Annotated in this window: 32 protein-coding genes, 6 tRNA genes and 1 riboswitch (1 of these 39 running past the window's edge); of the genes, 27 read left to right on the top strand and 11 right to left on the bottom strand. The window is 47.1% G+C overall.

The window, feature by feature from the left end:
* The first annotated feature begins 23 nt into the window (after positions 1-23).
* From WH46_RS05395 to WH46_RS05370, 6 genes are all read left to right on the top strand, one after another.
* A tRNA-Val gene (locus WH46_RS05395) sits at positions 24-99 on the top strand.
* Positions 100-118: 19 nt separating this feature from the next.
* A tRNA-Met gene (locus WH46_RS05390) sits at positions 119-192 on the top strand.
* Between the two features lie 7 nt (positions 193-199).
* Positions 200-275: transfer RNA gene (locus WH46_RS05385), tRNA-Asp, on the top strand.
* 95 nt (positions 276-370) lie between these two features.
* Positions 371-445 (top strand) — tRNA-Gly (locus tag WH46_RS05380).
* Between the two features lie 4 nt (positions 446-449).
* Positions 450-526 (top strand) — tRNA-Arg (locus tag WH46_RS05375).
* Positions 527-543: 17 nt separating this feature from the next.
* Positions 544-617 (top strand) — tRNA-Pro (locus WH46_RS05370).
* 343 nt (positions 618-960) lie between these two features.
* On the opposite strand, the gene WH46_RS05365 is transcribed toward WH46_RS05370, so the two are convergent.
* The 4 genes from WH46_RS05365 to WH46_RS05345 form a co-directional block, all read right to left on the bottom strand.
* On the bottom strand, positions 961-1,578 hold the full coding sequence (locus WH46_RS05365; RefSeq protein ID WP_046225975.1) for a DedA family protein: 618 nt from the start codon (positions 1,576-1,578) through the stop codon (positions 961-963).
* Positions 1,579-2,129: 551 nt separating this feature from the next.
* Complete coding sequence (locus tag WH46_RS05355) at positions 2,130-3,551, bottom strand: sensor histidine kinase (protein WP_046225974.1); 1,422 nt, start codon at positions 3,549-3,551, stop codon at positions 2,130-2,132.
* On the bottom strand, positions 3,538-4,245 hold the full coding sequence (locus tag WH46_RS05350) for a response regulator transcription factor (protein ID WP_017813920.1): 708 nt from the start codon (positions 4,243-4,245) through the stop codon (positions 3,538-3,540). The genes WH46_RS05355 and WH46_RS05350 overlap by 14 nt, the downstream gene beginning before the upstream one ends.
* A complete protein-coding gene (locus WH46_RS05345; protein ID WP_046225973.1) occupies positions 4,246-5,736 on the bottom strand; it encodes a hypothetical protein in 1,491 nt (496 codons plus the stop codon).
* A gap of 632 nt (positions 5,737-6,368) precedes the next feature.
* On the opposite strand from WH46_RS05345, the gene WH46_RS05340 reads away from it, so the two are divergent.
* From WH46_RS05340 to WH46_RS05305, 8 genes are all read left to right on the top strand, one after another.
* Positions 6,369-7,265 (top strand): copper amine oxidase N-terminal domain-containing protein, encoded by an 897-nt coding sequence (locus WH46_RS05340; protein WP_017813922.1) that lies wholly within the window; start codon positions 6,369-6,371, stop codon positions 7,263-7,265.
* 634 nt (positions 7,266-7,899) lie between these two features.
* Positions 7,900-9,183 carry an ABC transporter substrate-binding protein gene (locus WH46_RS05335; protein ID WP_046225972.1) on the top strand — a complete coding sequence of 428 codons (1,284 nt, stop codon included), beginning with the start codon at positions 7,900-7,902 and terminating at the stop codon, positions 9,181-9,183.
* Between the two features lie 159 nt (positions 9,184-9,342).
* Positions 9,343-10,272, top strand: coding sequence for a carbohydrate ABC transporter permease (locus WH46_RS05330; protein ID WP_017813924.1), 930 nt, complete (start codon positions 9,343-9,345; stop codon positions 10,270-10,272).
* Positions 10,265-11,089, top strand: a complete 825-nt coding sequence (locus tag WH46_RS05325; RefSeq protein WP_017813925.1) for a carbohydrate ABC transporter permease — start codon at positions 10,265-10,267, stop codon at positions 11,087-11,089. The genes WH46_RS05330 and WH46_RS05325 overlap by 8 nt, the downstream gene beginning before the upstream one ends.
* Positions 11,090-11,449: 360 nt before the next feature.
* Positions 11,450-14,536: a beta-galactosidase, LacZ type gene (locus tag WH46_RS05320; RefSeq protein WP_046225971.1), complete on the top strand. Its 3,087-nt coding sequence runs from the start codon at positions 11,450-11,452 to the stop codon at positions 14,534-14,536.
* 279 nt (positions 14,537-14,815) lie between these two features.
* The gene (locus tag WH46_RS05315) at positions 14,816-15,424 is read left to right on the top strand and encodes an esterase/lipase family protein (protein ID WP_082208314.1); all 609 of its coding nucleotides are present in this window, start codon (positions 14,816-14,818) and stop codon (positions 15,422-15,424) included.
* A gap of 171 nt (positions 15,425-15,595) precedes the next feature.
* Complete coding sequence (locus WH46_RS05310) at positions 15,596-16,393, top strand: helix-turn-helix transcriptional regulator (protein WP_231584297.1); 798 nt, start codon at positions 15,596-15,598, stop codon at positions 16,391-16,393.
* Between the two features lie 139 nt (positions 16,394-16,532).
* Positions 16,533-17,549: a proline dehydrogenase family protein gene (locus WH46_RS05305; RefSeq protein WP_046225969.1), complete on the top strand. Its 1,017-nt coding sequence runs from the start codon at positions 16,533-16,535 to the stop codon at positions 17,547-17,549.
* 88 nt (positions 17,550-17,637) lie between these two features.
* On the opposite strand, the gene WH46_RS05300 is transcribed toward WH46_RS05305, so the two are convergent.
* Positions 17,638-18,900, bottom strand: a complete 1,263-nt coding sequence (locus WH46_RS05300) for an alkaline phosphatase (RefSeq protein ID WP_156172222.1) — start codon at positions 18,898-18,900, stop codon at positions 17,638-17,640.
* Between the two features lie 456 nt (positions 18,901-19,356).
* Complete coding sequence (thiC, locus tag WH46_RS05295) at positions 19,357-21,099, bottom strand: phosphomethylpyrimidine synthase ThiC (RefSeq protein ID WP_156172221.1); 1,743 nt, start codon at positions 21,097-21,099, stop codon at positions 19,357-19,359.
* A 451-nt stretch (positions 21,100-21,550) separates the two neighbouring features.
* Positions 21,551-21,655: riboswitch (TPP riboswitch) on the bottom strand.
* 226 nt (positions 21,656-21,881) lie between these two features.
* On the opposite strand from thiC, the gene WH46_RS05290 reads away from it, so the two are divergent.
* The 4 genes from WH46_RS05290 to WH46_RS05275 all read left to right on the top strand — a co-directional run bounded on the left by WH46_RS05290 (position 21,882) and on the right by WH46_RS05275 (position 28,651).
* Positions 21,882-22,502 carry a VC0807 family protein gene (locus tag WH46_RS05290; RefSeq protein WP_046225967.1) on the top strand — a complete coding sequence of 207 codons (621 nt, stop codon included), beginning with the start codon at positions 21,882-21,884 and terminating at the stop codon, positions 22,500-22,502.
* 536 nt (positions 22,503-23,038) lie between these two features.
* A complete protein-coding gene (locus WH46_RS05285) occupies positions 23,039-24,190 on the top strand; it encodes an iron-containing alcohol dehydrogenase (RefSeq protein ID WP_046225966.1) in 1,152 nt (383 codons plus the stop codon).
* Positions 24,191-24,564: 374 nt separating this feature from the next.
* Positions 24,565-25,146 carry an MOSC domain-containing protein gene (locus WH46_RS05280; protein ID WP_017813934.1) on the top strand — a complete coding sequence of 194 codons (582 nt, stop codon included), beginning with the start codon at positions 24,565-24,567 and terminating at the stop codon, positions 25,144-25,146.
* A 70-nt stretch (positions 25,147-25,216) separates the two neighbouring features.
* The gene (locus WH46_RS05275; protein WP_046225965.1) at positions 25,217-28,651 is read left to right on the top strand and encodes a DEAD/DEAH box helicase; all 3,435 of its coding nucleotides are present in this window, start codon (positions 25,217-25,219) and stop codon (positions 28,649-28,651) included.
* Here WH46_RS05275 and WH46_RS05270 read toward each other — a convergent pair.
* Positions 28,648-29,757 (bottom strand): HD-GYP domain-containing protein, encoded by a 1,110-nt coding sequence (locus WH46_RS05270; protein ID WP_036630085.1) that lies wholly within the window; start codon positions 29,755-29,757, stop codon positions 28,648-28,650. The two genes, WH46_RS05275 and WH46_RS05270, sit on opposite strands and share 4 nt — an antisense overlap.
* A 367-nt stretch (positions 29,758-30,124) precedes the next feature.
* On the opposite strand from WH46_RS05270, the gene WH46_RS05265 reads away from it, so the two are divergent.
* Positions 30,125-30,913: an SDR family oxidoreductase gene (locus WH46_RS05265; RefSeq protein ID WP_046225964.1), complete on the top strand. Its 789-nt coding sequence runs from the start codon at positions 30,125-30,127 to the stop codon at positions 30,911-30,913.
* A 366-nt stretch (positions 30,914-31,279) separates the two neighbouring features.
* Positions 31,280-31,615, top strand: a complete 336-nt coding sequence (locus WH46_RS05260) for a cupin domain-containing protein (protein WP_017813938.1) — start codon at positions 31,280-31,282, stop codon at positions 31,613-31,615.
* A gap of 200 nt (positions 31,616-31,815) precedes the next feature.
* Here WH46_RS05260 and WH46_RS05255 read toward each other — a convergent pair whose 3' ends face one another.
* A complete protein-coding gene (locus tag WH46_RS05255; RefSeq protein WP_046225963.1) occupies positions 31,816-32,160 on the bottom strand; it encodes an MGMT family protein in 345 nt (114 codons plus the stop codon).
* Between the two features lie 470 nt (positions 32,161-32,630).
* Here WH46_RS05255 and WH46_RS05250 point away from each other — a divergent pair, with 470 nt between their 5' ends.
* Positions 32,631-34,136 carry a methyl-accepting chemotaxis protein gene (locus tag WH46_RS05250; protein ID WP_407944399.1) on the top strand — a complete coding sequence of 502 codons (1,506 nt, stop codon included), beginning with the start codon at positions 32,631-32,633 and terminating at the stop codon, positions 34,134-34,136.
* A gap of 105 nt (positions 34,137-34,241) precedes the next feature.
* On the opposite strand, the gene pyk is transcribed toward WH46_RS05250, so the two are convergent.
* Positions 34,242-35,657, bottom strand: coding sequence for a pyruvate kinase (gene pyk, locus WH46_RS05245; protein WP_017813941.1), 1,416 nt, complete (start codon positions 35,655-35,657; stop codon positions 34,242-34,244).
* 299 nt (positions 35,658-35,956) lie between these two features.
* On the opposite strand from pyk, the gene WH46_RS05240 reads away from it, so the two are divergent.
* Positions 35,957-36,733: an AraC family transcriptional regulator gene (locus WH46_RS05240; protein ID WP_046225961.1), complete on the top strand. Its 777-nt coding sequence runs from the start codon at positions 35,957-35,959 to the stop codon at positions 36,731-36,733.
* A gap of 58 nt (positions 36,734-36,791) precedes the next feature.
* Here WH46_RS05240 and WH46_RS05235 read toward each other — a convergent pair whose 3' ends face one another.
* Positions 36,792-37,637, bottom strand: a complete 846-nt coding sequence (locus WH46_RS05235) for an AraC family transcriptional regulator (protein ID WP_046225960.1) — start codon at positions 37,635-37,637, stop codon at positions 36,792-36,794.
* Between the two features lie 222 nt (positions 37,638-37,859).
* Here WH46_RS05235 and WH46_RS05230 point away from each other — a divergent pair, with 222 nt between their 5' ends.
* The 5 genes from WH46_RS05230 to WH46_RS05205 all read left to right on the top strand — a co-directional run bounded on the left by WH46_RS05230 (position 37,860) and on the right by WH46_RS05205 (position 45,603).
* Positions 37,860-38,507, top strand: a complete 648-nt coding sequence (locus WH46_RS05230) for a hypothetical protein (RefSeq protein WP_152425907.1) — start codon at positions 37,860-37,862, stop codon at positions 38,505-38,507.
* Between the two features lie 220 nt (positions 38,508-38,727).
* Positions 38,728-39,735, top strand: coding sequence for a C40 family peptidase (locus WH46_RS05225; RefSeq protein ID WP_082208317.1), 1,008 nt, complete (start codon positions 38,728-38,730; stop codon positions 39,733-39,735).
* 108 nt (positions 39,736-39,843) lie between these two features.
* Complete coding sequence (locus WH46_RS05220) at positions 39,844-40,509, top strand: HAD family hydrolase (protein WP_046225958.1); 666 nt, start codon at positions 39,844-39,846, stop codon at positions 40,507-40,509.
* A 449-nt stretch (positions 40,510-40,958) separates the two neighbouring features.
* A complete protein-coding gene (locus tag WH46_RS05215) occupies positions 40,959-43,397 on the top strand; it encodes an arabinan endo-1,5-alpha-L-arabinosidase AbnB (protein WP_046225957.1) in 2,439 nt (812 codons plus the stop codon).
* A 211-nt stretch (positions 43,398-43,608) separates the two neighbouring features.
* Complete coding sequence (locus WH46_RS05205; protein WP_046225955.1) at positions 43,609-45,603, top strand: serine hydrolase domain-containing protein; 1,995 nt, start codon at positions 43,609-43,611, stop codon at positions 45,601-45,603.
* 77 nt (positions 45,604-45,680) lie between these two features.
* Here the strand turns inward: WH46_RS05205 and WH46_RS05200 are convergent, their stop codons facing one another.
* Positions 45,681-47,407, bottom strand: partial view of a helix-turn-helix transcriptional regulator gene (locus WH46_RS05200; RefSeq protein ID WP_046226024.1) — the 3' portion only. The gene runs 52 nt beyond the window's last position; 1,727 of the gene's 1,779 nt are visible here — the last part of the coding sequence; its start codon lies off the right edge, out of view; its stop codon occupies positions 45,681-45,683.

Below are 47,407 nucleotides of genomic sequence, written 5' to 3'. Positions count from 1 at the left end.
AATCCCCTACGGGTCATATTTATGGAGACTTAGCTCAGCTGGGAGAGCATCTGCCTTACAAGCAGAGGGTCGGGGGTTCGATCCCCTCAGTCTCCACCATAGATATTTTGTATGACGACGCGGGGTGGAGCAGTCCGGTAGCTCGTCGGGCTCATAACCCGAAGGTCACAGGTTCAAATCCTGTCCCCGCAATAGTTTTGGAACCGTGGTGTAGGGGTTAACATGCCTGCCTGTCACGCAGGAGATCGCGGGTTCAAATCCCGTCGGTTCCGCCATTTTTTCTAAGTTATTCATTAGTGAATACATAGTGGAATGACATTGATAGCCGGATTGGTTATCAATATTGTTTTTTGTAAGGATTAATTTGTTTGCGGACGTGGCTCAGCGGTAGAGCATCGCCTTGCCAAGGCGAGGGTCGCGGGTTCGATTCCCGTCGTCCGCTCCAATATGCGCCCTTAGCTCAGCTGGATAGAGCGTTTGACTACGAATCAAAAGGCCAGGAGTTCGAATCTCTTAGGGCGCGCCATTTTTATTACTGTATATCGGGATGTAGCTCAGCTTGGTAGAGCACCTGGTTTGGGACCAGGGGGTCGCATGTTCAAATCGTGTCATCCCGATTGAATATATATAATGTGCTTGAATATTCTCAGGACATTATATGTAGCAAAACACCTCTCCTATTGTTCTTTTGTCTTACGACATAAGTGAACAGTAGAAGAGGTGTTTTTATATTTTAAATGACTGACTGGTGTGCAAAAAAGCCGATCCATGACTAAATTAGGAATCGGCTTTTTTGTGCTTTATTTGTTCGTTCGAGTTTGACTACTCTGTTATCCAACAGTTCTATTACATCATTCAAATATAGTAATGAGATATTGATTGTCATGAAGATAATAGTGCTTGAGAGGGCTTAAAGTGATTATTGAATGATAGCATACTGTCCTGTATACAAGTTGGAGTTTATTTAACACTGGCTTTTTTGTTACGACGTACGAACCAGATGATCAGACAAATTCCTGCCACAGCAATAACCGCATAAGCAATATTAGAGTAAATATCCATAAAGTTCGTGATGGAATGCCAGTTCTCTCCAAGAGCGGCCCCAACTGTAACTAGAATAGTATTCCAGATCACGGTGCCGATTGTAGTGAACAGCAGAAATAGTCCAAACTTCATATTGGACATACCGGCAGGGATAGAGATTAGACTGCGCACCAATGGGATCATTCGGCAAAAAAGAACAGTCCAGTATCCATATTTATCAAACCAGGCATCTGCACGGTGAACATCTTCTTTTTTGATACGCAGGATATGTCCCCAACGATCGATAATTTTCTCCAGACGTGCAACATCCAGTGCTCGGCCAATACCATATAAAATGACCGCTCCAGCTACAGAACCGATCGTAGCAGCAATGATGACGCCGATTACCGTCAGAGAAGAATTGGTAGTCATGAAACCGCCGAAGGGAAGTACAATTTCCGAAGGGATCGGTGGAAAGACATTTTCCAAAGCAATAATAAGCGCTATTCCGATATATCCGTATTCCTCCATAAAGCTTGTAATCCAGTTTTGCAAAATAAACCTCCTCTAATATCATCACATAGGGCATTGATTATTTGCTGCGTTTATGTAATAATATACATTTGTGTAATAATTGGCTTGTTTAGAATATACAATATAAGAGAAGCGCATGCAAAATTTAAGTTTTGCATGCGCTTTTTTGACATCTCTATAAGGTTCAAAGCATAATTGCGACTTGGTATCTTGGTATCTTGGTATCTTGGTATCTTGGTATCTTGGTATCTTGGTATCTTGGTATCTTGGTATCTTGGTATCTTGGTATCTTGGTATCTTGGTATCTTGGTATCTTGGTATCTTGGTATCTTGGTATCTTGGTATCTTGGTATCTTGGTATCTTGGTATCTTGGTATCTTGGTATCTTGGTATCTTGGTATCTTGGTATCTTGGTATCTTGGTATCTTGGTATCTTGGTATCTTGGTATCTTGGTATCTTGGTATCTTGGTATCTTGGTATCTTGGTATCTTGGTATCTTGGTATCTTGGTATCTTGGTATCTTGGTATCTTGGTATCTTGGTATCTTGGCCTCATTAATTATAATTCAAAGTCAATCATTACGATTATCTTCTGGCAACAAGTCCTCTGGTAGCAGGGGCAGGGTCACGGTTATGGTAGTTCCAGTACCGTACTCGCTTTCGATACGGAGCTGTCCGTTATGCAGACGAACAATCTCTTTGCTGATAGCGAGTCCGAGTCCGCTGCCGGACATTTTGGAACGGCCTTTGTAAAAGCGTTCTCCGATCTTATCCATGTCTTCCAGCGGTATACCTTCTCCATAATCCTGTACAGTGATACAGACCTGTCTCTCCTGGCGCAGAGCAGTCAGTAGCACTACTCCATTTTGCTTGGAGAATTTGATAGCATTATCGATCAGATTCACGAATACTTGCTTGAGCCGATTCAAATCTGCTTCTATCGGCAGCATTTCCCGGGTTAAATCTGTCTGAAGTGTTACATTGCGTTTGTTGCCGGTGTAGCTGTATTGAAGCTCCACCTCTCGAAGCAGCTTATGCAGATCGGTGGCTGTACGGCGCAGCTGGATTTCACCAGACTGATATTTGGAAAAGTCGAGCAGGTCTTCTACCAGTCCGATCAATCGCTCGGTCTCCCCGTTAATCACCTCAAGTCCCAACAGGGTCTCTTCTTCGTCTTCCAGGCCACCGACAACCAGTGTCTCGCCCCACCCCTTGATAGAGGTCAGTGGAGTTCGCAGCTCATGAGAGACAGTGGAGATAAAATCATTTTTCATCTTTTCACTTTTGGAGAGTTCTTCATTCATATGATTAAGCGAATCAGCGAGTGTACCCACTTCATCATTATATTTACGAACTGCTCTGGCGGAGAAATCACCTGTAGCCATTTGACGAGAAATGACAGTCAGTTCTTTGACCGGATCGATGATTCGCCGTGCAATAATCAGGCTAAAAGCAAAGCCCAATACGATAACGACGATCCCAATCGCAACTGCCCAGCCGATCAATATAAATACAGCCTTATACAGTGGCTCTGTAGATACAGAAAAGCGCAGCACGCCGATTACCTGACCGGAACTGGTAAGTGGGCTGGATACTGCCATAATTCGCTGCTCAAACAGCGGAGAGAAGCCGGTATAATTACCGATGCCTCCCTGTAGCGCTGTCTGTACATCCTCGGTATCAATATGCTCGGGGGAAGAGAATCCATAGGAGTCGATCACGGTCTGGCCTTCCAGGTTTAATACTTCTACCCGACTGTTCTCATTAGCAACCAGATTCTCCAAAATATATCGCGCCCGGTCAGCCAGCGGATATCCATCCATGAATTGATTGGAAAAGGTAGTCGCCGTTACTGCGCGTGACTGCATGATCTGTCTTGCGCTGCTGAAATAATACGAGTACACCGCAAAGGCAAATACAGCTTCCAGCAACAGTACGATAGCCAGCAGCAGCACACCAATCTGAAATAGCAGTCTGGCTTTAATTCCTTTCATGATGCGTGTCCTTCCTCCAGAGATAACCATATCCCCATACAGTCTCTATATATTCGGGATGCGCATCATCCTTTTCAATCTTCTGACGGATCCGACGAATATTTACGTCTACCGTCTTCATATCACCTGTAAAAAAGTTGCCCCACACTTCATTCAGGATATCATCACGGTGTATGGCCTTGTTGGGATTCTCCATAAGCAGTCGTAGAATATCGAATTCTTTGGGAGTCAAAAGAATCGTCTGCTCGCCACGCATCAGTTTACGCTGATCGAGCAGCAGCTGAAATGGATGACTGATCAGTACATGTTCTTCCGGAATCTCTTCAGCCGGGCGAAGACGCCGATACAAGGAGTTCAATCTGGCAACAAGTTCTCCGGGACTGAAAGGTTTGACTATATAATCATCAGCCCCCAGATCCAGTCCATGAATCTTGTCATTCTCTTGTCCTCTGGCAGTTAGCATAATAATGCCCATCCGGGAATTGAGTCTGCGCAGGGAAGAACATACTTCCAGTCCGCTGATTCCTGGCAGCATCACATCAAGCACAGCCATATCAATATCGGAGTGGGTATGAATAGTGGTCAGCGCATCTTCACCGGTTGCGGCTTCGACAACGTCAAAGCCGGCGCGTTTGAGATTGATCCGTACAAAATCACGAATCGGTTTTTCGTCTTCAAGTATGAGCACTTTCACTTACTGCGCCTCCTTTCCCGGAATAACCCCGTTATTGCCTGCCAGCAGCAGAACTTCGGATACATTTAGACGAAGCTTTTTATACTGCTGCAGGGCTTCTCCTGTCAAATGGCTGCTGTGGTTGGGCAGCAAGGCGACACTAACCTGAGGAGTAGTCCCGGTCATTGCCGCACTGATATGTTTTAGGACCACATAGGCTTCTTTCTGTTTTTTGAGCTTCTCTTCGAGAATTTTCCAGTCTGACTGGGGAATCTGCCGCAGAACGAGCAGATCTGCGGTAGGCTGGCCGCTTTTTGGATAAATAAAACGAATCTCGTTTTGTGCATTGACTGCATTGTCCGAAAGCTGAATACGATACTGTCCCAGCCAGCGATCCGGAATACGGAAATCATAACCCCATTGTTCAAACCGATCCTGTATAAAGGTCAGATGCCGATCTCCATCCCATTGATAGTACGTACTAATGTAGGGTATGACCAGCGGTGGCATATTTCCTGTACCCAGTGGTACGGTTAGCAACACTGTCTCGGTAATCCCATCACGGTTCACATCTTTGCTCTCTGTTGGGTATTCGGTGGCAGATACCTTATCCATATGAACCGGAGCAGTACTGTCATCCGGTTTGCTCAATGGAAGAGGCTTCCGTTCGGCAATTGCACCCGATACAGAACCCGAAGAGGTCAGAACATTTGCTAACGTATGCTTATCCCATACAAGCAGGGCGGTATAAGAAGAGTGAGTTCCTGCCGGTATACTTAGGAACAGTCCCGTACGGTTGTTGGCTGCGGCCCGTCTCATCTGCATGCTGGTCACCATTCCATCTACATTACGTGAAGCAAGCTTGATAATCTTGCCGTCCTGACTGCCAAACAGAAGTATCTGTGAATTAAGTTCTGCAGGATTTTGAGAATTCGTTACATTTTCAAAGGGAGGAACGAGAGCGATTTGTGACAGTCCGCTTCCATCCATATCTCCTACAGCTATAAGATCGTAGGTACGATTAAATACCTGGGAAGCTTTGAAATTACTGTAGGAGTATACATACAGTTCTTTGGGCAGTCCGTTTCCCCCACCGGCAAATCCAAGCAGCAAATAGGGAGATTTCTGGCTGGCTACCGGAAGAATCCCGACATAGTCAATATTCAGTCCGCTATGTGTAATAAGATCAGCTTGTTCCCATATTCCGTTTTGCTGATGCAAAATAAGTACATTAATTTCATAATCAAGCTGGCTTTTTTTGTAAAAGGCGATTAATTCCTGTTGTCCGTCTCCATCCAGATCAGCCAGACGAATGGCACTGCCCTGATCATAGGAGGCGGGTATGGTCAGCCGGTATCCGGCAGGAAGAAAAGGCTGTACGGCTTTGAATAACGTCTGCTCTTCATTGGTACGATTCGGAGCGTGCAGCAGGTCGCCGGGAGAGACAATCTGGCTGCAGCCGGATACGATCAGAAGGAGCATGCACAGACCGATTAATTTCATCATTTTCATGGATAGGCCCCTTTCACCTTTATTATACCTGCGGCTGAGCCGGGCTGTCCTCTAACACTGGCAATGACCTGAGATACAGGTATGAATATAACATAGTTACTGTATTATATCGGCTGTATACCAGAAAATAAGAATGGCCGAGCACAGGCCATTCCTGTCTCGACCATGAAAATGAAGTGAATCCAACACAGGCATCAGAGAAAAAAACCTCCGAATCGGAAACAATTTCTCTGTTCCGTCTGTCCTTTTATTGTTACTTATACGCCAAATCCGGTATCGCGGAAATCATAGGCGTACCGACCCGGAGAAAATAAGTGCTGTTAACAGAATGAGAGATTGGGTGGACGGCAGCGGTTCATGACTCATTCTTCCAAAAGGATTCATTTGAATGTGTATCCCGACAGTTGGACTGTCGATCTCATTGTAAAATGAAAAAGATGGAAAAGAGTTACAGACCGGTTAAGTGCGAATCTACGGGGTTACATGCTTTGCCGGTAAAGTATAGCGAATACTTCGCTCAATTAGTAGTTAAGGCATGAAAGGTGGTAAGATAAAAGTGGCATGTGGAATTGAAGTTTGTTTGGTTTAATAATGTACAACTGACTGTATGATGATCAATGGAGGAATCGGATATGATCAAAGCATTTTCCAGACTGGCATTATCAGTGGTAGTAGCTCTCGGTATAGGAGCAGGAACCGTACAGGCCGCTGTTCCCGATATTCAGGTTATCGTTAATAATTCAACGGTATATGCCGGCGTAGAACCGTATGTGGAAAAGGGCACCACTATGATACCAATCAAAGCCCTGCAGTACATACCAGGTAATTCAACAATTTGGAATAATACAACCCAGACGGTGACGGTCAGCCAGGATGGTACGGTAATCAAACTGGTGATCGGACAGACAACAGCGACGATCGGTGACCGTACCGTGACTCTGCCGGTTGCGCCGTCCCTACGAAGTGGACGTGCGATGGTACCGCTGCGTTTCCTGGCAGAAGCTGCACAAGCAGCAGTCAGCTGGAATCCTGCAAGCCGTACAGTCTATGTGGCCAAAACGCCACCACAGCTTATCCAGCAGGCCAATGGAAACAACCTGGCGCTGGGTCGCGAAGCAGCAGTGAGTATGCCGCGAATCAGCAAGCTGAAAAGCTATGCACCGTCGGACGACAGCAATGCAGGCTATACGTATTATTTCCCGGAAGGACAAAGTTTCCCGTTCTTTGAGCAGCGCGGCGATGTCATCTCGTATTATGAAATGCAGGATAATCATAGTGAATTAGTATGGACAGCCAAGCTGAACATGAACCAGACTTCCACTTCGCCTATCTTCTTCCTGCCTTATGTAATGGCATCACAGGCAGGTACAACGCCAAGCATCACAGGCCGGGTCGCTTTCTATGATACCCTGCCCATTACTGGCGCGACGCGTTCCGGATATATCAGTCCGGCTGCGCCAGCCACAGGTGCAGGCAGCAATCAGGCACCAGGTCGATTTGGCAATATTACCGGAGAAGTCAAAAAATAAGTGTAACATTCAAGCAGGATATCATAATTTGTAGTAAGTATTCACAGCAGAATAGATCAATGTGCTGTGGAATCTATACAGCCATGTGCAGCAATCCGAACAGATTTCACGATGCATCTGCCAAAAGACCGGATCCAGGAAGATATATGCCTGGATCCGGTCTTTTTTTGCTAGGAAATTAACTCCGGTGTAAGAGGAGTTGAAGTTGAGCTTTAGGCAAGAAAACATTTGAAGCCATTCAAAAAGGTACAACAAGCGTAATAAGTGTTACAAGCAGAACATACGTTAAAGCGAAGCAAAGTAGGAGTTCCATTTTATTTACATAAAAGTATCCGTTTACATTTATTACAGTTCAATATATTAAAATTTTACCAATACCTAAAAAAAGTACAAATGATAACGCTATCATTTTAAAGAGAACCAACGATATCACAAATCCGTACAAAGATATTCCTAACGGGAGAACAGAGCGTGATGATAAGATAAATTCATAAACAAGCAAACGCTTTCAACTTGGCGAGACACAACGTTCAGGCATTGCATGAAAGCCGTAATGCTTCCATACCGGCGCATTCCCATCCGGGATAACGTGGTATACAGATGCACATCATACAAAGAGCAGGGGTTGAACAGAATGAAAAAATTGATGTTCCTTTTACTGGCAAGCGTACTGTTATTGTCCGCATGTTCCGGCGGTGGCGGTAACGCGAGCTCTGACCCGGGTAAAAAAGAAATTACTGTCTGGGCATGGGATCCGAACTTTAACATTGCCGCATTGAATCTGGCAAAAGAGAAATATATGGCGGCACATCCTGATGTGAAGATCAACATCGTGGAAAATGCGCAGGCTGATATCGTGCAAAAACTGAACACGGGTCTTAACTCCGGTACAACTAAAGGCTTGCCAAACATTGTACTGATCGAGGATTATCGCTCACAGGGATTCCTGCAAGCGTATCCAGACGCTTTCCGTGATATGTCTTCTTCGATCAAAGCTACTGACTTTGCCGACTACAAAGCTGGTCCTACTGGCTATGAAGGCAAGCAATACGGCGTACCTTTCGATTCCGGTGTAACCGGTCTGTATGTACGTACAGATTATCTGGAACAAGCGGGCTACAAAGTAGCTGATCTGCAAAACATCGATTGGGATCAATTTATCGAAATCGGTAAAAAAGTAAAAGCGGCAACAGGCAAAGACATGCTGACACAGGATCCAAATGACCTTGGTCTGATCCGTTCCATGATTCAGTCCGCAGGCAGCTGGTACCTGAAAGAAGACGGTAAAACTCCTAATATCGCAGGTAACGAAGCTCTGAAAAAAGCTTTGGAAACCTACAAAGCGATGTATGATGCGAATATCGTTAAAGCCAATTCCGACTGGAGCCAATTCCTGGCTGCATTCAACAGCGGCGCAGTTGCTTCCGTACCTACAGGTAACTGGATCACACCATCTGTCAAAGCTGAAGCTTCCCAATCCGGTAAATGGGCAGTTATCCCATTCCCTGTACTCAAAGGTGTAGCTAACTCTGTACATGCTTCCAACATTGGTGGTGCTTCCTGGTATGTTATGAACGTAGACGGACAGGACACTGCAGCAGACTTCCTGAAATCCACATTTGGTTCGGATAAAGATCTGTATCAGGATATGCTGACCAAAATCGGTATCATCGGTACACTGAAAACATCTTCCGAGAACGAAGCGTATGACAAACCGGACGAGTTCTTCGGTGGACAAAAAGTATACGCTGATTTTGCAAAATGGACAAAAGAAGTACCTAACGTCAACTACGGTCTGCATACGTATGCAATCGAAGATATCATGGCGGTAGAAGTACAAAACTATCTGAACGGCAGCAAAGATGTAGATACAATGATGAAAGATGTACAGGCACAGGCTGAAGCCCAGCTGAAATAATTCATCAACAGCATGAATGAATCGGGAGATAAAACCTTGGGCTTAAACGTTCAAGGTTTTATTTTTCCTTATGGATAGGTATATGGATAGGTGAACAACCCGCAGGTAAGCAAACCATACAGATAAGGCAAACCGGCGATATGAGGGAGATGAGACGATATGAAGACAGCAGATCCTGCTCTGAATACAGGCAAAAAAGCGACTCGCGCCCGGATGGGCAATCGTGTGAAAGAAGGCATAACGGGCTGGACGTTCGTTGGAATTGCCGCATTACTGATTTTTATCTTCTTTTTCTATCCAATGATCCAGGCACTGATTCTGTCTTTCCAGACAGGAACAGGCATGAACTTGAAATTTAACGGCTTTGATAACTATACACGACTGTTCACAGACAGCATGTTCCTCACAGCCGTCAAAAATACATTCATTTATCTGATTTTCCAGGTTCCGCTTATGGTCATTCTGGCACTGTTCATCTCGGTACTGCTGAACGATAAAAACCTGAAATTCAAAGGATTCTTCCGTACGGCGATCTTCCTGCCGTGTATTACATCGCTCGTTGCTTATGCGGTTGTGTTCAAATACCTGTTCTCTTCGGACGGACTGGTTAATGCGATGCTGCTCAACTTGCACCTTACGAATACCCCTATCGATTGGATCACTGATCCATTCTGGGCAAAAGTAACGATTATTATCGCTATTACTTGGCGCTGGACCGGCTATAACATGATCTTCTATCTGTCGGGACTGCAAAATATCGACAGTTCCATTTATGAAGCAGCCCGTATCGATGGTGCTTCAGCAATTCGTCAGTTCTTCAGCATCACGGTACCACTGCTCAAGCCAATCATTCTGTTCACATCGATCACATCCACGATCGGTACCCTGCAGCTGTTCGATGAAGTCGTGAATATTACCAAGGGTGGACCGGGTAATGCGACAACGAGTATCTCGCAGTATATCTATAACCTGTCCTTTAAATATTCACCGGACTTTGGTTATGCGGCAACCGTATCGTATTCGATCGTTATTATGATCATCATTCTTTCCTTTATCCAGTTCAAAGTGGCAGGTGAGCGCAATGGCTAAAACAAAATTAACATTTACGTATCTGTTCCTGATCGTTGCTGCATTTGTCTCGATCTTCCCGTTCTTCTGGATGATCGTCAGCTCGACTAACCTGTCTGTAGAAGTGACCGGAGGCAAACTGCTGCCCGGTGCACATCTGATTGATAACCTGCACAAATTAACTGAATCGGTGGATATCTGGAATGCGATGTGGAATTCCGCCAAAATCGCAATATCCACGACCATTCTGGCCATGCTGATCGCTTCGCTGGCCGGTTATGGATTTGAAGTATATCGCAGTAAAGCCAAAGACATTGTCTTCAACATTTTGCTGCTATCCATGATGATTCCGTTTGCAGCCCTGATGGTGCCGCTGTACCGGATGTTGGGACAAGTCACCAACTTTATTCCGTTTATCGGAATTGATACACCGGCAGCTGTCGTTATTCCAACAATGACTACAGCATTCCTGATTTTCTTCTTCCGCCAGAGTACCAAGATGTTCCCGAGAGATCTGCTGGAAGCCGGACGTATGGATGGACTGAGTGAGCTGGGACTATTCTTCCGCGTGTATATGCCAACGATGAAGACATCCTATGCTGCAGCTGCGATCATTACCTTTATGTCCAGCTGGAACAACTATCTGTGGCCGCTCGTTATCCTGCAGACACCGGAGAATCAGACGATTCCACTACTGATCTCCAATCTGGGTTCCAGTTATTCCCCGGATTACGGTGTAATCATGATCGCGATCGTAATTTCCACACTGCCAACAGCGCTTGTATTCTTCCTGATGCAGAAGCACTTTGTAGCAGGTATGGTAGGATCGGTGAAATAATTACAACTGATTTGGTAAACAGAGAGGCAAATGCAGTACTTCAGCCGCTTTGGTAAAATAGCTGTGTTGAAGAGCTGCCGTGAAGGGTCGGATATATTGAATTTCCTTTGACAGGAAAAATATCCGACCCTTCAATATGATTATTTGGCAAATTCGTTGGTATAACATGCTGTATGAACAAGAGAGTCAGGTCATGCAAATACAGGAATAGACACAGCCAAAAGAGCTTTTTAAGAATGAACTATATAGTTTGTATGAGAATATGGAACAATACATGATGCGATTTTATTATATTAAAAGTGCAGTGCAGAGAAATATATAATAAAAATGACTGAAACAAATAGGATGGAGTGATCAGATATGAATAAAACGACATGGGTACAGGATAGAGTAACCTCTCCTTCACTGGATTGGCTCAGTGATGTAAGTGTATTTGCGGTAAATCGGTTATGGGCGTACTCCGATCATAAATATTATGCGACGCTGGCACAGGCTCAAACACGCGGAGCAATGGAGTGGCGTCATAGTCTAAATGGTAGCTGGAAGTTCAATTATGCGGTGAATCCGTCCAGCCGTCCGCAGGGATTCTATGAGCAGGGTTTTGCCTGTGCAGGCTGGGGAGATATTCAGGTACCGGGTCATATCCAGACGCAAGGGTATGGACAAATGCAGTATGTGAATACAATGTATCCATGGGATGGTCAGGAGAATCTGCGTCCACCGATGATCTCGCAGGAGTCCAATCCGGTAGGCAGTTATGTGAAGCATTTTTCTTTACCGGAAAATATGAAAGCGGGACAGCCTGTCTATATTTCCTTCCAGGGTGTGGAATCAGCATTTTATGTATGGCTAAACGGACAATTTGTCGGTTACAGCGAAGACAGCTTTACACCGTCGGATTTTGATCTGACTCCGTACATACAGGAGGGCGAAAATAAGCTGGCCGTCGAAGTATACCAGCGCAGTACGGGAGCATGGCTGGAAGATCAGGATTTCTGGCGCTTCTCCGGTATTTTCCGCGATGTATATCTGTACACGGTGCCGGAAGTGCATGTGCGTGATCTGCATGTAAATGCCGGGCTGGACGATCAGTATACACAAGGCCAGCTGGATGTGAAGCTGACACTGGAGCAGGGACAACCTTCTGCAGGTGCACGCGTTGGGCTAGAGCTGCATGATCATGCAGGACAGATTGTCTGCTCCGGTGAGAGTACATTCACGGATACTGCCGGTGGAGCACAGGCTTCTTTTGAAGCTAAGCTAGAGACGGTAACTGCCTGGAGCGCAGAGCATCCTTATCTGTACACACTCTATATCACGGTCTACAATGCGGCTGGTGAAGTGGTGGAGGTTATTCCACAGCGTGTCGGCTTCCGCCGATTTGAGATGATCAATAAGGTGATGCATCTCAATGGCAAGCGTATTGTCTTCAAAGGTGTGAACCGCCATGAGTTCAACTGTCGTACCGGACGTGCGGTAACCGAAGAAGATATGCTATGGGATATCCGTACGATCAAGCAGAACAATATGAATGCGGTGCGTACCTCTCACTATCCAAACCAGACGCGCTGGTACGAGCTATGCGACGAGTATGGCATTTACCTGATCGACGAGATGAATCTGGAGACACACGGCTCCTGGCAGAAGATGGGCGCTGTAGAGCCGTCCTGGAATATCCCGGGCAATCTGCCGGAATGGCAGGACATCGTTATGGATCGGGCGATCTCGATGGTAGAACGTGACAAAAACCATCCATCGATTCTGATCTGGTCCTGTGGTAACGAATCCTATGCCGGTCAGGTGATCCTGAATGTAGCGGATTATTTCCGGGAAAAAGATCCAACACGCCTGGTACATTATGAAGGTGTATTCCACAATCGTGATTACGATGCCACCAGCGATATGGAGAGCCGGATGTATGCTAAACCGGCTGATATCGAAGAATATCTGAACAGCAATCCATCCAAGCCGTATATTAGCTGTGAATATATGCATGCCATGGGCAACTCTGTCGGCGGCATGCACAAATACACGGAGCTGGAAAATAAATACGATATGTACCAGGGCGGCTTTATCTGGGATTATATCGATCAGGCCGTTATGAAGAAAAATCGCTACGGCGTCGAATATCTGGCTTATGGCGGAGACTATGATGACCGCGCAACCGATTACGGGTTCTGTACAGACGGAATCGTGTATGCGGATCGCCAAGTATCTCCAAAAATGCAGGAAGTGAAATTCCTTTACCAGAATATCAAGCTGACTCCCGATCAGGGCGGAGTACATGTACGTAACGAGAATCTGTTTGAAGGAACAGATGCCTATCAGCTACTGTATCGCTTGAACCGCAATGGGGTACAGATCTATGAGATGCTGATGGATGTACAGGTAGCTGCCGGACAGGAAGGTTATGTAGAAGTGAAAATGCCGGATGTCTCCGGCCAACCAGGTGAGTATGCGATCCACACATCGCTGGTACTGAAAGCAGATCAGTTGTGGGCGGAATCAGGATATGAAGTATCCTTCGGCGAGTATGTATTTGTAGTAGAAGGCGAGCAGGATGTTCCTGTATCTTCAGGAGAGATGCGTGTCGCTGAAGGAGATGTGAATATCGGTGTTCACGGCAATGGATACAGTATTATGTTCTCCAAAGGAGCCGGCAGCCTGACATCCCTGCGTTACGGTGGACGTGAATATATCGCTGCTCCGCCAGTACCGATGTTCTGGCGTGCCACAACCGATAATGACAAAGGAACTGCTCAAGGCTACACTTCCGGAGCATGGCTGGCAGCTAGCCTCGCACGACGCTGTACTCACGTGGAACTCCAGCAGGAGCAGGATCGTGTCACAGTCACATTCCAGTACATGTTCAGTATCCATACAGATGTGCGTATGACAACAGCCTATACGGTGCATTCGAATGGAAGCTTGCAGGTGAAATCACGCTATACCGGCGCTGCAGGACTGCCGAATCTGCCGATTGTGGCACTGTCCTTCAAGATTCCGGCAGACTACCATCATCTGGACTGGTATGCCATGGGACCGGATGAGAACTATATTGATCGCGCCTTTGGAGCAAGATTGGGACATTTCCGCAATGATGCAGCTGATAATGTGTCCGGTTATGTGGTTCCTCAGGAATCGGGCAATCGTACAGGAGTACGCCGGGTCGATATCATGAATGACGAGCAGTATGGTCTGCGTCTGACAGCTCCGGCTTCTGCGCCGGTGGAATGCAATATTTCCCCGTACACAGCGCTGGAACTGGAAAGTGCAGCCCATGTCTACGAGCTGCCTGAAGTTCATTATACGGTCGTTACGGTAGCCGGCAAGCAAATGGGTGTCGGCGGTGACGACAGCTGGGGAGCGCCGGTACATGAAGAGTACCAGATTCCGGCAGATCAGGATCTGGAGTTCGAATTCACGATTCGTAATCTTCGTCCGTAAGTATGAATCAAAACAGTATGAATATACGAAACCGCTGAAGCAAAGTCTTCAGCGGTTTTTTATTACTATTAAATATGTGTTCGTTGTCACTGGCAGTTTTGATCTGGTGAAATCAAGGACACAATCCTATTTATTACATCAATTGACAAATATAAAGTTTTACTTTATATTTAATTTGTTCGTTTTATTCCTAAATTGATTGGTGGTGTATATAAGAATCAACAGTACGCAAATAATACATATTTATTCAAATCATACAGAATGGGAGCAATAAAAAATATGCGTAATTTTATGACTACAATCAAGTTCACTATGTTGGCAGCCCTGCTGTCCACTATTTTCTGCCTGCCGGTATTTACTACACAGGCTTCAGCCGCAACTACCCACACACCGGTTCTTTTTGTGCATGGATTGGGAGGATCATCCAGCAACTTTATGTATATCAAGAGCTACCTGCTGAGCCAGGGATGGACGCAAGATGAGCTGTACTCTATCGATCTACCAAGCAAAAATGGTACACAGGTTATGAATGCTCCAGCTATCCGCAGTATGGTGGATGATATTCTTGCCAGAACAGGCAGCTCCAAAGTTAATATTATCGCTCACAGCATGGGCGGCGCCAACAGTCTGTACTATATTCTCAACTACGGCGGCGCAGAGAAAGTCGACAAGCTGATCACACTCGGTGGAGCCAACCGCCTGACGACAGGTACAGCACCTGCAGGTATTAATATGACTTCCATCTACAGCATCAATGATCAGGTTGTCAGCAACTATCTGTCCATTGTGGATGGTGCGAACAACATCCGTATCGCTGGTGTCTATCATGTAGGGCTGATCTTCAACTCCTATGTGAACAGTCTGATCCTGAATGCTTTGCAGGAATAGAGCAGACAAGTAATACCATTTACCGTTATCCAGAATCGTATAAGTATCATCCACAGTGCCCATAGGTATGGGAATGATCGTACAATCCGGCCGCTGGTCAGGGGAACCCCTTGACTGGCGGCTTTTTGCTATCCATACTATTCGTCAAAGGAGGTGCGTACCGTGGCTGATATGACATTTTACCGTCATCCGGATTTGCCTTTTCTCGAAGCCAAACAATGCACAGCGGACGATCTGGCTTATCATAAGCATTTTCATGAAGAATATTCAGTGGGATGGATTGAACGGGGACAGACGAAGGCCTGGTGTGATGGCACATCCATGCTGGTTGAGGAAGGGCGAGCGATCAGCTTTCCGCCGCAGATGCTGCATGCATGTCATCCGGATCGTGGACTGGATTGGCAGTATCAGATGCTATTTATCCAGCCGGAGTGGCTGCAGGAACTGGAGCAGCGAGAGATGGAAGCTATCGATATTCCCTATCTGCTGTCTAATGGCAAAAATGAAATGTGCAGAAATTATATTCGCCAAATCATGCAGCAGCTGCGACAGCAGGACAATGCGCTGACAATAGAAAGTGGACTGATCGAACTGCTGCAGGCACTGACGGGAGCAGAGCCTGGAGATATGAATCACGAACGTTCTTATCGCCATGATCATAAATACATAGGACGGATTCGCGATTATCTAAATGCGCATTTTAATGAGAAAATTACTCTCACTCAGCTGGAACAGGAGATGGGAATCAGCCGCTTCCATCTGATTCGTCTGTTCAAGCAATGGAATCATCTGCCACCGCATCGGTATCAGAATGTACTGCGGATCAATTATGCCAAAACAGAGCTGGCCCGTCAGCGTCCAATCGCCGATATTGCTCTGGAAGCGGGCTTCTATGACCAGAGTCACCTGACACGATTGTTCACCCGTATGGTCGGTGTAACACCGGGCCGGTACAGCTTGTCGATCTAGCGTTACTGTCCGGTGCATATGGGTTTTTCCATGCTAAAAGCAATCATTGCAGAAATTCCAGCTTAATAGCAATTTTGTACAATCCTTATCCATGGCGTTCCGGTATGCTCGGGAATAGATCAGGAAAGGGGAGTATATCATGAATACAACTATACGCAATCAGGCGCTGGAGAAACAGCTATCCGATGCACTAAAGTCTATCGCTCGCAGACAGGATATCAAGGAATATATCGAGCAGGACCCGTTGATGAACCGATTGCTGAGAAAAGCAGCCGACCGCTATGTCACCGGCGAACATCGTTCACAGGCACTGATCACAGCGAAGCAGCTGGAGAGCGAAGGTTATGCCGTTTCGCTCGAATATATCGGGGAAAATACAGACAATGCGGCAGCATGCGAGCAGGCGGTGGAGGAATTAACCGCGCTGATCGATGAAGCCGGAAAAGTGAGTGGAAGCACCCGGGTATCTTTTGACCTGTCGCATATCGGATTGCTGCTGGATACCGACGTAACTCTTCAGTATCTGCTGAAGCTGGCCAGACAGGCTGAGCCCAGAGGAGTAGAATTATTCATCAGTATGGAAGAGTCCGCCAAAACAGATCGTATTCTGTCTGTCTATACCCAGGCAGTGAAGCAGTATCCGGAGAATATCGGGATTACCTTTCAGGCTCATCTGCACCGAACACTGGAAGATGTGACTTCCAGGCTGCCTGTCGGTGCCCATGTACGGATCGTCAAAGGTGCCTACCAGGAGCAGGAATCGATTGCCCTGCCACGCTCTGAGGAACTGGATACACGTTATATGAAACTGGTAGAAGATGTACTGCAGCAGGGTTGCCGGGTATCGGTAGCTACACATGATGAGGTATTGATCGATCAACTGCTGGAAAAAGCGCAGAAATCAGAAGCAGAAGGTTATCTGGAATATGAACTGCTGTATGGTATTCGTCCGGAGCTGAGCCGTCGTCTGCTGGACCATGGCTATCCGGTACGAATCTATCTGACCTATGGTCATGAGTGGTACCTGTATCTATGCCACCGGATTGCGGAGTATCCGCCGAATCTGTTCCAGGCCGTCGTGGATATGGTGAGCGAGGATCAGCCTGACTTTGTACAGCAGTATGTGGCAGAAGGAATCACTACCTCGCCCCAATAAATTAAAAAGCAGGCTGTCACCCCGTAAGGGACAGCCTGCTTTTTGATGTGGGGAATAGGGTGCTGGATGTCAGTGATCCAGTACCGAATTATTTCAATTTCAGCAGTTTGACCAGCTTGTCATGAATCGCTGTGTTCTGGTAGTTGCCGGTAAATTCTTCAGCACCCGGACCCATTGCAGTCAGCGCTACATCTACAGCGCTATGTCCTCCTGTTGTCCAGTCCACATAGAACTGATCCTTGGAGTTTGCGATTGTGAACGGTCCATCTTCTTTGGATTCGCCGTCACCGGACTCATCATCCGCATCGACTTCCTCGATAACCATACCGCCTGTCTCGTGGTCAGCTGTTACGAGTACGAGGGTATCAGGGTGCTTTTTGGCATAGTCTTTGGCAACTTTGACAGCTTTATCGAGCTGCTGGCCGGCTTTGATTGTCAGAGCAGCGTCGTTGTCATGTGCCATCTCGTCCGTTCCTTCTTCTTCTACCATCAGGAAGAAGCCTTTATCGTTTTTGGACAGTACGTCCAGTGCTTTGGTGGTCATGTCCGGCAGGGAGACAGTTGGGTTATATTTGTTACCCAGTTCGTTGTGTGCCTGGAACATTTCTTCGTTGGCGAACAGACCCAGCAGCTTGCCGCTTTTGGATGCTTTCATCTCGGCTGTATCGGTTACGTAGTCATAACCCAGCTTTTTGGCGCGGTCTACCAGATTCCCCTGAGTACCTTTACTGCCTTCTGATGGATCTTCGGCAGGAGCATCCGGATGAGCACCAGCCGTTCCTTTTGGATACCAGAAGTCTTCGCCGCCACCGAGCAGAACATCAATTTTGCTGTTCTCGATATACTGTTTGGCGATATCGCTCTGTGCAGAACGGTTCTCCACATGCGCACCAAACGCTGCACCTGTTGCGTCCGTCACCTGGCTGGTCGTGACCACGCCTGTGGACATACCGGCTTTTTTGGCAAGTTCCATGACAGTGGTAACCGGCTTTTTCTTGGCGTCCATGCCGATTGCACCATTATAGGTTTTAACACCGGTAGCAATAGCCGTTGCCGCTGCTGCAGAGTCAGTAACCAGACTGTCGCTGGAACTTGTGCGTACGAGACCGGATGCCGGCATTTTATCCATTTCCAGTGTGCCATTCTTGCCAACTGTCGCATAACGGATTGCATTACGACTTGCTTCACCCATGCCATCACCGATAAACAGGATCACATTTTTGGGAGCTGTTACTTTTTTGGTGGTTGCAGCTGCATCGGCTGTTGTCAAACCGCCGGAAAATAAAGGCACGCTTAATACAGCGGCAGCGCCCAGGGACAGAGCCGCTTTTTTCATGGAAAAATTATTCAAGATTGTCACTCTCCTAATATGTATTCATATGATAGATTGATCATATATCCGATTTGTCATATTAAAATCCTTATTTTGTAAACGCAATATAAAATTGCATATTTCGGCTTGGGCAGGAGGGAGTACGCCATAAGTCCAAGGTGGAATCAGGAGTACTGTGCAAGAGTGCTATACCGGATTGTGATAACAAGCATGATAAGGTGTCTTGTATATAAAAGAGAAACAGAAAACACGTATCTCTTTTGCATAAGGAAAGGAGAGAAAGAAAAATGCAGTATACACAGATAAAAAAAACCGAAAACATCACTGTAATCAGTGACATTTCCGGATGTCTGAGTCATTCATATGGAGAGCTATGAGGAATTGGAATTGCTGATTCTCTGTATAGGAGCTGCTTATTCTCTCTCTATATATTGCATCTTCCTGCGTATCGCAGGCTTGGTATGGTAAGTTTCTCTAACTATAAATTCGGCTGCCGCCTGCCTTGAATTCCTGTGATTTCTCCTGCATTGCTTGTTCCACCTGTACCTCGCCGTATTGATCGCGGATATCCTGGGTAATCTTCATGCTGCAGAACTTGGGACCGCACATGGAGCAGAAATGAGCGCTTTTGGCACCTTCGGCAGGCAGTGTCTCATCATGGTAGCTCATCGCGCGTTCCGGATCGAGGGAGAGGTGGAATTGATCCCGCCAACGGAATTCAAAGCGTGCTCTCGAAAGGGCATCATCTCGCTTGCGTGCCTGCGGATGTCCTTTGGCGAGATCGGCAGCATGGGCAGATATTTTGTAAGCAATTACGCCCTCCTTGACGTCTTCGCGGTTGGGCAGGCCGAGATGTTCCTTGGGCGTGACATAGCAGAGCATGGCCGTTCCATACCAGCCAATCATCGCAGCGCCAATCGCCGAAGTAATATGGTCGTAGCCGGGGGCAATATCCGTCGTCAGCGGTCCCAGGGTATAAAAAGGGGCTTCGTCGCACACTTCCAGCTGGCGGTCCATATTTTCCTTGATCAGATGGATCGGTACATGACCAGGTCCCTCGATCATGACCTGCACATCATGCTTCCACGCAATATGGGTCAGTTCGCCAAGTGTATCAAGCTCCGCGAACTGGGCTTCATCATTGGCATCGGCGATAGAGCCCGGACGCAGTCCATCACCGAGGGAAAAGGTGATATCATAACGCTTCATAATCTCGCAAATTTCTTCAAAATGCGTATACAGAAAATTCTCCTGATGGTGGGCCAGACACCATGCCGCCATAATTGAACCGCCGCGGCTGACAATGCCGGTCACCCGATTGGCTGTCAGCGGAATATAGCGCAGCAGCACACCGGCATGAATAGTAAAGTAGTCTACACCCTGCTCGGCCTGTTCGATCAGCGTATCACGAAATACTTCCCAGCTCAGATCTTCCGCACGGCCATTCACTTTCTCCAGTGCCTGATAAATGGGTACGGTGCCAACAGGTACCGGCGAATTGCGAATGATCCATTCACGGGTTGTATGAATATTTTTGCCGGTGGACAGATCCATGATCGTGTCTGCGCCCCAGCGGATAGCCCAGGTCATCTTCTCCACTTCTTCCTCGATCGATGAAGCGACAGCGGAGTTGCCGATATTGGCATTGATCTTCACATGAAAATGCCGCCCGATAATCATCGGCTCACTCTCGGGATGATTGATATTGGCAGGAATAACAGCTCGCCCGGCTGCCACTTCGGCGCGGACAAATTCAGGTTCCATGCCTTCACGCAGGGCGATAAATTCCATCTCGGGAGTAATGATGCCGCGGCGTGCATAATGCAGTTGGGTGACATTGCCACCAGGGACAGCTGCAGCCGGCTGGCGATGAGCCTGCGGGAATAATTCGGCACCCTGACGTGCTTCGCGCTCGCTGCTCTGGAATCCATTATCCTGTGGCAATACATGACGCCCTTCATATCGTAGCGTATCCCTGCGCTCCTCGATCCAGTTCTGCCGAAGCGGAGCCAGACCCTGACGGATATTCACTTCACGCCGGGTATCGGTATAAGGACCGCTGGAGTCATAAATATGCAGCGGTGCATTGGGAACGATCTTTCCGCGGATCTCGCTATCGGATAAAGCAATCTCGCGTACGGGTACCTGAATGTCTGACCGTGAACCCTCAAGATATACTTTGCGGCTGCCGGGTAGTGGTGTCTGGTAAATAGCCATATAAATAAAAAACCTCCTCGCGAATGTAGATATCCGCCAGAAGACACACTAATACAGGGATGAAAGCATCAAGGTAGAGGGGAAGACTGGGGTGAAGTGATAATCTGCAGTACAGACAGAAGGCGAATCATAGACGGATAATGACCAAGCCTGTGAATCGGCAGAGCCTGAAGAGAAAGGCTGACTATATGCGCTCGCTCTCTGGCATATACAATAGAACCTATAAGCGGTTCTGTATCCAATCGATCCAGTATGCAGCGAGTAGGCTCATATGATGCCTCATATGCATGCGCAGCTCATGTCGGTTCACAGTCTATTGCTATGTGCCTGTTATCTATCTGTTAATTTATGTACGTGTGCAGACCGGCGATTCCTCTGTCAGACTTCCTGCCGGAGGGCAGCACAAAGCCGCCTCCGGGCAGGAAGCGGCAGAAACAGTATCGTCGTATCAACGAAGTCTCAACCACTTTCCTACGCTGGCATGACCCAGATCAGGTTCAAAGGGACCAAAGCAGATGCTTTATCTCAGCCCGTATAGGCGCCCCTAGTGGATACAGTTAACACTATAAGTTGATCTGGATGTAATTGTCAACTTTTGTTATTTTGAGGAAAAGTTCGTATATATGATTGTGTACAGAAGGATAAACAGAGAAATTCCTGATTATTCGTTCTATAGACGTAGATGATCTAAGCTTAAAGTGGGATGAATATGCATAAATTTAAATATATAATCCGTGTATACATAATTTGTGCAATTCAATGGATCTGAAGGAGATGTGTTTATGTCCGTACTGCCTGGGCGAAAATATATTATTATGACACTGATCATTAACGGATTGATTCCATGGCTGATCTATATTTTGCTCAAACCGCATATGAGCAGCCTGACAGCATTATCGATTGCGACAGTGGTACCTTTGCTGGACAATCTGATTCATCTGTATCGGCATCGGAATCTGGATGTATTCGGAGGCATTATGCTCTTTACCTTTGTCCTCTCGCTGGTTATGGTGCTGCTTGGAGGCAGCGAGAAGCTACTGTTGATGCGTGAGTCCTTTATTACAGCAGGGGTCGGAGCATTATTTCTGGGATCATTATTGATGCAAAGACCGCTGATCTACCATATGGTGAGCCGGTTTACACCTACTGTAAATGGGGAAGAAAACTGGAAGTATCCTTATTTCCGAAATGTGATGCGCAATATGACGCTGATGTGGGGAATCATTCTGGTACTGGAAGCAGTGACGAAAATAGTCATGATCGCCGAACTTAGTACAACGACCGTTCTGGCATTTTCCAGTGTAGTATCGTATGGATTTATCGGTCTGGCTATTTTGCTTACGATTGTATACCGTCGTAGATCCTCGGCGAGAATGCAACAGATCAAACATAATCTTTCCTGAAAAATAGAATAATCAGAATAGTTCTACATATCAAACAAAGATCCGATGCCTATCGATTCAGGTATCGGATCTTTGTTTGGTGATATTGGCATATCGATCTCTATTCGAATCGTCTGCAGAGGATTAGCTGCCAAATATGCATGCAAGTATGCAGACGCAAGCCCGATACGCCATGCCTGGGAACGAAAGTATCAGATGAAGTACAGCCTCAGCCCATTCATTGCGTGACCATGCAGTACTGGATGATTTTACCGGGGTATTCATTCGGTTTCCTCCCTGAAATAGTAGTGTGACATAAAAGGCGAAAAGTCTTTTCAGAATGCATACGTGGAAAATAATGGAACGTTGCTAAAATATAGAATAGAGAACACTAGAACTCTGGAAATAATCATAAAGGCGCTAGCTTAGTTCATCGTATTATATTGTGATTATATTCACAAAAGGAATATTCGTCTCATGATATGATGTATAAGTAAAGAAATACAATCAAAAACAGACGTAAACAAACCATTTTCCATCCTTGAGGAGGAAACGTTATGAGTACGCATATTGTGTATGTACCGAGTATAAATCTGATGGGTCAGGGTTGCCTACAGGATGCCGGTGCATGTATTGAAGAGCTGGGATTCTCCAAAGCCTTGGTAGTTACCGATAAATTTCTCAGTCACAATGGAACACTGTGCAAAGTGTTGACCATTCTGGAGAATGCCGGCATGAGCTATAAAGTATACGATGACGTCAAACCCAATCCTACAATAGCCAACGTGTATGATGGAGTAAATGTATATAACGAGAATAAATGCGAGTTTATTATTTCGGTCGGCGGTGGCTCTCCCCAGGATGCGGCCAAAGGCATTGGTCTATATGTGACAAATGGTGGGGATTTGCGCAGCTATGAAGGAGTAGGCAAAACCAAAAACGCCTCTGTACCGATTGTGGCGATTAATACAACAGCAGGTACATCGAGTGAATATACAATTAACTATGTCATTACCGATGAAGAGCGCGGGGTCAAAATGGTCATGGTCGACAAAAACAGTCTGGTAACGATCTCGGTCAACGATCCCGAGCTGATGGTCGACAAACCTGCAGCACTAACTGCTGCGACCGGCATGGATGCACTGACCCATGCGATCGAAGCGATAGTGACACCAGGAGCATTTACCGTGACAGATGCGACGGCACTGGCAGCAGTAGAGATCATTTTCAATTATCTGCCCCGGGCTGTCCGTAATGGTCATGATATCGAAGCCCGTGAGCAAATGACCTATGTGATGTTTTTGGCGGGACTTGCCTTTAACAATGCCGGTCTGGGTTATGTGCATGCGATGGCTCATCAGCTGGGAGGAATCTACGATCTGCCGCATGGTGTCTGCAATGCGATGTTGCTGCCGATTGTAGAGAGTGAGAACGCCAAGCATGACCCATCCAAATTCCGTGCGATTGCACGGGCTGCAGGCATTACGGTAGATGGCAAATCCGATCAGCAGTGTGCAGAAGAACTGATCGAAGCAATCCGTCTGCTGGCAGCAGAAGTTGGTATTCCGGCACGACTGCAGGAGCTGGGAGTCAATGAAGTGGATCTGGACCGGCTGGCAGACAATGCGATGAAGGATGCCTGTGCGCCTGGTAATCCATATCAACCGGAGCGTGAGGAAGTTATCCGTATGTTCCAGGAGATTCTGTAGATATCCTACACTTCTGAATTGAGGTATCATACGGTGCTGGCAAGGCGATTTGATTATCCATAGTACGATATTTTCCTGAGAGGCCCGCTGATTGGCGGGTCTTTTTGCTATTCGTAAGGAAAAGAATACTGTAACTTGTCCAACTGTGTAACAGGAGAAGATGAGAAATAGAAGCATATAAGGGAATTCTTCACCTTGTATAATCATGCGCATGGAATATTCATATACAGTTCGATGCAAGAAGGATTATTATGCTGTCTATGCAATTTAGGGACGGCAGAAAAAGGTTGTGTCTGGTGAATGCTCTGCCGGGTATGTCATAATCGAATAAGCGATAAGCTGACTATTCTTGTCATGATCAAAGGAGACATTCCATGAGCCAACTGGACCCAACAATTCCATCGATTCCACCTACCCAGCCGATTACGGTAGAGAGTGTATATATTGCAGATACAAAAGGCAGCTTTGTTACGCGCGAAGTGCCGGAGATTGCGGTCGAACTGGCAGGAATCCCCGGTGATCGGCATTATGGACTGCTGCGCCGCGCGGATGCACGCCAGAAAATATACAAGCGCGGAACGATGATTGCAAATCGCCGCCAGATCAGTATCGTTTCCTACGAAGAATGTCTGGAGATTGCGCAGCACATGAAGCTGACGGAGATACGGCCGGAATGGCTCGGTGCCAACCTGATTATACGTGGACTGGAGCAGCTGACTCTGCTGCCTGCGGGAGCAAGGCTGTTATTTCCGGATGGAACCGGACTGATCTGTGAAGGGGAAAATGAACCCTGCCGCAAGCCTGCCAAAATGATAGAAAGTATCCTCGAACAGCCGGGAATTGCTTCCCGATTCATGCCTGCTGCCAAAAAGCGCCGCGGCATCGTCTGCTCGGTCGAGCGGGAAGGTATTATTCGTCAAGGTGATACGATACAGATCATCACTGCCCATCTATGATACGTATTTATCATCTCTATCGCGGTATGGCAAAACAGGCTGAATCAACCAGCCGGACAGGAGCATGCCCATGAGCATTGAATTCAATCTGCCCGCCATTCAGCGATGGTGCGGCAAAACATCCTACAACAAAGGAATGGCTTATTACCGTTCAGGAAAAGTATCTTTTACGCGTTACGATGATCATCGTAGGCAATATGAAGCGAATATACAGATTCGAACCAATCAGCAGGAACAGGTACATCTGCATTTTGATGAAGCAGGCAAGGCCCATGCGCATTGTACCTGCCCCTCGCTGGCTTCCTATACATCTTACTGCCAGCATGTGGCAGCTGTAATGATTCATGTCTACGAGTCGGGAGAGCTGGGATTACCGCCGCTTTTGGATACGACAGCTTCTAGTTCAGCCGTGCACAACGTTGAGTCTGCCCAGCAGCCAGTTACAGCTACCGATGAGGATACAGACAACCAGCTGGCTGCAGAATTACTCAGTCTGTTCACGAGTCCTATCCGACGACCTGGCGGACGAAGAACCTACTTTGAGACCCGTACTGCACTGCATGTGGAATGGATCTGCCGACCGGTGGCCTACGGTAATGGACAATACCGGCTCGGTCTGGAAATGAAAGCAGGACTGAAACGTCCTTATATTGTGCAGCATATTCAGGAATTTCTGGAATGTGTACGCAGCCGCAGAAGCTATGTGTTCTCGGCCAAATTTATGTATGACCCGGAGCTGCACAGCTTCAGCCGGGAAGATGATGAAGTGATCCGGCAGCTGCTGCTTATTCAGCGGGACGAACAGCCGGAACTGCCAGCTGATCAGTGGGCTGGGAAAGGTACAGGTCATAGTCGGCCGATACCAAGTGCGGCAGGTCAGCCCAATCAGCGGATGTTGATGATCCCGGTATCCCATTGGCCCCAGCTGCTGCAGGCTATTATCCAGGCACCCATAGTCCGGCTGGCGTATCAGGAGCAGACTTTTGAAGGTATCGTCCATCGTCCGGGACCGCTGCCGTTGTACTTTGAACTGGATCTGCTGGATGACCAGGAAAAAGGGGACGAACAGAGTCCACTTCATGAGGCTTCCGTCCGAAGCCGTACAGCAGATACGATGTACCAACTGCGTGTAGACGGTATTCAGCAGATGATCGTGCTGGAATCCTATGGGATGGTCATTTATAATGGTGAATTTATCTCGCTCCAAGAAGAAGACTGCCGCCGGTTAAGCGGACTGCAGCAGCTGATGGCAGCTTCGGCTCATCAGCAGCACCGGCTCATCATTCCGCCGGATCAGCTGGAACCGTTGGTGCAGCAGGTTATTCCCGGACTCACCCGACTGGGAAATGTCCAGATGACTCGCCGGGTATCGGAGATTGTCGTGCAGACTCCCCTGCAGGCGAGACTGTATCTGGATCGCGTCCGGGATCGGTTGCTGGCAGGTCTGGAATTTCAATATGGGGATGTCATTATTAATCCGCTGAATCCTACACCTGCACAAGAGGACGAACGCATCCTGCTACGTGACGGTGAAAAAGAAGAAGAAATCCTGAGGCTGATAGACGAGGCTTCTTTTGCAGCTACCGAAGGTGGCTATTTTCTGAACGATGAGGAAGCGGAGTATGAATTTCTGTATCATATCGTTCCCCGGCTGGAAAAGCTGGTCAAGATCTATGCCACCTCTGTAGTCAAATCGAGAATCCAGGACCCTCTCGCTGCGCCGCGTATTACGGTACATACCGATTCCCGGCATGACTGGCTGGAATTCAAATTCGAACTGGATGGTATTCCGGAATCGGCTATTGTGCAGGTTCTGAAATCGCTGCAGGAACAGCGTCGATATTATCGTTTGCCGAGCGGAGCCTTTTTGCCTCTGGAGGACGAGCAGTTCCGGCAGGCCGCTGATTTTATCCGCCGTACGGGTATGGCACTGCCTACGGATGAACAGGCACTGGAAGACGGGGTATTGTTCCGTATACCGGTTATTCATGGGCTGGAAGCACTTGATGCGGCGGATCAGAATGAAGTGGTTCGGTTTGACCGTTCGGTAAGAAGACTGCTGGAAAGTATCCGTAATCCCGATCTGTATGATGCCCCTGTGCCCTCATCACTGGCGCCGATTCTGCGGGATTATCAGCAGTATGGCTATCAATGGCTCAGAACACTGGCCCATTACGGATTTGGTGGTATTCTGGCAGATGATATGGGACTTGGCAAGACGCTGCAAAGTATTACCTTTATCGCTTCGGTATTGTCGGAGATCCGTAGCAGCGGCGAGCCGGCGATTATCGTAGCCCCTGCTTCATTGACCTACAATTGGCAGTATGAGTTCCGCCGCTTCACACCGGATATTCGTACGACCATTATCGATGGCAGCCGAATACAGCGTCAGCGGCAATGGCAGGAGATCCATCGCTCGGACAGTAATGGACTGGGCACGGATGTTATTATTACGTCCTATCCACTGCTGCGCCGAGATGTGGAATATGCCCGTCAGGGTTCATTTCATACCATGATTCTGGATGAGGCGCAGTCCTTCAAAAATGCACTCACGCAGACAGCGCGAGCCGTCAAGCAGATTCAGGCGCGCCATCGATTCGCTCTGACCGGTACACCGATTGAGAATTCAATCTATGAGCTGTGGTCGATCATGCATGTCATTATGCCTGGACTGCTCGGTACACGCAAGGAGTTTGCCGATCTGGAAGCACGTACGATTGCCAAAAGAATACGTCCATTTGTACTAAGACGCATGAAATCGGACGTATTAAAAGAACTGCCGGACAAGCTGGAGACGACTCATGTATCGGAACTTCTGCCCGAGCAGAAAAAAATATATGCCGCTTATTTGGCCCAGCTGCAGCAGGATGCACTGGAGCATCTATACGAGAAGAATTTTGCCGAATACCAGATTCGCATTCTGGCTGGACTCACTCGTCTGCGCCAGATTTGCTGTCATCCGGGATTGTTCGTACAGGATTATGAAGGTGGCTCTGCCAAGCTGGAACAGCTGCTGGAGATTGTGAATGATTACCGGGATGCCGGCAAACGTATCCTTGTATTCTCGCAGTTTACAGGCATGTTATCGCGAATTCGTGAAGAATTGCGTCAGTACAATGTACCTTATTTTTATCTGGATGGCTCTACACCTTCAGCGGAACGGGTTGAACTGTGCCAAAGATTTAACGAAGGAGAACAGGATGTATTCCTGATTTCACTCAAAGCGGGAGGAACCGGACTGAATCTGACCGGAGCGGATACCGTCATATTGTATGATCTGTGGTGGAATCCGGCTGTAGAGGAACAGGCAGCTGATCGGGCACACCGCATGGGACAGCAGAATCGGGTGCAGGTCATTCGCATGGTAGCCAGAGGAACCGTAGAGGAGAAAATGCTGGAGCTGCAGCAGAGCAAAAAAGATTTGATCGACGAAATTATCCAACCCGGTCAAGATGCGACGCCTGTGCTGACCGAGCAGGATATCCGGGAACTGCTGATGATTTAGGTGGTTGGTGCAGGCATATGGGCATTCATGCCTTCTACTGCGGTAATCATAACGGTATGGTGAGCCAGCAGATCCAGATCAAAAGGTGCCATGATCCGTTCACCGGCTTCGTTGTACAGAATTCGTACGATGGGACGCTGTGGAATAGCGGAGTGAATATGGACGACAACTCCCCGTAAGCCACTACTCAAGGTTACGGTCAGTCCAATCGGGTAAATAGCAATACGGCTTTTGAAGATAGCGAGCATGTCTTTGTCATACAGACTGCCGGAGCCGGAATACAGTACTTCCAGCGCCTCATGGGGCAGCATCGCAGCACGATAGACCCGACTGGTCGTAAGCGCGTCATAGGAATCGGCAATACCGATCCATTTGGCATATTCATGAATCTCATGTTCCCGCAGACCGCGCGGATAGCCGCTTCCGTTCAGCCGTTCATGATGCTGATAGGCGCAGTGAGCGGCCAGTAGGGGAATGCCGGGCTCATCTTTTAGCATTTTGTAACCGTACTCGGTGTGAAGTTTGATGATATTATATTCCGCATCCGTCAGTCTGCCCGGCTTGAACAGTACTTCATTTGGAATATAGGATTTGCCTACATCGTGCAGCAGGGAGCCAATGCCCAGCACCTTCATTTCCTCCTGGGAATATCCGTGTACTTTTCCCAGTAAAAGCGTATAGATGCATACATTGAGCGAGTGGTAATATAAATAGTTATCCTTGGTATGCATGCTCATCAGCATTACCATAACTTCCGGATCGGCGCTGATTTCACTGATAATAGTATCAATAATACCGGCAAATGATTTGCCGATAATCGGATAGGATTTCTTCTGTACACTTGGATCAGCAAGAGTTCGGAAATGAGTACGAATCTCACTGAGTGCTTTGCGCTTGATATCCGGGGAGACAATATCTCGGACAATTACATCATCCGTATCTTTATCCAGGATATAGATATAGTCCAGACCATGATTATATAATTTGCGAATAATGCCGGAGGTCAGTTCCACTCCTTCGGAAAGCAGCACAACACCTTCGTCATTGTATATTTTTTTCGCGAGTCGCATCCCGGGCTGGAGCGAGGTGATAGGTAATAGCCTCAATATTTGTCACTTCCATCTGTTCTGGAGTTAGCCACTCATGAGTCGGCACTGGCCACATGATTCACTTCCGTATAAACTGCCGTAGAATGACTATGTATGTGGATGAGTGCAAAAGTAAGGGCATGTATGCGGACAGTATATAAAGTATATCGTCATTTCTTCACAAATTTATAATAATTATAGGGCGTATTTGTAAAATACGACAGAGCTAGTATTGGAAGTTCAGATAGGCGAATGGAAATAAGGCAGATTAAACGCTCGTATGTTCCCATTTTCATAAGGAATGACTGGAAAACAGCAGATTTTGACGCCAATAAGATAAATTTGGATCGTATCTAAATTCCCGTCAGGAAGAGGAGGAAGAACAATGGAACTCGGATTATATGGAAAATCGGTATTTGTCGCAGCAGGCAGCAAAGGTCTCGGACGGGCAAGCGCACTGGAATTTGCCCGGGAAGGAGCACTGGTGACGATAGCAAGTCGTAATATGGAACATTTGGCAGAGGCAGCGAGAGAGATCGAAGCGGCGACCGGACAACAGGTACATACGGTACGCATGGATGTGGAAGATAAGGAACAGATCCAGCAGGCCATCCAGAGTGCACAGGATACGTATGGACGGCTGGATGTGCTGGTCACCAATGCAGGCGGACCGCCAGCTGGTAATTTTGCGGATATGGATGATGAGCAGTGGCAGCAGTCGTTTGAACAGAATCTGCTCAGTACGATCCGTCTGATTCGCGCCGCTCTACCTGCTCTTCAGGCAGCAGGTGGTGGACGTATCGTGAACATCGCTTCTTCTTCGGTCAAGCAGCCGATCGATGGCCTGATTCTCTCCAATGTGTTCCGTGCCGGTATTCAGGCACTCACCAAAAGTCTGGCTTCGGAATATGCTGCTGATCGTATTCTGATTAATACGATAGCACCTGGACGGATTGCAACAGAACGCATTATGGAGCTGGATCAAAAACGCGCCGGGACAGAGCAGCGGACGCTGGAGGAGATACAGACCGAATCACTACGTCAGATTCCACTGGGGCGTTTGGGTACACCCGAAGAATTTGGCCGGATGGTCGCTTTCTATGGTTCCTTTGCCAATACGTATGTAACCGGACAGTCTCTGCTGGTAGATGGCGGAACGATCCGGGCATACTGAGCCTATGGAACGCTACGGATTAGCTGTATTCGAGAATGAAAAGCACAATTTAGCAAACGATTAGAGTATTCGATTTCAATATATGTGACAATAATGTGTCATATCTGTGGGATAATGTGATATATAAAAGGCCGGGAATTCTATATTCCGGCCTTTTTGGTCTTTTAAACGATAAAAATCGACTTTTTCCAATATTAATGGTAAAAAGTAACTACTTATTTATTTTGTTTTTTGTGAAAGTATACACTGTTTCTTTGTTTCAAAAAAGTGTTACAATATGTATCACATGAATCGGAGCTTTTAAATATAACACTTGTTGTTGAATAAACGTACAAGATACTAACAAATGAGGAGGAGATGTAAGAAATGATTAACACGAGCTTGAGTAATATTGGAATCTGGGAATTGGTGGAGCCGGGGGTACGACGTAAAGTATTTGAACCAGGCACCTCCCTAATGATGATGGAAGTCCACTTTGAAGCCGGTGCGCAGAGTGCCGAGCATTCCCATCCGCATGAGCAGATGAGCTACTGCATGAAAGGGCTGTTCCGTTTTGTTATTGATGGTAAAGCCTACGAACTAAGTGCAGGCAAAGCGCTGAATATTCCGGCAGGCGCAGTTCACTCTGCCCGTGCGCTGGCTCCAGGAATTCTGCTGGATACCTTTACTCCAGTACGTGAGGATATTGTTAGAACGATGTAAAGTCATTTGTAGGTAAGTGTATTAGGCCCATCCTTTCCAAAGTTGTGAAAACCACATTGTGATAAAGTGGGCAGTTGATAGTTAACAGTTGATTTGGAATCTATTCTGTTGCATTTGTGCATACAGAATAGATTTCGGATCAGCTGTTTTTTATTTGCAGCAAGCAGAACCAGCCCGGTGGCAGGCTTGCTATAAGTGGTTTACTGCTCGTCTTGAATACGATTCATGAGGTCCTCTTCCGATGGATAATAACTATACTTCGTCAGGTCAATCCGCTGCTCTATACTAAATATAATGCCTTCCTCTTCCAGCAGTGCACGCTGTTCAAAGCTGGACTCATCCTCCTGTATAGCAATCTCGCCGTATTTATTAACAACACGATGCCAGGGCAGATTATGTTTGCTGCTCATGGAGTGCAGAATACGAACCACTTGTCTTGCAGCACGCGGACTGCCGGCTGCTGCAGCTACCTGTCCATAGGACATCACCTTGCCCTCGGGAATAGAACGAATAACCTGTACGGCTTTTGCGGTAAATGGCTGCATCATATACCTCCTTTTAATGATCTGTTATCAAATATAAACGGTCTCTTTTGCAAGCAGGCTGCTCTGTGCCATATAGGATGTGGATATTCGCTTTATCCATTATATGTACCTCATGTTTGCGCTCGTTGCTCGATTGTATCATTTGCAGACTACAGAATAACGGATAACAAATAACACCGATAAAATTGGTGGTTATAAATAAAAATACATAATAATTACCATGGATTCGATATTTTTTCGTTATTTTAATCGAAAAATGTTATATAAAGTCGAATAATGGGTACAAAGACTTATAATATTTTGCCGAATAATTACGAGAATAGAATTATAGTGATTCTAAAAGACTAATTCCAAGGGATCATTTAACATCGAATAGGATTTGTTTTTTGGAAAAGAAAGCCGGCAGCAGGATAAGCCGTATTACAGAATGAGCAGATCGATAGTCTGCACAAAGGAGAGAACGAATGTCTATTTTTACTGCAAAACGCACTCATGTATCCTTGAACGAACTGCTTGAAGCAAGCCGACGTCTGGCAGCTGATGCCCGCAAATCTTCAGCACAATTACAACTGCAAAGCGACGATGCCAGCATGATCGAGATTGTAAACAACATCAATGAGGTACTTCAAGCTGTACAAACCGAAAAAAATGATGTGAAAATGCGCATGGATCTGGTCACCAAAGCGATTCATGTGGGACTGTGGGATATGGAAGTAGAAGCCGGCGATCCGGTCAATCCGAACAATGCTTTTACATGGACTGATGAATTCCGTCATATGCTCGGTTATCACAGTGAACAGGAATTCCCGAATGTGCTGGACAGCTGGGCTTCGCGTCTGCATCCGGATGACCAGGAGTGGGTACTCGCAGCACTTGTAAATCATTTGCTCGATCATAGTGGCAAAACACCCTATGACATCGAATACCGTCTGCAACTGAAAAATGGCACATATCGCTGGTACCGCGCGACCGGTACAACCATCCGTGATCACAGTGGAGTACCGCTGCGTGTAGCGGGAGCGCTATTTGATGTACATGAGCGAAGAATCAAGGATGAAGAAATGCAGGCACTGGTGAACCGCTATGATCTGATCAACAAGGCACTGGTAGAAGCGCCATGGGATATGCAGGTAGAAGCCGGTGATCCGGTCAATCCGAATAATGAATTCTGGTGGTCTCCACAATTCCGCCAGGTACTGGGCTTCCAGGATGAGCGGGATTTCCCGAATGTACTGAGTAGCTGGAGCGACCGACTGCATCCGGAAGACAAGGAAGAAGCATTGAGCGCTTTTGCAGCCCATTTGAATGACCATACCGGCCGTACACCGTTTGCCATCGATTATCGTCTGCAGCTCAAAAATGGCGAATACCGCTGGTATCATGCAGGAGGCACAACGCTCCGGGATGCCAACGGAGCACCGCTGCGCGTAGCAGGCACGATCCGCGATATTACGTATGAGAAAAACAAAAATGATGTTGTGGAGGCTATGACTGTACGTATGTCCCAGTTGTCTCAATCGATTAGTGAGATGTCTACCGCGATTGATTCGGTTACCGGACAGGCGCAGGATCTGGCAAGTGCTCAGGAACATTCTACAGAAGCTGCCCACAAAGCACAGAATAGCGCAGAAGAAACCAAAAACATCTCTGCTTTTATCCGTGAAATTGCCAATCAGACCAATATGCTGGGCTTGAATGCATCGATCGAAGCAGCACGTGCCGGTGAATATGGAAGAGGATTCTCTGTTGTTGCCGATGAAGTACGCAAGCTGGCTATCCACAGTGCAAATGCTACAGAGAACATTGAGAGCAGCCTGGGCGAGATGAAAGACCAGATCGGAGAAATTCTGGAGCAGATCGCCAATATGACGACGCTGACCCAGTCGCAGGCAGCATTGACCCAGCAGCTGAATGCATCCATGGATGAGATCAATCATATGTCCCAATCGCTGGTAGAGTATGCACGCAAAATTTAATTTTTCCAGATTACGATTTCAACACATTTGCTAAATAAAACAAGCCACGAATCACTGTAGAGGATTCGTGGCTTGTTGCTGTATATGGACTATACAGGAAGTAGTTTATACCTGTTGGATTTTGAGCAGGTTAGTGTTACCGGATTGACCAATCGGTACACCGGCAGACAGAACAACGATATCGCCGGCACAGATATGACCTGTAGTTACGGCATTGCGGATCGCGGATTCGAACATTTCATCCGTGCTGGATACCGCTTCACCTTTGACCGGAATAACGCCGGACAGCAGGCACACTTTGTTCAGTACCGCATCGTTGTGGGTAACAGCGATGATCGGAGCGCTTGGACGATATTTGGAGATCATGCGGGCAGTGAAGCCGCTCTCGGTCGAGATAATGATTGCCTTGGCGTTCAGTTCGAGAGATGCGCTAACTGCGCCCTGGCTGATCACTTCGGTAATGTTGGTAGATTGCAGTGCTCTTTTGCGAGAGAATTGCTCCTGATAATCCAGCATGCTCTCGGCACGTTTGGCTACAGCAGCCATCGTCTGTACGGACTGTACCGGATATTTACCGGCAGCGGATTCTCCGGACAGCATGATTACGTCTGCTCCTTGCAGTACAGCATTAGCAACGTCACTGACCTCGGAACGGGTAGGACGAGGATTCACCTGCATGGATTCCAGCATATGCGTCGCAACGATAACCGGTTTACCGGCTACATTACACTTATCGATCATTTCTTTTTGCAGAGCGGGTACGTCCTGGATCGGTACTTCGACACCCAGATCGCCACGGGCTACCATAATACCATCGGAAGCTTCGATAATATCATCGAGGTTTTCCATACCTTCGGCATTCTCGATTTTGGAATAAATCTGTACATCTTCGGCATTGTTTTTCGCCAGAATATCGCGGATTTCGCGGATATCATCGCCTTTGCGGACAAAGGAAGCCGCGATCATCTCGATATTTTGTTCCAGGCCAAAGTGAATGTGCATCACATCACGCTCGGTAACGCCCGGCAGGGAAGTATGAATACCCGGCAGATTGACACCCTTACGAGGCTTGATGGTACCGCCGCTGACGATATCACACACAATCTCGCTATCGCGAACTTCACGTACGGTCAGATCAATCAGTCCATCATCCAGCAGAATACGGTCGCCGGCATGAACATCCTGGTTCAGCTGCGGATAGTTAACACCGATACGCTCGGCATCACCCAGAATCTCTTCGGTCGTAAGAATAAGCTGATTGCCGGTACGCAGTTCAAAGGAAGCTTCTTTGAGTTTGCCAATACGTACTTCAGGTCCTTTGATATCCATCATGATCGGTACAAATGTATTCAGCTCGGCTGCAGCCTGGCGTACGTTACGGATACGCATCACGTGATCTTCCAGCTCGCCGTGAGCCATATTCAGACGGGCTACAGTCATGCCAGCCTGGATCATTTCCTTAAGCATTTCGATTGAGTCACAAGCGGGTCCCATTGTACAGATGATTTTAGTTCTTAACATTGAATAATCCTCCTCGAGTATGCAGGCTGGTATAAGGATCAGCCCTGTTGTAGTAGCGGCTGTCCGAATGTCCCATTTCTGTCCTGCCATGCTGGGAGGACCGTTATCCGGCAACCTGTAGTATATAATTCATTGTAGCTGTAACATACACAGACTGCTATGAACTATTGTACAATCAATGTACTATAGTATGATTTAAGAACAGCAATAAAGCGCAGTTTATGACAAAATGCAGCTAAAAAGTCTGATAATCTCCGGAAAAAGATTCAAATCCTGTGTGATGCAAGGAGGTACAGCATATGCTGGAAGTAGTGGAAGTGCAGGAACAGCACCAGATGGACTGGTATGAAGAACAGTATCTGAAAGAGGATGAATACAGTCTTGTTTTGATTACATATGGCAATTGTGTGTACTGGGTGAATGGACAAAAGCGGATTTTGGAGAAAGGAGAATTACTGCTCATTCCGCCTGGAGCTGGTTATTATGGCAAAAGCGTTCCTACCCGTGTCCATACCAAGCAGGTGATTCGCTTCCGGGTACAACAGTATGTACTGCCTTTGCTGCAGAGCCAGGAGGTATTGCAAATGAAGCCTGGCGGCTATGATCTATACCATGATCGTCTCCGGCATATTGCCATGCAGTGGCGGGATAAGCCTGCCTATTATCGGCTGCTGGCGGATTCGCTGTTGGTGCAGCTGCTCGTCGAGCTGAACCGTGAATATGATCGCGGTATGATCCGTGAGGACAAGCAGCGTCTGGTTGATGCGATGAAGCAGCATATCCAGCAAAATTACAGCCGCCGGATTACCAAGGAGCATCTCGGTGAACTCATCCAGCGAACTCCCAATTATGCGGCTTCGCTGTTCAAAAATACAACTGGCCAGACGATCAGCGAATATGTCCACGATCAGCGTATGAAGCGGGCAGTCTATATGCTAACCGAATCCCAGCTGACGATCGCCGAGATCGCCGAATTTCTGGGCTATCAGGAAGTGTCGTACTTTTACCGGATATTCAAACGTAAAATGGGTGTGGCTCCGGCAGAGATGATGCATGACCGCTCTTCTGTTCTGTAAGCAGCAAGCTGCTGTGAAGAAATGTCGACCAGAGCGAGCGAAGCAAGAGAAAGCAGGATCAAGGACCGGTCTGCAGCAGCTCTTCACGCAGACGGCGCGGAGAAGCGCCTTTGATTTTTTTGAACATTTTGGAGAATAAAAAAGGATCTTCATAGCCAACCGAGCGAGAGACTTCGCTGACCGACAGATCGGTATGATGCAGCAACTCTACAGCACGGTTCATTCGGTACTCCAGCATAAATGCCTGAAGGGACATGCCAAACCGGGCTTTGAACAGGCTGGACAGATAGGTACGATCCAGACCTGCTGCCTGTGAAATGTCCAATACGCTGATCTTCTGGCTGTAGCTGTTCTCGATATATTCGATCGCCTGACGGATATGGGACTCCTTGGAGCGGGAGTGGTGGGCGGCAGCTGTGTGAACCGGCAGGCGGGCAATCAGCGTATACATCAGCTGATAAAGGATGCCCTGGGCCTGGATATCTCCGGCAGGTTGATTGGCTGTCTCCAGCAGCCGCTCATAGAAGCTGCCAAATATCGATTCAGGATGCATCCGGTAGACGGGAGAGGAGACCGTGAGCTGCGACCGCTCCATCAGCGACAGCGCCTGCAAACCGCGGAAGCCGATCCATGAATATACCCATGGTTCAACAGGATCTGCCTCGTACTGTACAATCGTATCCGGCGGAATCAAGAACCCCTGACTGTGGCCCAGATGATATTCTGCATCTCCTATTCGCAGGGTACCTGTGCCTGCGTGAATATAATGCAAAATATAAGCATCCCGTATACCGGGTCCCCATGCATGACCGGGTAGACATTCTTCCTTGCCAAAAAAAAGCAGATGAAGATCCAGCGGCTGGTGGGCATCGGAGTGAGTATAGATTGTATGATTAAGCGGCATAATTAGGAAGATTCCTTTCTAGACGAATATCATGTGTATTTATATTATGACAGGTTATATAATGCTTTAGAAGCATGATTTCAATAAACAAACTTGCATTATGACATGAAAAATTGAATTTTACAGCAAATGGTGACAATATAGTGAATTGCAGGAAATCACTGGTGTTTAGTCCAAAAGGATTTATCGGGACAGAGGAAAGAATAAGTGGTTTATGATAGTATGAGATACATATTATTCCGTGATCAGATCAGCATTGGATTATTATTCAGAAGGGAGCGGAAGCATATCCATATTGAGAAGAATCTGCTAATCACCTGCATAATCGTATTTATGCTGATCTGTATGTATTCCTATTTCAAATTTGTCCGCTCTCCGCGGCGTGATCCCGAATCCAGTCAGCCGGTAGATCCACTGGAAAAAATGTTCCGCCCTTCGAGTCTGTTCGATCGTCTGTCGATGGCAATATTGATCTCGCTTGGACTGGTCGTTGTCGTAGCAGGTGCTTCTTTTGCAGCGTATGCCTTTTTCTACCTTGGTTCGCTGATTCATCTGATCCGGTTCGACGGACGGGACAGTGCACTGATCTATTCCGTCTGGACGGTCGCAGGTTTATTTTTACTGGCGATTTATGTACAGCCGGCTACCGTAGAATATGTGTATCCACTGCTGCGTCGCAGTCTGAAGTTCTGGCAGACTCAGGTGATTGCTATTGTGCGTAATACGATTCTGCTCTACACACTATCGGAGATTCAACCGGGTGTAGATACTTCCGGCATCTGGGGCGCTCTTGGTCTGGCCGCTGTTTTTCAGCTGATCCAGTGCATTCGTTTTGACGAGGATCTGGAAGAAGAATTACGGCGCAAATAATCGATTTTCGCAAATGATGATTTTTATAATGGAATAACGACCGTGATGCGATTCGCTATGCTAAAATAATACAAAAAATGGAATCCGGGTGCTTCGTATCCTATGAGATGGGATGCAGTACCCGAGGGAGATCACTTATATGAAAAATAGATCCACAACGATGATCAGACGCCCTGGGCGCTGGGCAGGTGCGGCACTGCTGCTCTCCGCCTGTCTGCTGATGCTGGCTGCATGGACAACGGCAGGCCATACTTCGGCAGCAGCCTCCACATCCCATTCTGCAGCAAAAGAGGACTGTAAAGTGAATCAAACTGCACGCAAGCATTATGTAAATGTCGCTGTAGCTACCTTGTGGACAGAACCGGGTCTGGCACGTCAGATGGATACCCCATCGCTGTCGAGTCCAGTCGATATGGAGAAATGGACATCCAATATGGCTACAGCGGATCAACGCCGCTGGCTGACCGGCAAAACAGAAACACAGGCATTATATGGCCAGGAAGTTCGTCTGCTAAAAGTACAGGGAGACTGGGCGTATGTCGCTGTCGTCGGACAATCCACACCACGCAGCAAGTACGGCTATCCGGGCTGGCTGCCGCGCAAGCAGATTCTGACAACGACTACAGGTGCTGCCTACAGCAAATGTCCGGTAGCTATCGTCAGTGCCAAGACGGCCAAATTATATGATACGGATCGCAAAAGCAGTCTGCTGACGCTGAGCTTCAATACACGTCTGCCGCTGGTCGCGAACGAAGAAAACTGGCTGCAGGTGCATATGCCGGATAATGGCACTGCCTGGCTGCGCAAGCAGGATGCGGATGTCTATGAACAATTATCCGATATTCCTGCACCGACCGGCGAAGAGCTTGTTCAGACAGGCAAACAGTTCCTCGGACTGCCGTATCTGTGGGCCGGCATCTCCGCGTATGGATTTGACTGTTCCGGCTTTACTTCTACACTGTACAGTTTCCACGGGATTGCCCTGCCGCGTGATGCTTCCGCCCAGATCAAGGAAGGCACGCCGGTAAGCTGGAGCGATATGCAGCCTGGTGATCTGATGTTTTTCGCCCATGACAATGGCAAAGGCAGTGTACACCATGTGTCCATGTATATCGGAGACGGCAAAATGATGCATTCTCCAAAAGCAGGCAAGACTGTCGAGATTATTTCGGTAGATACACCGGCCTACAAAAAAGAATTTGCCGGAGCGCGTCGATATCTCAAATAAGGTACAACACTTGCACAAGCAAAAAGGTCTATAACTTTATACATCACTAGTGTCATAACAGGCATGTAATCAGGGTAATATACTTCCACAGTACAAGGAGGTCATGACATGATTACATGCCTTATTTTTGATCTGGATGGAACCATTGGCAATACCGAGCCGCTCTGTCTGGAAGCGTTCCATCAGGCGCTGGAACCATGGGCGGGCAGAAAGATTAGCGATCAGGAAATTATGGATGCGTTTGGCCCGTCGGAGGAAGGAATTATCCGCACGCTACTTCAGGATCACCGGGAAGAAGCGTTGCATGATTATATCCAGTGCTACAAAGAAATGCATGACGCGATCTGTCCGGCTCCTTTTGAAGGAATGCGGGAGCTACTGTCATGGGCGAGGAATCAGGGTATGCATATTGCCATGGTAACAGGCAAAAGTAAGCCGACAAGCGATTATACGCTGCATCAGTTCGGTATCGCTTCGTATTTTGAAGTAGTGGAAAATGGAATTGCCGAGAAAGAGATCAAACCGCAGGGGATTCGTAGTGTATTGGAGCAGCTCGGCGTTCCTGCCGAAGAAGCATTATATATCGGAGACAAACTCGGCGATATCCAGGCAGCTCGTGAAGTAGGCATTCCCATTGCCTCTGCCTGCTGGGCACCGGCCGGAGATGAACAGGAACTGCGCGAAGCACAACCGGATCAGCTGTTTACTTCCGTGGCACAACTTATGGATTATCTGCAACAGCAAGTGTACAATCGTACGCTGGCGGCAGAGTAGGTTATACATCGAGGACAATATCTGTCCGATCATCTACAAAGCATTTTTTTTGGTTCCACAACAGGATATAATCCCAATAAATCAAGCCTGCCATCAAGAAAGACGGCAGGCTTTTTTGATGAAAAAAAGGAAGAACATACGGGTAAGAAGAGCAGTGAATCTAAAAGGGAAAAAGGATCGGATATAAATATAACGAATTATATATCGTTTACTTGTTTAACTTATATATTTATAATACACAAATATATAAATATATTTCTTGCCTATTTATAAATAAGTGAATTATTATGTTTGTAAGCGCTATCTGTACAGATATCATCTTTTATGCAAGCGTTTTAATTCAATAACGTAAATATATTTATTAACGATTACAGAATAGTATGTATTTGATCATTTTTTCGTTATCGCCTTATATATACACAGATTTATATACAGAGAGGAAGAAAATAATGAAATCCAGACAACCAATATGGCAGAAAACAACCCTTCTCGCTTTGGGAACAGCCCTGTTATTGCCAGGCAGCATCTCTGCGGCATCCGAAACCAACCAGCCGCAAGCTTATGTAAATGTACAATCATCGGGATATGTGCAGCAGCAGATGGCAGCTCTTCAGGCCAGTCGTACAGCTGCGCCTCTGTACAAGGAAGCCTCTGTCCATGATCCGTCTGTAATCAAAGTGGGAGATACATTTTATATCTTTGGCTCCCATCTGGCATCTGCCAAATCCAAGGATCTAATGAACTGGGATATGATCTCTTCCGGAGTAGCCGACGGTAATGCACTGATTCCGAATGTAACTACCGAGCTGCGGGAAGCATTGGATTGGGCACAGACCGATACGCTGTGGGCTGCTGATGTGATCCAACTGGCTGATGGCAAATTCTATATGTACTACAATGCATGCAAAGGCGATTCACCACGTTCGGCAATGGGGATCGCAGTAGCCGACAAAATTGAAGGTCCGTACAAGGATAAAGGCATTTTCCTGAAATCCGGTATGTGGGATCAAAAGAGTGAAGACGGTACGATCTATGATGCACGGATTCATCCGAATGCGGTAGACCCTGACGTATTTTATGATAAGAACGGCAAGCTATGGATGGTCTATGGTTCATATTCCGGCGGTATCTTTGTTATGCAGATGGACCCGGCTACCGGTAAACCTCTGCCTGGACAGGGATACGGCAAAAAAGTAATCGGTGGCAATCACAGCCGGATCGAGGGCGCTTATATGATGTATAGCCCGGATACGGATTATTATTACATGTACCTGTCATTCGGCGGACTGGATGCGACTGGCGGATACAATTTGCGCGTTGTTCGCTCCAAAACACCGGATGGACCGTTCTACGATGCGGCAGGCAATGAGATGACTAACGTCAAGGCTGATCCAACCAAGCCGCTGTTTGACGATGATTCGATCGAGCCGTACGGCGTCAAGATTATCGGGAACTACCAGTTCGATCGCGAAATTGGCGATCCCGGCGAAGGATCGGGTGCAGGGGCGGTATCACCGGGTCACAACTCTGCTTACTATGATGAACAGACCGGACGTTATTTCCTGATCTTCCATTCCCGCTTCCCTGGACGCGGTGAAGCGCATGAAGTACGCACCCATGAGATGTTCATGAATAAAGACGGCTGGCCGGTCGTAGCGCCATATCGGTACGCTGGTGAGCAGCAGCCTCAGGCCGCAGTCAGCAAAAATGAGATTGCCGGAAGCTACCAGTGGATTACGCAGGACAAAAATATCAGCGCGGATATTCATCATTCCGTATCCGCTCAGCTGAACAGTGACGGTACCATTACCGGTGATATTAGCGGAACCTGGGAGCTGCAAGGCAAAAATACAGGGATTTTCAAAGTGAATGGAGTCACCTATACGGGCGTATTCCTGCATGAGACCAATGCCGATTCCGGCAAAACAGTCATCACCCTCAGTGCCTTGTCTTCGTCCGGTGTTGGTGTATGGGGAAGCCAGCGTGAAAAGCTCAAAGATAAACAGATCGTCTCCAGTGTGGATGAAGATCTGAGCCTGGGTGATATCAGCGGGGTATTCTACGATCTGAATCTGCCGGTAAAAGGCACACGTGATTCACAGATCAGCTGGCGTTCCAATAAGCCGGATATTATCTCGAATACCGGAGTAGTGACTCGTCCGGCAGCTGGTGAAGGCAATGCCAGAGTAACCCTGATTGCTACCATTACCAAAGACGGTTCCAAAAAGAACAAAAATTTCAAAGTGACTGTACTGGAGCAGGGACGCGGTCCGCTGCTAAGTCATTACACATTCGATGAAACTTCCGGTACCACTGTCACAGACAGTACCTATAATCATTACGATGGTACGCTGATGAATGGCGTAACCCGAAATGTATATGGCAGTGGCGGCATGATTACACTGGATGGCCGGGATGATTATGTACAGCTACCGGGAACAGTAACCGATGGCGAGGACTTTACTTTTGCTGCCTGGGTCAAATGGGACGGTGGCGCAGCCTGGCAGCGGATCATGGACTTTGGCAATGGAATGAATGGCTTTATGTTCCTGACTCCATCGCAGGGAACCGGAATGCAGTTTACGATTCATCAGAATAATACGGACCAGAATATTGTTACTGGCTCAGCGATGCCACAAGGCAAATGGGTACATGTCACAGTAACACTGGCAGGCGATACCGGTAAATTGTACCTCAACGGCCAACTGGCGGGCACGAACGACAAGATGACGTTTAATCCGAAAAACCTCATGACCCGTGAAGCCTATCTGGGCAAAAGCCGCTTCGCTGCAGATGCCTATTTCAAAGGCAGTCTGGATGATGTACGTATCTACAACGAGGCACTCAGCCCAGATGAAATTGCCCGGCTCGCCAAAACCATGAATTAAATCCGACAGCAGCAAAACAGACATTTGATATACAGCATAGAAATACCAAAAGCAGAGCGATCCGTTAACAGACGGAACAGCTCTGCTTTTTGGCATCCGGCTCTGAAATGTAATGCATGACGAAATGTAACTGGTCGGTATGACAGCCATTTTGCCATACTGGGTGATGCCAGATGCGATCCGGCAAAATACATTTCAAGGAGAACCACTCATGAAAAAAATGTTGTATACCAGTTTGATCGTCCTACTCGTCTCTTCTATATGCACAACCGCATGTATGACAACACCAAGCAGTAATTCGGCTGCTGCTCCAATGATATCCCATACCTCTTCGAAGATAGACAGGGATGGGCCGAACAATAGCAAAGAACTGGAGAAATTCGCAGACCGGGTATTTGCGGACAAAATGAAGAAATTCAATACGGTCGGTTCCAATTTTGTCGTAATCACCAATGGCAAAGTGATGCTGAGTAAAGGATACGGGTATGCAGACAGAGAGAAGAAAATTCCGGTAGACTCCAATACGGTGTTCCAGATCGGGTCGGTGACCAAATCGTTCACTGCATTGGCAGCGATGCAGCTGGTGGATAAAGGGAAAATGGATTTGCATCGTGATATTCAGAATTATTTGGGAGGAATCAAAGTTCCGAATACAACAGGCCATAAGCTGACGATGTTTGACCTGCTTACCTATTCAGGCGGATTTGATGAGCCGGACATTGCTAACGAATCCTATCCGGAATATGTACATCACTATTTCCCAATGAAGTCATATATCGAATCACATATGCCTACAGTCGTCAGACCTCCCGGAGAAGCTTATACCTATGACAATTTCGGGTTTATGCTGGCTGGCTATGCCGTCGCACAGGTGGCAGGTACATCTTATTCCCAGTACATGCAAAAGAATATTTTCAAACCGCTGGGGATGTCATCGACGAGCGTACAATTTACTCCTTCTTTATTAAAGCGAATGGCTGCCCATTATGGACCCGATGGTAAACGGATAGCACTCGAAGGATTCAATCCTACAGAAAAACCGGAAGGCGGCATGGTCTCCACTGCCAGGGACATGGCCCAATATCTGATCATGCACCTGAACAAAGGAACGTACCGGGGCAAAGAAGTGGTGAGTCCACAAAGTATCAAGCAGATGCATACGTATCAATTGTTTCCTTCCAAGAAAATCCCGGTTACTACGATTGGATTTGAGGGCTACTTTAAGGACAAGATGAACAACCAGCATGTTATTCTCAAAGGAGGAAACGTAACCGGGCACTCCTCTCTGATCGTTATTTTGCCCGAGAAAAATACAGCCATGTACATGTCCTATAATAATGATTCGATGATGAGCCTGGATGTATACGAAGAATTCATGAATCATTATTATCCCCAAAAATCAAAAGCGCCCAAATCCATACACAAAATCATCACTGCGCAGCAAGCCAAGGAATATGTGGGATTATATCAGAACACACGTATTGCCGCTCTGAGATCCAAAGTGTCTTATTCCAATGGAAGATTGGTGATGGAGACAGGAGCGTCGGGCAAACATACTCTTCATATGCTTGATTCGTTGTTATTCGAAGATGAAGCAGGCAACAAACTAACATTCAATAAAAATAAAGCAGGCGAGATTGCCTATCTGTATTATATGCAGCTGCCCGATCTGGTTGCCTATGCACAGAAAATAAAAGTAGATTCACCGTTCTCCGATGTACGGGCAGACAGTCCATATCGTACTTATATTAATAACCTTCATGCGTTAAATGTGATGCCCGGTAAATCTGCGCATCTGTTCGACCCGGATGGAACCATGACCCAAGGGGAGTTCTCGGAAGTATTGCTGCGCGCTCAAGGGTGGTACAAGCAACCTTTTATGATCGAGCCGAATAGAAAGCAAATGCTCGCCGGATTACCACAGTATGAGCAGAATGCGCCTATTACCCGGGAAATAGCAGCGGTAATGATCCAAAATCTTAAACAGGCAGAGCCGCGATTCAAAATCACACTAAAAGATCAGACAGCACCTTGGGCAGCGAAAGCTATTACTGCTCTTGTCTCACAAGGTATTATCGACCCGAATACCCAAATCAACACTGACGGCTCATTGGACTTTCGTTCCAAGCAGCTTCTCAAACGTCAGGAAGCCAGTGCATGGTTGGATCAGGCATTTAATTACTATACATTGCCTATCCAGCATTAATTCATAAAACAACGTGAAAAAGCGCAGGTGGCAGGGAACGTCCTTGTCACTTGCGCTTTTCTTATTTATTTCGGATGTTATAAAATCCCCAGTTCCCGTGACTTCTGTACCGCTTCTTCCCGGTTGCGCACACCAAGCTTCAGATAGACCGATGAAGCATAGTTCCGTACGGTTCCATCAGATAAATACAATCTGGAGGCGATCGTTTTGTAACGAAGTCCTTCCGAGACAAGTTGTAGAATCTCAAGCTCTCGCGGCGTCAGATCATAGGCTGTAGCTGGCTGGATCATCGGCGAATCGTTTAACTGTGCGAATAATTTCTGCGACATGCCCCGATCGATCAGTGTTCCTCCGCGATGAACAGTACGGATAGTCTCGGCCAGTTCTCCTGGATGCATGGATTTTAGTAAATAGCCATCTGCGCCACTTTGCATGGCTTGCAGAGCCTGTTCAGTATCCTCAAATGTGGTGAGGATCAGAATATGGATATGCGGCCATGTCTGCTTAATCATTCGGGTGGCAGAGATTCCGTCCATATGGGGCATATCCAGATCCATCAATACCAACTGCGGTTGAAGCAGTCGGCATTGTTCAACAGCCTGCCGACCATCTTCTGCCATTCCGGCGATCTGTAAATCATGCTGCTCTTCCAGAATAATCTGCAGGCTGTCGCGGATAAAGGGCTGATCATCGACGAGCAGCAGACGTATTACTTCATCTTCGGCTTCTATTTGTCTTGGCAGCGTGCAAGTAACAAGTGTGCCCTCATCCGGCTGACTGTAGATGGCAATCTGTCCCTGAACATTTATTGCCCGTTCTTTCATGGCACGAAGGCCGAATCCATCGCGCAATTGTTCTGTTCCGCGGCCATTATCCTGGATTTCCAGCCTGGTCTGCTGAAGCTCAAATCGCAGAAAGACGGTAATTGCGGTCGACTGTCCATGACGTACTGCATTTGTCAGCGATTCCTGCAGGCAACGATACAGCATGGTTTTGGCTTGTCTGGTTATCATGTACTCTTCTCCGAATGCCTGAAAACGAACCGTCACATTAGCATGTTCCTGAAATTCATCTGCCAGAGCCTGTAAAGACTGGGTGAGTGGCAGTTCTTCCTGCGGCGATTGCATCTGGTGTACATAATTTCTGACTTCATCCATATTTTGACGAGCTCGATAGAGCAGAGAATCGAGCCGTTCGGTACCGGTGACTGTTGCCAGCTCAGGGCGCAGAGTTTCGAGTCCCATAATCAAGGAGGTATAAGCATGTCCAACTGTATCATGGAGCTCTTTGGACAATCGGCTCCGTTCTTCAGCCAGAGTAATGCGTTCTACCTGTGATAGGTACTGCTCCAACACCGCATTCTGATCACGTATGATCTCGCTTTGACGGTGATTAACCATTAGTAAATGAAAAGAAAATCCGAACGTATACGCCAATCCAAACTGTAGCAGAATCGCCCAAAAATCACTCTGTTCAGCAACCTGCGTAAATATAATGGGTACAAGCAGTATGACCAGAGGAGCAGACCAGTAATAAGATTGTTGTCTGCTATTGGCAGCTATCAAAAAGGCATATAACAAGAACGAAAGGTAGGCTGCTGGAAAAAAGGATGCCAGATAAAGACATAATCCACCCGAAATCACAATCTCGGTAAGCAAATAGTATTTGTAATTGAGCTGCAAGCATACCCATGGAACAGTAAAAGCAATCAGCTGCCATAACACAAGAATCCAAAACGGCAGCATAAAATAAGCATGTCTATCGACTGTAGTAAGCAGCAAAGAGATGCTGCAGAGCAGGCGGA

Source organism: Paenibacillus dauci, assembly GCF_000971985.1.
In the GTDB taxonomy this organism is placed as follows: Bacteria; Bacillota; Bacilli; order Paenibacillales; family Paenibacillaceae; genus Saccharibacillus; species Saccharibacillus dauci.
Note: the sequence above shows the minus strand (reverse complement) of the source record. Positions and strands in the feature narration are given on the sequence as shown.

Excerpts from the sequence above, each read along its gene's own strand:
- WH46_RS05355 (WP_046225974.1), bottom strand. The coding sequence starts at position 3,551 with ATGAAAGGAATTAAAGCCAGACTGCTATTTCAGATTGGTGTGCTGCTG.
- WH46_RS05345 (WP_046225973.1), bottom strand. The coding sequence starts at position 5,736 with ATGAAAATGATGAAATTAATCGGTCTGTGCATGCTCCTTCTGATCGTA.
- WH46_RS05340 (WP_017813922.1), top strand. The coding sequence starts at position 6,369 with ATGATCAAAGCATTTTCCAGACTGGCATTATCAGTGGTAGTAGCTCTC.
- WH46_RS05335 (WP_046225972.1), top strand. The coding sequence starts at position 7,900 with ATGAAAAAATTGATGTTCCTTTTACTGGCAAGCGTACTGTTATTGTCC.
- WH46_RS05330 (WP_017813924.1), top strand. The coding sequence starts at position 9,343 with ATGAAGACAGCAGATCCTGCTCTGAATACAGGCAAAAAAGCGACTCGC.
- WH46_RS05325 (WP_017813925.1), top strand. The coding sequence starts at position 10,265 with ATGGCTAAAACAAAATTAACATTTACGTATCTGTTCCTGATCGTTGCT.
- WH46_RS05320 (WP_046225971.1), top strand. The coding sequence starts at position 11,450 with ATGAATAAAACGACATGGGTACAGGATAGAGTAACCTCTCCTTCACTG.
- WH46_RS05315 (WP_082208314.1), top strand. The coding sequence starts at position 14,816 with ATGCGTAATTTTATGACTACAATCAAGTTCACTATGTTGGCAGCCCTG.
- WH46_RS05310 (WP_231584297.1), top strand. The coding sequence starts at position 15,596 with ATGACATTTTACCGTCATCCGGATTTGCCTTTTCTCGAAGCCAAACAA.
- WH46_RS05305 (WP_046225969.1), top strand. The coding sequence starts at position 16,533 with ATGAATACAACTATACGCAATCAGGCGCTGGAGAAACAGCTATCCGAT.
- thiC (WP_156172221.1), bottom strand. The coding sequence starts at position 21,099 with ATGGCTATTTACCAGACACCACTACCCGGCAGCCGCAAAGTATATCTT.
- WH46_RS05290 (WP_046225967.1), top strand. The coding sequence starts at position 21,882 with ATGTCCGTACTGCCTGGGCGAAAATATATTATTATGACACTGATCATT.
- WH46_RS05285 (WP_046225966.1), top strand. The coding sequence starts at position 23,039 with ATGAGTACGCATATTGTGTATGTACCGAGTATAAATCTGATGGGTCAG.
- WH46_RS05280 (WP_017813934.1), top strand. The coding sequence starts at position 24,565 with ATGAGCCAACTGGACCCAACAATTCCATCGATTCCACCTACCCAGCCG.
- WH46_RS05275 (WP_046225965.1), top strand. The coding sequence starts at position 25,217 with ATGAGCATTGAATTCAATCTGCCCGCCATTCAGCGATGGTGCGGCAAA.
- WH46_RS05265 (WP_046225964.1), top strand. The coding sequence starts at position 30,125 with ATGGAACTCGGATTATATGGAAAATCGGTATTTGTCGCAGCAGGCAGC.
- WH46_RS05260 (WP_017813938.1), top strand. The coding sequence starts at position 31,280 with ATGATTAACACGAGCTTGAGTAATATTGGAATCTGGGAATTGGTGGAG.
- WH46_RS05255 (WP_046225963.1), bottom strand. The coding sequence starts at position 32,160 with ATGCAGCCATTTACCGCAAAAGCCGTACAGGTTATTCGTTCTATTCCC.
- pyk (WP_017813941.1), bottom strand. The coding sequence starts at position 35,657 with ATGTTAAGAACTAAAATCATCTGTACAATGGGACCCGCTTGTGACTCA.
- WH46_RS05240 (WP_046225961.1), top strand. The coding sequence starts at position 35,957 with ATGCTGGAAGTAGTGGAAGTGCAGGAACAGCACCAGATGGACTGGTAT.
- WH46_RS05235 (WP_046225960.1), bottom strand. The coding sequence starts at position 37,637 with ATGCCGCTTAATCATACAATCTATACTCACTCCGATGCCCACCAGCCG.
- WH46_RS05230 (WP_152425907.1), top strand. The coding sequence starts at position 37,860 with ATGAGATACATATTATTCCGTGATCAGATCAGCATTGGATTATTATTC.
- WH46_RS05225 (WP_082208317.1), top strand. The coding sequence starts at position 38,728 with ATGCTGGCTGCATGGACAACGGCAGGCCATACTTCGGCAGCAGCCTCC.
- WH46_RS05220 (WP_046225958.1), top strand. The coding sequence starts at position 39,844 with ATGATTACATGCCTTATTTTTGATCTGGATGGAACCATTGGCAATACC.
- WH46_RS05215 (WP_046225957.1), top strand. The coding sequence starts at position 40,959 with ATGAAATCCAGACAACCAATATGGCAGAAAACAACCCTTCTCGCTTTG.
- WH46_RS05205 (WP_046225955.1), top strand. The coding sequence starts at position 43,609 with ATGAAAAAAATGTTGTATACCAGTTTGATCGTCCTACTCGTCTCTTCT.